61 protein-coding genes and 8 pseudogenes (1 of these 69 only partly in view) are annotated in these 57,215 nt (G+C 41.4%); 15 read left to right on the forward strand and 54 right to left on the reverse strand.

Annotated elements, in window-relative coordinates:
* The 3 genes in view from R7Z78_RS17345 to R7Z78_RS17355 are tightly spaced (at most 22 nt apart) and all read left to right on the forward strand, a layout consistent with a single transcriptional unit that may run on beyond the window.
* Positions 1-881 carry the 3' portion of an HlyD family secretion protein gene (locus R7Z78_RS17345; RefSeq protein ID WP_054575051.1) on the forward strand. 100 nt of this gene lie to the left of the window's left edge, so only the last 881 of its 981 coding nucleotides appear in the window; the start codon falls outside the window, past its left edge; the stop codon is at positions 879-881.
* 22 nt (positions 882-903) lie between these two features.
* Complete coding sequence (locus R7Z78_RS17350) at positions 904-2,070, forward strand: ABC transporter permease (protein ID WP_104975369.1); 1,167 nt, start codon at positions 904-906, stop codon at positions 2,068-2,070.
* Positions 2,067-3,218 carry an ABC transporter permease gene (locus R7Z78_RS17355; RefSeq protein ID WP_104975370.1) on the forward strand — a complete coding sequence of 384 codons (1,152 nt, stop codon included), beginning with the start codon at positions 2,067-2,069 and terminating at the stop codon, positions 3,216-3,218. Before R7Z78_RS17350 ends, R7Z78_RS17355 begins: the two co-directional genes overlap by 4 nt.
* A 288-nt stretch (positions 3,219-3,506) precedes the next feature.
* Here R7Z78_RS17355 and R7Z78_RS17360 read toward each other — a convergent pair whose 3' ends face one another.
* The 6 genes from R7Z78_RS17360 to aspT form a co-directional block, all read right to left on the reverse strand.
* Positions 3,507-4,415 (reverse strand): LysR family transcriptional regulator, encoded by a 909-nt coding sequence (locus tag R7Z78_RS17360; protein WP_005377119.1) that lies wholly within the window; start codon positions 4,413-4,415, stop codon positions 3,507-3,509.
* 142 nt (positions 4,416-4,557) lie between these two features.
* On the reverse strand, positions 4,558-4,986 hold the full coding sequence (locus tag R7Z78_RS17365) for a hypothetical protein (RefSeq protein WP_017634570.1): 429 nt from the start codon (positions 4,984-4,986) through the stop codon (positions 4,558-4,560).
* 17 nt (positions 4,987-5,003) lie between these two features.
* The gene (locus R7Z78_RS17370) at positions 5,004-6,173 is read right to left on the reverse strand and encodes a patatin-like phospholipase family protein (protein WP_104975371.1); all 1,170 of its coding nucleotides are present in this window, start codon (positions 6,171-6,173) and stop codon (positions 5,004-5,006) included.
* A 210-nt stretch (positions 6,174-6,383) separates the two neighbouring features.
* Positions 6,384-7,241, reverse strand: a complete 858-nt coding sequence (gene pdxY / locus R7Z78_RS17375) for a pyridoxal kinase PdxY (RefSeq protein WP_054579568.1) — start codon at positions 7,239-7,241, stop codon at positions 6,384-6,386.
* A 125-nt stretch (positions 7,242-7,366) separates the two neighbouring features.
* Positions 7,367-8,962, reverse strand: a complete 1,596-nt coding sequence (locus R7Z78_RS17380; protein ID WP_104975372.1) for a bifunctional aspartate transaminase/aspartate 4-decarboxylase — start codon at positions 8,960-8,962, stop codon at positions 7,367-7,369.
* A gap of 95 nt (positions 8,963-9,057) precedes the next feature.
* Positions 9,058-10,773: an aspartate-alanine antiporter gene (aspT, locus tag R7Z78_RS17385; RefSeq protein WP_104975373.1), complete on the reverse strand. Its 1,716-nt coding sequence runs from the start codon at positions 10,771-10,773 to the stop codon at positions 9,058-9,060.
* 426 nt (positions 10,774-11,199) lie between these two features.
* Between aspT and R7Z78_RS17390 the strand changes: the two genes are divergently transcribed.
* From R7Z78_RS17390 to R7Z78_RS17415, 6 genes and pseudogenes are all read left to right on the forward strand, one after another.
* Positions 11,200-11,412 carry a DUF1656 domain-containing protein gene (locus R7Z78_RS17390; RefSeq protein ID WP_005377106.1) on the forward strand — a complete coding sequence of 71 codons (213 nt, stop codon included), beginning with the start codon at positions 11,200-11,202 and terminating at the stop codon, positions 11,410-11,412.
* A 10-nt stretch (positions 11,413-11,422) separates the two neighbouring features.
* Positions 11,423-12,286, forward strand: a complete 864-nt coding sequence (locus tag R7Z78_RS17395) for an HlyD family secretion protein (protein WP_047009848.1) — start codon at positions 11,423-11,425, stop codon at positions 12,284-12,286.
* A gap of 13 nt (positions 12,287-12,299) precedes the next feature.
* Positions 12,300-13,655 (forward strand): FUSC family protein, encoded by a 1,356-nt coding sequence (locus R7Z78_RS17400; RefSeq protein WP_104975374.1) that lies wholly within the window; start codon positions 12,300-12,302, stop codon positions 13,653-13,655.
* Between the two features lie 302 nt (positions 13,656-13,957).
* Positions 13,958-15,613 carry a hypothetical protein gene (locus R7Z78_RS17405; protein WP_064368471.1) on the forward strand — a complete coding sequence of 552 codons (1,656 nt, stop codon included), beginning with the start codon at positions 13,958-13,960 and terminating at the stop codon, positions 15,611-15,613.
* A gap of 210 nt (positions 15,614-15,823) precedes the next feature.
* Positions 15,824-17,863 (forward strand): annotated as a pseudogene (locus tag R7Z78_RS17410) (carboxylesterase family protein).
* A gap of 101 nt (positions 17,864-17,964) precedes the next feature.
* The gene (locus R7Z78_RS17415) at positions 17,965-19,416 is read left to right on the forward strand and encodes a phospholipase D family protein (RefSeq protein ID WP_104975375.1); all 1,452 of its coding nucleotides are present in this window, start codon (positions 17,965-17,967) and stop codon (positions 19,414-19,416) included.
* Between the two features lie 58 nt (positions 19,417-19,474).
* On the opposite strand, the pseudogene R7Z78_RS17420 reads toward R7Z78_RS17415, so the two are convergent.
* The 16 genes and pseudogenes from R7Z78_RS17420 to R7Z78_RS17495 all read right to left on the reverse strand — a co-directional run bounded on the left by R7Z78_RS17420 (position 19,475) and on the right by R7Z78_RS17495 (position 31,436).
* A pseudogene (locus tag R7Z78_RS17420) lies at positions 19,475-21,147 on the reverse strand (autotransporter assembly complex protein TamA).
* A gap of 337 nt (positions 21,148-21,484) precedes the next feature.
* Complete coding sequence (locus R7Z78_RS17425; protein ID WP_005377099.1) at positions 21,485-21,949, reverse strand: DUF2846 domain-containing protein; 465 nt, start codon at positions 21,947-21,949, stop codon at positions 21,485-21,487.
* 169 nt (positions 21,950-22,118) lie between these two features.
* Positions 22,119-22,745, reverse strand: coding sequence for a LysE family translocator (locus tag R7Z78_RS17430; RefSeq protein ID WP_017634580.1), 627 nt, complete (start codon positions 22,743-22,745; stop codon positions 22,119-22,121).
* Between the two features lie 326 nt (positions 22,746-23,071).
* Positions 23,072-23,698, reverse strand: a complete 627-nt coding sequence (locus R7Z78_RS17435) for a LysE family translocator (protein WP_042523838.1) — start codon at positions 23,696-23,698, stop codon at positions 23,072-23,074.
* A 129-nt stretch (positions 23,699-23,827) separates the two neighbouring features.
* Complete coding sequence (locus R7Z78_RS17440) at positions 23,828-24,181, reverse strand: DUF1428 domain-containing protein (protein ID WP_005387184.1); 354 nt, start codon at positions 24,179-24,181, stop codon at positions 23,828-23,830.
* Positions 24,182-24,278: 97 nt separating this feature from the next.
* Positions 24,279-24,884 carry a hypothetical protein gene (locus tag R7Z78_RS17445; RefSeq protein WP_053350312.1) on the reverse strand — a complete coding sequence of 202 codons (606 nt, stop codon included), beginning with the start codon at positions 24,882-24,884 and terminating at the stop codon, positions 24,279-24,281.
* Positions 24,885-24,965: 81 nt separating this feature from the next.
* Positions 24,966-25,262: an antibiotic biosynthesis monooxygenase family protein gene (locus tag R7Z78_RS17450; RefSeq protein WP_025768092.1), complete on the reverse strand. Its 297-nt coding sequence runs from the start codon at positions 25,260-25,262 to the stop codon at positions 24,966-24,968.
* Between the two features lie 143 nt (positions 25,263-25,405).
* Positions 25,406-25,693 (reverse strand): putative quinol monooxygenase, encoded by a 288-nt coding sequence (locus tag R7Z78_RS17455; protein WP_104975376.1) that lies wholly within the window; start codon positions 25,691-25,693, stop codon positions 25,406-25,408.
* Between the two features lie 143 nt (positions 25,694-25,836).
* Positions 25,837-26,478 carry an alanine--tRNA ligase-related protein gene (locus tag R7Z78_RS17460; RefSeq protein WP_053350311.1) on the reverse strand — a complete coding sequence of 214 codons (642 nt, stop codon included), beginning with the start codon at positions 26,476-26,478 and terminating at the stop codon, positions 25,837-25,839.
* 142 nt (positions 26,479-26,620) lie between these two features.
* Entirely contained in the window at positions 26,621-27,166 is a 546-nt protein-coding gene (locus tag R7Z78_RS17465; protein ID WP_053350310.1) for a GNAT family N-acetyltransferase, read from the reverse strand.
* 254 nt (positions 27,167-27,420) lie between these two features.
* A complete protein-coding gene (locus R7Z78_RS17470; RefSeq protein ID WP_005389307.1) occupies positions 27,421-27,984 on the reverse strand; it encodes a sugar O-acetyltransferase in 564 nt (187 codons plus the stop codon).
* 143 nt (positions 27,985-28,127) lie between these two features.
* Positions 28,128-28,541: an RDD family protein gene (locus tag R7Z78_RS17475; protein ID WP_053350309.1), complete on the reverse strand. Its 414-nt coding sequence runs from the start codon at positions 28,539-28,541 to the stop codon at positions 28,128-28,130.
* 141 nt (positions 28,542-28,682) lie between these two features.
* Entirely contained in the window at positions 28,683-29,291 is a 609-nt protein-coding gene (locus tag R7Z78_RS17480; protein WP_005389306.1) for a pyridoxamine 5'-phosphate oxidase family protein, read from the reverse strand.
* 143 nt (positions 29,292-29,434) lie between these two features.
* Positions 29,435-29,836 (reverse strand): DUF2007 domain-containing protein, encoded by a 402-nt coding sequence (locus tag R7Z78_RS17485; protein WP_005377076.1) that lies wholly within the window; start codon positions 29,834-29,836, stop codon positions 29,435-29,437.
* 560 nt (positions 29,837-30,396) lie between these two features.
* Positions 30,397-30,762, reverse strand: coding sequence for a T6SS amidase immunity protein Tai4 family protein (locus R7Z78_RS17490; protein ID WP_053306977.1), 366 nt, complete (start codon positions 30,760-30,762; stop codon positions 30,397-30,399).
* Between the two features lie 152 nt (positions 30,763-30,914).
* Complete coding sequence (locus R7Z78_RS17495) at positions 30,915-31,436, reverse strand: GNAT family N-acetyltransferase (RefSeq protein WP_033907474.1); 522 nt, start codon at positions 31,434-31,436, stop codon at positions 30,915-30,917.
* Positions 31,437-31,663: 227 nt separating this feature from the next.
* Between R7Z78_RS17495 and R7Z78_RS17500 the strand changes: the two genes are divergently transcribed.
* A complete protein-coding gene (locus R7Z78_RS17500; protein ID WP_081886442.1) occupies positions 31,664-31,951 on the forward strand; it encodes a type II toxin-antitoxin system RelE/ParE family toxin in 288 nt (95 codons plus the stop codon).
* A gap of 191 nt (positions 31,952-32,142) precedes the next feature.
* On the opposite strand, the gene R7Z78_RS17505 is transcribed toward R7Z78_RS17500, so the two are convergent.
* A complete protein-coding gene (locus tag R7Z78_RS17505) occupies positions 32,143-32,445 on the reverse strand; it encodes a hypothetical protein (RefSeq protein WP_033907473.1) in 303 nt (100 codons plus the stop codon).
* Complete coding sequence (locus R7Z78_RS17510) at positions 32,445-32,756, reverse strand: type II toxin-antitoxin system YafO family toxin (RefSeq protein WP_198039106.1); 312 nt, start codon at positions 32,754-32,756, stop codon at positions 32,445-32,447. Before R7Z78_RS17510 ends, R7Z78_RS17505 begins: the two co-directional genes overlap by 1 nt.
* Before the next feature lie 491 nt (positions 32,757-33,247).
* Here R7Z78_RS17510 and R7Z78_RS17515 point away from each other — a divergent pair, with 491 nt between their 5' ends.
* The 3 genes from R7Z78_RS17515 (at position 33,248) to R7Z78_RS17525 (ending at position 34,558) form a co-directional block, all read left to right on the forward strand.
* The gene (locus R7Z78_RS17515; protein ID WP_311764749.1) at positions 33,248-33,499 is read left to right on the forward strand and encodes a PAAR domain-containing protein; all 252 of its coding nucleotides are present in this window, start codon (positions 33,248-33,250) and stop codon (positions 33,497-33,499) included.
* The gene (locus R7Z78_RS17520; protein ID WP_226977619.1) at positions 33,450-33,971 is read left to right on the forward strand and encodes a hypothetical protein; all 522 of its coding nucleotides are present in this window, start codon (positions 33,450-33,452) and stop codon (positions 33,969-33,971) included. The genes R7Z78_RS17515 and R7Z78_RS17520 overlap by 50 nt, the downstream gene beginning before the upstream one ends.
* 110 nt (positions 33,972-34,081) lie before the next feature.
* On the forward strand, positions 34,082-34,558 hold the full coding sequence (locus R7Z78_RS17525; RefSeq protein WP_064354022.1) for an immunity protein YezG family protein: 477 nt from the start codon (positions 34,082-34,084) through the stop codon (positions 34,556-34,558).
* A 202-nt stretch (positions 34,559-34,760) separates the two neighbouring features.
* Here the strand turns inward: R7Z78_RS17525 and R7Z78_RS17530 are convergent, their stop codons facing one another.
* The 3 genes and pseudogenes from R7Z78_RS17530 to R7Z78_RS17540 all read right to left on the reverse strand — a co-directional run.
* On the reverse strand, positions 34,761-35,126 hold the full coding sequence (locus R7Z78_RS17530) for an OsmC family protein (protein WP_226977620.1): 366 nt from the start codon (positions 35,124-35,126) through the stop codon (positions 34,761-34,763).
* Positions 35,127-35,323: 197 nt separating this feature from the next.
* A complete protein-coding gene (locus R7Z78_RS17535; RefSeq protein WP_104975378.1) occupies positions 35,324-35,857 on the reverse strand; it encodes a DUF6817 domain-containing protein in 534 nt (177 codons plus the stop codon).
* Positions 35,858-36,362: 505 nt separating this feature from the next.
* Positions 36,363-36,701 (reverse strand): annotated as a pseudogene (locus R7Z78_RS17540) (T6SS effector amidase Tae4 family protein); the annotation flags it as partial.
* A gap of 549 nt (positions 36,702-37,250) precedes the next feature.
* Here R7Z78_RS17540 and R7Z78_RS17545 point away from each other — a divergent pair.
* Entirely contained in the window at positions 37,251-37,559 is a 309-nt protein-coding gene (locus R7Z78_RS17545; protein ID WP_064354026.1) for a hypothetical protein, read from the forward strand.
* On the forward strand, positions 37,546-37,932 hold the full coding sequence (locus R7Z78_RS17550; protein ID WP_064354028.1) for a hypothetical protein: 387 nt from the start codon (positions 37,546-37,548) through the stop codon (positions 37,930-37,932). Before R7Z78_RS17545 ends, R7Z78_RS17550 begins: the two co-directional genes overlap by 14 nt.
* 109 nt (positions 37,933-38,041) lie before the next feature.
* Here R7Z78_RS17550 and R7Z78_RS17555 read toward each other — a convergent pair whose 3' ends face one another.
* From R7Z78_RS17555 to R7Z78_RS17695, 27 genes and pseudogenes are all read right to left on the reverse strand, one after another.
* A complete protein-coding gene (locus R7Z78_RS17555; RefSeq protein WP_104975379.1) occupies positions 38,042-38,377 on the reverse strand; it encodes a zinc ribbon domain-containing protein YjdM in 336 nt (111 codons plus the stop codon).
* Positions 38,378-39,876: 1,499 nt separating this feature from the next.
* Positions 39,877-40,284, reverse strand: a complete 408-nt coding sequence (locus R7Z78_RS17565) for a GFA family protein (protein ID WP_104975382.1) — start codon at positions 40,282-40,284, stop codon at positions 39,877-39,879.
* Positions 40,285-40,406: 122 nt separating this feature from the next.
* Entirely contained in the window at positions 40,407-40,637 is a 231-nt protein-coding gene (locus R7Z78_RS17570; protein WP_104975383.1) for a hypothetical protein, read from the reverse strand.
* A 1-nt stretch (position 40,638) separates the two neighbouring features.
* Positions 40,639-41,106 (reverse strand): hypothetical protein, encoded by a 468-nt coding sequence (locus R7Z78_RS17575; protein WP_104975384.1) that lies wholly within the window; start codon positions 41,104-41,106, stop codon positions 40,639-40,641.
* 1,300 nt (positions 41,107-42,406) lie between these two features.
* Positions 42,407-42,915 (reverse strand): annotated as a pseudogene (locus tag R7Z78_RS17580) (ClbS/DfsB family four-helix bundle protein).
* 369 nt (positions 42,916-43,284) lie between these two features.
* Positions 43,285-43,560: a hypothetical protein gene (locus R7Z78_RS17585; protein WP_169644106.1), complete on the reverse strand. Its 276-nt coding sequence runs from the start codon at positions 43,558-43,560 to the stop codon at positions 43,285-43,287.
* A 142-nt stretch (positions 43,561-43,702) separates the two neighbouring features.
* Positions 43,703-43,864 (reverse strand): annotated as a pseudogene (locus R7Z78_RS17590) (transposase); the annotation flags it as partial.
* 302 nt (positions 43,865-44,166) lie between these two features.
* Positions 44,167-44,373 carry an IS3 family transposase gene (locus tag R7Z78_RS17595; RefSeq protein ID WP_169644108.1) on the reverse strand — a complete coding sequence of 69 codons (207 nt, stop codon included), beginning with the start codon at positions 44,371-44,373 and terminating at the stop codon, positions 44,167-44,169.
* Complete coding sequence (locus R7Z78_RS17600; protein ID WP_169644111.1) at positions 44,357-45,016, reverse strand: IS3 family transposase; 660 nt, start codon at positions 45,014-45,016, stop codon at positions 44,357-44,359. The genes R7Z78_RS17595 and R7Z78_RS17600 overlap by 17 nt, the downstream gene beginning before the upstream one ends.
* Positions 45,013-45,273 (reverse strand): annotated as a pseudogene (locus tag R7Z78_RS17605) (transposase); the annotation flags it as partial. The pseudogene R7Z78_RS17605 and the gene R7Z78_RS17600, both read right to left, overlap by 4 nt.
* A gap of 198 nt (positions 45,274-45,471) precedes the next feature.
* Entirely contained in the window at positions 45,472-45,939 is a 468-nt protein-coding gene (locus R7Z78_RS17610; RefSeq protein WP_104975392.1) for an NUDIX domain-containing protein, read from the reverse strand.
* A gap of 1,357 nt (positions 45,940-47,296) precedes the next feature.
* Complete coding sequence (locus R7Z78_RS17615; protein WP_226975282.1) at positions 47,297-47,569, reverse strand: hypothetical protein; 273 nt, start codon at positions 47,567-47,569, stop codon at positions 47,297-47,299.
* 8 nt (positions 47,570-47,577) lie between these two features.
* Positions 47,578-47,904 (reverse strand): type II toxin-antitoxin system YafO family toxin, encoded by a 327-nt coding sequence (locus tag R7Z78_RS17620; RefSeq protein WP_104975396.1) that lies wholly within the window; start codon positions 47,902-47,904, stop codon positions 47,578-47,580.
* A gap of 76 nt (positions 47,905-47,980) precedes the next feature.
* Positions 47,981-48,154 carry a hypothetical protein gene (locus tag R7Z78_RS17625; protein WP_153645908.1) on the reverse strand — a complete coding sequence of 58 codons (174 nt, stop codon included), beginning with the start codon at positions 48,152-48,154 and terminating at the stop codon, positions 47,981-47,983.
* A 776-nt stretch (positions 48,155-48,930) separates the two neighbouring features.
* A complete protein-coding gene (locus R7Z78_RS17635) occupies positions 48,931-49,104 on the reverse strand; it encodes a hypothetical protein (RefSeq protein ID WP_169644113.1) in 174 nt (57 codons plus the stop codon).
* Positions 49,105-49,248 (reverse strand): hypothetical protein, encoded by a 144-nt coding sequence (locus tag R7Z78_RS17640; RefSeq protein ID WP_169644115.1) that lies wholly within the window; start codon positions 49,246-49,248, stop codon positions 49,105-49,107.
* A gap of 38 nt (positions 49,249-49,286) precedes the next feature.
* Positions 49,287-49,781, reverse strand: a complete 495-nt coding sequence (locus tag R7Z78_RS17645) for a hypothetical protein (RefSeq protein ID WP_104975397.1) — start codon at positions 49,779-49,781, stop codon at positions 49,287-49,289.
* A 283-nt stretch (positions 49,782-50,064) separates the two neighbouring features.
* A pseudogene (locus R7Z78_RS17650) lies at positions 50,065-50,466 on the reverse strand (HIT family protein).
* A gap of 187 nt (positions 50,467-50,653) precedes the next feature.
* Positions 50,654-51,148, reverse strand: a complete 495-nt coding sequence (locus R7Z78_RS17655) for a hypothetical protein (RefSeq protein WP_104975398.1) — start codon at positions 51,146-51,148, stop codon at positions 50,654-50,656.
* A gap of 3 nt (positions 51,149-51,151) precedes the next feature.
* Entirely contained in the window at positions 51,152-51,589 is a 438-nt protein-coding gene (locus R7Z78_RS17660; RefSeq protein ID WP_104975399.1) for a DUF5675 family protein, read from the reverse strand.
* Between the two features lie 823 nt (positions 51,590-52,412).
* Positions 52,413-53,009 (reverse strand): DJ-1/PfpI family protein, encoded by a 597-nt coding sequence (locus R7Z78_RS17665; RefSeq protein WP_104975401.1) that lies wholly within the window; start codon positions 53,007-53,009, stop codon positions 52,413-52,415.
* 79 nt (positions 53,010-53,088) lie between these two features.
* Positions 53,089-53,802 (reverse strand): class I SAM-dependent methyltransferase, encoded by a 714-nt coding sequence (locus tag R7Z78_RS17670; protein WP_104975402.1) that lies wholly within the window; start codon positions 53,800-53,802, stop codon positions 53,089-53,091.
* A gap of 613 nt (positions 53,803-54,415) precedes the next feature.
* A pseudogene (locus R7Z78_RS17675) lies at positions 54,416-54,577 on the reverse strand (transposase); the annotation flags it as partial.
* A 697-nt stretch (positions 54,578-55,274) separates the two neighbouring features.
* Positions 55,275-55,616, reverse strand: coding sequence for an SH3 domain-containing protein (locus tag R7Z78_RS17680; RefSeq protein WP_042523465.1), 342 nt, complete (start codon positions 55,614-55,616; stop codon positions 55,275-55,277).
* Positions 55,617-55,750: 134 nt separating this feature from the next.
* Positions 55,751-56,008: a DUF2442 domain-containing protein gene (locus R7Z78_RS17685; RefSeq protein ID WP_104975404.1), complete on the reverse strand. Its 258-nt coding sequence runs from the start codon at positions 56,006-56,008 to the stop codon at positions 55,751-55,753.
* Entirely contained in the window at positions 55,986-56,306 is a 321-nt protein-coding gene (locus tag R7Z78_RS17690) for a DUF4160 domain-containing protein (RefSeq protein ID WP_104975405.1), read from the reverse strand. Before R7Z78_RS17690 ends, R7Z78_RS17685 begins: the two co-directional genes overlap by 23 nt.
* A gap of 225 nt (positions 56,307-56,531) precedes the next feature.
* Positions 56,532-57,194, reverse strand: a complete 663-nt coding sequence (locus R7Z78_RS17695; protein WP_104975407.1) for a DUF3329 domain-containing protein — start codon at positions 57,192-57,194, stop codon at positions 56,532-56,534.
* Positions 57,195-57,215 lie beyond the last annotated feature (21 nt).

The raw sequence follows: 57,215 nt of genomic DNA on the forward strand, positions 1-57,215 counted from the left end.
CGATCCGCTTACAGGGATTAATTGAAGCCCAGCAATACAGCATTTCCTCAAAAGTCCCAGGGCGTATTGATGAGGTCATGGTACGTAAAGGCGACGATGTAGAGAAAGGTCAGCTTATTTTTACCCTTCATAGTCCTGAAATTGAAGCGAAGTTAGAACAAGCAAAAGCAGGTGAAAAAGCGGCGGACGCCTTAGCTCAAGAAGCTGAGAAAGGCGCACGTGAGCAACAAATCCAAGCAGCAAAAGATCAGTGGATGAAAGCCAAAGCCGCTGCGAATTTAATGGAAAAAACCTACAATCGTGTGAATAACCTTTATAACGATGGCGTGGTTGCAGAACAAAAACGCGATGAAGCTTTAACTCAGTGGCAAGCAGCGAAATACACAGAAAGTGCTGCGTTTCAAATGTACGAAATGGCAAAAGAAGGCGCTAGAAGTGAAACCAAAGTGGCTGCGGCGGAAAAAGCGCGCATGGCATCAGGTGCCGTAGCCGAAGTAGAAGCGTACGCGAAAGATACTCAGATCTACAGCTGGTTTGACGGCGAAGTCTCTCAAGTTCTACTTCAAAGTGGTGAATTAGCACCTCAGGGCTTCCCGGTTGTTACTGTGATAGATACAGAAGATGCCTGGGCGACACTTAATGTGCGTGAAGATTACCTTCAACACTTTAAAAAAGGAGCAACCTTTGATGCCTATTTGCCTGCCTTAAATAAAAATGTTGAGTTCAAAGTAACGCATGTTGCCGTTATGGGTAACTTTGCAACGTGGAGAGCAACCGATGCTTCTCAAGGTTTTGATCTTCGTACCTTTGAAGTAGAAGCTCGTCCAGCTCAACCCGAACCTGAACTGCGTATGGGAATGAGTGTTGTCGTTGAACTTTAATCACAACCACTAGGTTAATGCTATGACGATTAAGATTTCACAGCGGCATATCTTACGACGAGACAAGTGGTTGCTTTCGTGCCTTACTTGGATACCGATTTTGCTCGCGATGATGATTTGGGGAGTGTTCTCTGCGGGCATTGCCCGGGATCTGCCAATCGGTGTGGTTGATCTACAACATTCCCAACTTTCTCGAAAGCTCATTCAATCTTTGGATGCGTCGTCGAGTCTGGCTGTTAACTATCACTACACCAGTGCAAGCGAAGCAAAAAATGCGATGATTGAAGGCGATATCTACGCTTACGCGGTCATCCCATCTAAGTTCGACCAAGACATTCTCCAGCACCGCCAACCTCAACTTTCTGTCTTTTACAACAGTCAGTACATTTTGGTAGCGAAACTGATCAACTCTGCTGTTGCGCAAGCACAAGGCTATTTCGACGCTCAGGTTGAAGTAATGGGCAACTTGGCTAAGGGTAACACCACAACGTTAGCAGCGGCTGGACAGGCTGTACCCGTGTCAACACAAATAACCGCATTATTTAACCGTAACAATAACTACGCACAATTTTTGGTAACGGCTATCGTGCCAGCCATTTGGCAAATATGTATTGTAGTAAGCACTATTTTGATTCTTGCCGCGCACTTTCGCATTTATGGTGGAAAGAATGGCTTTGCATTTTTGGGCGAAAAGCCATACGCCAGGCTCACTACCCTATTAAGTCAGTACATTCCGGTCTTTATGGCGCAAGGTGCGTTGTTCTTGTACTGGTTTTATTCCGTGCTTGATTGGCCAATGGAAGGCAGTTTTGTGGTTATGCTATTAGCACAATTGGCGACGGTTATCGCCTGTATCATTATGGGAGCGTTGTTCTTCTTCTTGTCGATGGATCCTGCACGTGCGATGAGTTTTGCTGGCGCATTTACGGCTCCAAGCTTCGCGTTCATGGGAATTACATTCCCAGTTTCTGACATGAACACGCTCGCTTATGCATGGCGTTCATTATTGCCGATTACCCATTACATTGAAGTACAAGTCAGTCAAGCAAGCTATGGAGCATCGGCCGCACAATCTTTAAGCTCGCTATGGCCTATGATTGGTTACGTTGTGCCCCTGCTCATTACCGCAGCCTTGATGGGTAAACATCGAACAGCTTCATCAACACGCCAAGCGAAGGAGGCGGTATGACATTGTGGCAACTGATTAAAGCGGAACTTAAGGCCGTTCTAACCAATCCAGTCGTTACGTTGACCGTGTTTGGTGGTGTCGTATTTTACTCGTTTTTATACCCTTTGCCTTATGCACAACAAACGCCTCGTGAACAACCAATCGCGATTGTTAATCTAGATGGTAGTCAGACGAGTTTAAAGCTAGAACGTATGGTTGATGCCACTCCGCAAGTCAACGTAGTCACTCGACTTCATACGATTGCCGATGCAAAGCAAGCATTTTTACAACGAGAGATCACCGGTTTTTTAGTCATACCAGAACACTTTTACAAAGACCTAATGCTAGGTAAAAGCCCGACTCTAGCCTACGCTGCGGACGCCTCGTATTTTCTCGTGTACGGAACCGTGGTAGAAGGATTGGCCCAAGCTGGAGGCACATTAGGGGCCCAAGTGAAAGTCAGTAAAATGGTGATAGATGGTGTGCCCATGAGTATGGCTAGCCATAATTACTCTGCTATCAAGCTTAATATGAAGCCGACGTTCAACCCAACCATGGGTTACATCGAATACGTAGTGCCGGCAGTATTTGTTCTGATTTTACAACAAACGTTGATCATGGCGGTTGGATTACAAACGGGAACACAGCGTCATGGTCGTGGCTATTGGTCACAAGTATCCACGGGATCGCTGCTGCTTGTGAGAACGTTAGTATTTGTGGCAATTTATTATTTACTCGGCGCCTATTATTTTGGTTTTAGCTTCGAACGCTTAAACGTAAACCATATCGCCAATGCGGGCGAATTGCTGGCTATGTTGTTCCCGTTCCTTTTAGGTTGTTGCGGACTAGGCTTCTGGCTAGGTTACTTATTACCTCGGCGTGAACTTGTCACCTTAGTCGTCCTAGTGAGCTCTATGCCGCTCATTTTCTTGGCTGGTTTTATTTGGCCGATTGAAGCCATACCTACTCCCTTATTATGGATTGCTGATTTAAGCCCAAGCACTTGGGCGATAAAAGCTTTCTTAGCGCTAAACCAAATGGGGGCAACCTGGCAACAAGTCGCTCCACATTGGACGGCGCTTTGGGCACTCACCGTGCTTTGGGGTAGCGTTGCGTACTGGATTGCTAAGCGAAGTAACAAGCCAGTTGTAACAGAGAGCTTGGGGTGACAGCTGACATTTTCTATTACTATAAAAAAAGCCGGGTAACTAAACCCGGCTGAAAATCTGCGTCCTTGCAGCGGACATATGGTAAAAACACTTTTTGCTCTGGGCTTACCCATTGAGCGAGGTTAGATTAAGCCAAAAAGTATGGACTCCATACTCTCATATAGAGGGTTATATCCTTCCAATAGACATTAGCTCTTCGCTAGAACGATAACGTTTTTCAGACACAAAAAAAACAAGACTCACATTGAGTCTTGTTGTTGATAGGGATGAGCAGGATACATGTCGCCGCTAAGTCATATCACGGATTATTTTCTCTCGGTATTCTGTAACGACCTTCATGATTGAATTTTTTACATCACCGACTTGCTTAGAGGGTTGGCACCATAGGCCAAAACCAAACTTAAAACCTTCCAATAATTCAGAAGCTTCCACTGGCTCTATATGATTATTAGAAAACTCCGAATGGGCAAACGTTCTGGGGAGAATCGCCCATCCTAAACCTGCTTCAACCATTTTCACGACTAGGGCCAATTGGTCGACCTCTTCATGGTTCGAACTTACGATGACTTTTTCGCCCATTCCCTCTTCAATAAGAGAACGCAGTACAAATTGTTTACTATTCCTCAAGGCTGTCAATACTCGATCTGGTGCCATAGAAGCGAGTTCACCACCTTTCTGGACGAAAGGAACAAATTCAAAATGACCTAAAAACGTCGCATCCAAACTATGTATTGCTCGACTATCATGTACATTGACAATACCGAATTGATACTCACCATTCTGTAAACCCTCTTTAATTTCGTTGCGATTACGAACAAGAAAGTTAACTCGCATCATCGGAAAATCTGCTGCTAATTGAATACGAAGCAATACAAGAAAACGGTGTGGTATAGCGCTTGAATAGGCGATACTAACATTCTCTAACCCACCGTAAGCCAGACTTAATGCGACTTTATCGAAAGTACGTGCTTGTTCGATGGTTTGCTTAGCATAGTGGTAAAGAAGATGACCATCTTCTGTCGGTTCTACCGAGCGCCCCACTCGCTCAAACAGGTTGACCGCCAGTTGGTCTTCAAGATTGGTAATCACCTGCCCTATTGTGGTTCGGTGCTTATTGAGTTTGACCGCCGCCTTACTAAACGAAAGCTGTTCATAAACGGTTACGAACGCGAGAAGTTGTTCAAAACTAAAATTCATAGGTTGTGCTTACTTTTTAGAGTTATCTAATTAAATTACCACAAGATCGTAGAATTGCTACTTGGTAACGGAAACAATCTGCGTTTGAATTCCTTCTCGACGACACAAAAAAACCTACTAGCTTCAGTAGGTTTTCTCTAACTTAGTTGTACTCAACGACACGAGCTAAATAGTTGAATTCTCCTGAGTCACCATGGTAATCGCGGTAGACATCGACGCTGAAATATTTAGGTTGATCAGCGTAAATGTGGTCAACGACTTTTTGCTCAAGTGACTCCAACGTTTCACCGACCTGAGAGTACACGAACTGCTTGTTCACTTTTTCCAATTTACGTTTTTTCGCTTCTTTGTGTGACACATAGTTGTTGATCTCTTCCCACTTTCCCACGAACTCGACCGCCACGTAACTCGAGTTCTCGTCAATCATGATAAAGGCTGCACCTTCTTCTTTGATTGCAGACAGTTGCTGCATATCACTATCCACTTTTTGCTGGTCAAGATGGGCTCCACTTTGGGCGAATGCAGTCGCGGAAGCGGTAAGCATCATGAGTGTAAGAACGGCTTTTTTCATTGTATCGTTTTCCTGTATTAAGGGAGTTCAGTTACCCAAAGTTGCCCTTGGGTGGCTTTTTTGAATCCATATTCGTAAATCGTCAGCAAGTAGCGGTGATCGAACATATCTTTCGTTACTTTGGCGTATCTGAAATCTTGGTCAATGTAGGTAAACTGCATCTCGATATCGTTGATTTCACTGATGTATTTCATTCGATAGAGATCACCACGAGTTTGCGCTAGCGTAAGGCTTGAGACACTTTTCGATACCAAGTCCAAACCTTTGTCTTTTAGTGGACGATACGGTGCTTTTAACGCACCATTGCGAATCACATCCAGCTGAGGCGCTTTTTCTAACCCCAAAGCATCTGAGATTTGTTGATAGTTGAAGTTAGACGGATTAAAGAACACCTGCGCTGCGAGACCGCCATCTACGTGTAACTCCTCAAGTGTTTCTCTATCATGTTCAACATCGATAAATTGTGGAGGGAAAACACCAGGGATCGATGCGCTCGCAGCAAGCACCTTGTAAATAAGTTCAGATTTGTCCGCTAAATCACTGTTCGCAATCGCACCAATATTCCAAATCACCAGTTCGCCTGAATCAAAATGGGTACTGCCAATAAAGAGGCGTTTACCATTGCGGTGTTGCTGCGCCATCGCCTCGATCATGGGCTCAGGGTAAGCGTCTGCGATGAAATCATAGAGGTTCTCACCATCGGTAAACGCGTCCTTAAACAGGGTATTTAAGAAGTTCTTCTTACCCAAAATATTCTTATCATTGATGTTGAGCATGACTTCTTTCATCTTTGGCATCGCATCACCGCCAATGAAAACAAAAGGAGCGATTAGGGCACCAGCACTGACTCCAGTAATGATGGCATAATCTTTTAGCTCCCCCTTTTCCTGTAGCCCCATCAAAACGCCGGCCCCGTATGCGCCGTTTACGCCACCACCCGATAAGGCCAAAATATTGAGCTGTTCACCCTCTACTTTGATCGGTGTGGTTTGATTGTGCGCTGAGTAGAGAAAATCCGGCGCTTCATTGGCCCACATTCGAAGTGGCTCATTTGGTGTCGAACTCGCGATCTCGACATCTTTATAGTTGCTTTGAGAAACACGAACATCCAGCGTATGGGGTGAACTACAAGCTACTATCAGCAGCGAAAGTGCAACCGTCACACCAGAGGAAATTAAACGATTCATAATCAGTCTCATTTAATGTTCTCTGGCGTATGACCAGAGACTCAGTTTGAAGTTAATTGGGTCAAAATGAAGTCCGTTTCGTTGTGTGGAGTTACTATAGCTAGGCACGGTTAAACCCCATAATCGCGATTGTAGGATGCTATCCATCAAAGCAATTATGCCAAGTTTCTATATGCTAACTTTACGCTTCTCCGTTAATTAGGTACTGCGCTAAGCAATTTTCACGACGTTGAACTCATGCGTCGGTTCGACAAATTCGTATTGGGCATTGATCGTCTGTAGCTCCCATGTGCCATAGCCTTTGGTGATCTCCAATACACCGTAAACGGCGTTATGTGTATGACGAAAGGCTGCGACAGGAGACATCTTCTTCACCAAACAAGAAGTAAAAATCGCAGAAATCAAATCACCGACACCGACGGGTTGCTGGTCAAAATCAATACTTGGACGCTGAGCTAAATAACACGCTTTCGGTGTCGCTAAGATCATACTGAAGGCGTCATCTGTTAGTGCATGCAGGTGTTTCACCAATACCATTTTCGGTCCCAGCTCTAGGGTTTTTTTACATGCAGTGACCGCATCATAAAGAGAGTTAATTTTCACACCTGTTAACTCGCTCAGTTCAAACTGGTTAGGAACAATCACATCAGCGATTGGCAACAAGCTATGGCTTATCGCTTCTTTGACACCGTCTGCCACAATGCAACCTTTGTCTGGATCACCCATAACTGGGTCACACACATAAAGTGCACTATGGTTACGCGATTTGACTAAACTTACCGCTTCGGCCACCGCTCGACATTGCTCTGCGCTTCCTTGATAACCGGACAGTATCGCGCCACATTCGCCTAACTTCTCAATGTTATCTAAGCCTCTCATTAGAGAATGAATTTCATCTGCCCCAAACTTCTGTCCAGTCCAACCTTGCTGGTACTGAGTGTGATTTGAAAACTGAACCGTGTGAATTGGCCAGACTTCGAGGCCCATTCTCTGCATCGGGAAGACGGCAGAACTGTTTCCTGCGTGGCCATAAACCACATGAGATTGAATAGAAATAATGCTTTTCATAAGTCACTCTTAATTGAGAAGTTTGTTAGCTTGGCGACTAAATAAACACAATGCCGCGCACTGTGCTTATTTGGTCGGAATAGCCTCGACAACGCCGAGGCTTATTCTTAATCAGGCTGGATTCATTAGCCTTTGAATTCAGCAAAGTACTCATCCAACACTTTGCGTGTTGCACGACCGATAAGCTCGTATTCGTGGTGAGTAAGGTTTGCTAGCGAAACTCGAACTGATGCATGCACTACATCGAAGCCTTGGCCTGGAAGTAGGATAACAGCGGTTTCATGTGCAAGGCGGAACAGGAAGTCTTTGCCCTTCTCGCTCGCTTTGAACCATTCAACGAATGCTGGTCCGTACAATTTGCCGCCCAGAGTGTCGAGCTCAAGCAGTGTGTAGTAGTCCACACGATCTTTGTTTTCTTCAATTTCTACACCCATGTTTTTGTACAGAGTTTTGTAACGCTCGCGGATGATGCGTTTACATGCTTCTTTGTAGTTTTGTTCCGAGTCCATCAAGCAGTTCAAAGAGAACAGCGCCATTTGAACTTGTTGAGGAAGAGACAAACCTGCTGTGTGGTTAAGCGCTACGCTGCGGCTGTCTGCTACGATACGGTCAATAAACTTAATCTCACGAGGTTCCGGAGTCAGTGTTTTGTAACGATCGTCCAACTCAAGTTGACGCGCTTCAGGAAGGCTGCGCATTGCATCGTCAAACACGTTGTTGTGTTGAATCGCAATCGAGCCTAAACGCCAGCCTGTTGCACCGAAGTACTTCGAGAACGAGTAAACACAAAGCGTGTTGTATGGCAGTTTCGCAAACAGTGAGACAAAGTCATCCGCAAATGTGCCGTATACATCGTCAGTCACAATGAACAGGTCGCTACGTTCGTTGTTCACGAAGTTCGATAGGTTATCCAGAGTTTCATCCGAGAACTTCACAGACGCTGGGTTTGCTGGGTTCACAACACAAAGCAGTTTGATGTCTGTATCTGCAAGCTTTTCGATTTCAGACATCGGCAGCTGCCATGTTGTCTCATCCAAACGTAGTTCAACGATTTCCAGTTCGTATTCACTCAGTTCTGGAATTTCTAGGTACGGCGTAAAGATTGGAGTGATTAGCGCGACCTTGTCACCTTTCTTCAACAGACCGTTGTTGAACATAGTTTGGAACGTGTACGTCATAGACGCTGTGCCGCCTTCCGTTGCAAACAGATCGAAGTCTGTTGTCATTGGCATCGGGCCGTACATCTCTTCTGCAATGTACTGCTTCACAACGGTTTCGATGTTCGTCAACATACGTGGTGGCACTGGGTAGTTACATGCAAGGTATGCGTTAACCAGTTCATTCAAGAAAGCTTGCTTCTCTAGACCCAAACGGTCTTTTGCGTAGCTCAGCGACTTTTCTAAGAACTGCACACCTTGGTCTTTCTTATTGTCGCTTGCAAACGTGTCAAAGCGTTCAACAATGCCCACACCATCTGGAATGCCACCGAAACCACCATCTAGGTATGAATAAGTGCGCTCGGCTTCCAATATTGCGAACTCACCCAAACGAATGAACGCTTTACGCGGTAGTGTCGCAAGAAAATTAGGATTACCACGACCTGCATCTAATAAAGCGCGGTCAGGAACAGTTTGTGCCACTTCAATAAGTTTATCTTTTAATTCAAATGGGCTTAAATCTGCAAATTTTGAAAAATCAATTGTTGTGTTTTGCGTAGTCATAATATTTGCCTGAATTTATTATTTAGTGAAATTTGGATAATACTTTCCCTACCGCCTATTTAATTAGGTGATAAGAATGTTCGAATTTATTTAAATTACATGCCTGCGTTTAAAGTAATTATTCCGACAATAATTGGCCCCCATAGGGTAAGCAGTACATTCGCGACTGCATAAGTCACGGTGAATGAGAATACTGGTGTTGCATTACCTGTTTTTTCCATTAAAGCCGCGAATGCTGGGTTTGCACTTCGTCCACCTGTAACACAGCCAAGTGCTTCAACTGGATTCTTAATCTTCAATACAAAATATGAGAAGAAGAACGAAATAATCTGAGGGATAATCGTTACACCCATGCCAAGGAACAACAGAGACATACCGTGTTCTTTGATGGTGTCGACCGCTTGAGGACCAGCCTCAAGGCCAACAATGCCTACAAATGCTGCCAAACCGAAATCTCGAATAAAGTTCGCGGCACCCACAGGAAACTGAGCAACATGCGGATTGCGGCTACGCAACCAACCGACAATCAAACCTGAGATCAAACAACCTGCACCAGAACCGATAGTGACGGGAATACCAGCAATCTTAAAACTGATTAAACCAATTAATAGGCCAACCACCATGCCCATACCAAGCACGACTAAGTCAGTCACGTTTGCTGAGCCCATTCGCTGACCAATGTTTTTCTCAACGCGATTGATGTCTTTTGCGGTACCAGTAAGCTGGATGACGTCGTTTTTCTTCACCACAAGATCCGGCGTCATTTCAATTGAGTTGCCTTCACGAATATAGTCTGTCACATAAATACCGCGCATAGAGCCTTGGTTCGAAGCCTCTTTAATCTCTTGCAGCGACTTACCAATCAGTTTGCGGTTGTCTGCGATCAGTTGACGGTTTTCTTCAATAACTTCATAGCCTTCTGGAAGTGCAATCTCGTTGTCAGCCAAACCATCTTGCAGCTGATGTACTGCATTACGGCGACCTGTTACAACAATGACATCCCCTTCTTTCAGTGCTGTGAATTTGTCCACGTCTAGCACTTTGCCATCGCGTTGAATCAATTCAATACAAGCAGCCAGAGCGTGTTGGTTTAACTGAGCTAAGGTTTTGCCTGCTAGCCCACCATCTTTGCTCACTTTAAATGCTCGTGTAACCAGCGCTGTGATAGCGTTGAACTCACCCGGCGCTAAATCACGCTTACCATTTGAATTTTTCTCTTCTAGAGCAATCGCTTCTGCTCGGATATCCCACTTCATCAGTGTTGGGAATACCCATGTCACCATCAGAATTGGACCAAGCGAACCAAAGATGTACGTAACTGCGTAGCCTACTGCGACGTTGGTCTGCATTAGGTGCTTAGCTTCTTCTGTCACAACACCAAGACGTGCGATCGCATCACCCGCTGTACCGATGATTGCCGATTGAGTCAAACCACCAGCTGCAAGGCCTGCTGCCGTACCTCTGTCTAGATCAAACATCCAAGCTGCTGCTAGTACACAAAGCAGGCCAGACACCGTCATCACTACAGCGGAAAGTAGAATGTTGATGGTTCTAAAGTTCAGTGCTTTGAAGAACTGCGCACCACCTTGATACCCTACTGCGTAAATAAAGAGCGCAAAGAAAATGCTTTTTACGCCGGGATCAATATGAACACCAAATTGCCCAATAATCACACCCATTAATAATGTTCCGGCAACACCGCCAAGAACAAATCGACCAATGGTAATTTTACCAACCATATAACCGAGCGAGAGCGTAATAAAGAGAGCAACAAATGGTGCCATGTCAAAAAGGTTAGAAATAATTTCCATGACAATTTTACTCTTACTAATAAATATAAAACTCAAATAATCTAACGAATAATCTTTCACTCATATTTGTTGGATTATTTAATTTAAAAAGCATCTCGTTTGCTTCGAAGCGAATATTAGAAACAAAACCTCACAACTCGTAATCCCATTTGAAGGATGAAACCATCACTTCGCATATTCAAACGCAAACATTGAACAATAATTGTCGAAAATTTAATAACTTAGTGGTCTGAAATGAACATCAAATAAATTGGAAAATAAATTTATTTTTATTTTCACTGTCCAAAAAGCTACTTTGTTGCGCTATTCCCTCTATATAGCGCATAACACCTTTCGTTTGATGGATTAGATCCTCCAAAAGCGATTATCACGGATGCCATCATTTGCCTTATCTTTCCATTCATCAAGTTACTAGAGAAAAACACCATGAACTCAATGCCACATGAACTTGTGTGGGGCGAAGTTTACTTCCCTCCCTTGTTGCTGGTTATTGCATTGGCTTACATGCTCACCATTTTGGTCGGAACCGTTGCTACAAAACTGGGACTCCACAAATACGTTGCATTTCCTGCACTCGCAGAGCTAAGCCTAATTGTGATTTTTACTGGCGTTATTGGTCGATTCATTACCATATTTTGAGGCAAATTCCGTGATAAAACGTTATCTCATCACACTGCTACTACTGTGTTCAGCTGGCACCGTGATTTTCAGCTACTACCAATCATACACTGACAACCCATGGACTAGAGATGGCCAAGTTAGCGCGCACATCGTTTCTATAACCCCCCGCGTGACAGGACAAATCATCCAAGTCTACGTTGAAGACAATTCGCAAGTGAAACAAGGCGATTTGCTGTTTGAGATTGACCCAAGCATCTATAAAGCGGCGTACCACAAAGCGCTAGCAGCTCAAAAGCAAGCCATTGCATTACTAGCAAAGGCCAAAAATGAAGAGCAGCGAGCACTTAAGTTAGAAAAGCGCACACCTGGCGCTGTACCTGTACTGACATTGAATAACCTAGACAATGCGGTGGAGACAGCCGTTGCCAACGTAGAGCTCGCGAAAGCCAATGTTGAAGAAGCCAAGCTAAACCTTGATTACACAAAAGTTTATGCGCCAACGAATGGTTATATAACTAATTTGAACTTACGCGTCGGCTCTCAAGTCGTCGCTAACTCCCCAGTCGTGGCTTTGATTGATGAAGACAGCTTTTGGATCGAAGGATATTTCAAAGAAACGGATTTAGTTGGCGTTGATCCACAAGATAAAGCCTACGTGACCTTAATGATGCACAATGAAGCTGTGCTGGAAGGAAAAATCAAAAGCATTGGCTACGGCATTGCGAAGCAAGATGGTAGTACTGGTAACGATCTTTTGCCCAATGTGAACCCTAACTTTCAGTGGATACGCTTAGCTCAACGCATTCCAATTAAAGTTAAATTAGATCACTTACCGAAAGATTTTCAACTACGTGTTGGTATGACGGCCTCTATCAAAATCATCAAACAATAATGCGGTGGAATGTATGTTTAATGCCTCAACCAAAGAAGCAATCAAAGCTGCGCTGTCTATCGTTATCGCGATCTGCCTTGCCTTATGGTTTCAATGGGAGAAACCGTATTGGGCAGCGATCGCAGTCGCGGTAATGGCATTAAATGAAAGCTTCGCTCACTCAATAAACAAAGGTCATAATCGCTTATTAGGAACCCTCCTTGGCATCGGTTATGCCTTTTTCCTCATCACGACGTTTTCTCAAGATCGCTTTTTGTTTCTCACCTTCTTCACCTTGTTTTTAGGTGCGTGCATTTTTATGTCGAGCGACGAAAAGTATGGTTATGTGTTCTCTATCGGTTTTGCTGTGTGCTCCATCATCGCATGTATGGGAGGATTTGATAGTCAAGCAACGTTCCACTTCGCTGTTCTTCGCATGCAAGAGACTATTCTTGGTGTGATCACGTTTTCTGTTGTGTACCGATTAGTCTGGCCAGTCAGTACAGAACAAAACTTCATTCAACGTTTTGAGACCAGCAGAGAGGCGATGCTTAACGCTATGAAATCGCCCAATGATATAGATACTGAAGCTCTTGAGACCAACAGCGCCAACATAGAAAAGTTGTTCCAACTGGTCGGTTTACCACTTACTGGCAGCTACCACTTGAAAGAACATCGTCAGCTATGGCGTGCGCGTTTAAATGAGATGGCACAAATCCAAGACCGATTGCTAGAACAAGCAGATAAATCGCAAAGTCGTGAGATCGATTGGCCAACGCTAACGCAGCAACTTCAAAGCTTTGATATTAAAAATCCAAGTACGTCGCTCATTGGTCACGTTGCTTATGTCATGCAAAGAGAGAAAAACACGGTTTGGCATCACGAGCATCGAACGTTTATCCAGCATTTGAATGAAGACGGCAGAAAGGTATTGCAAGGTGTATCCATGTTCGTCACTTCTTTGTTGATCTGGATTTATCTGCCCGTACCCGGAGGTTTCATTTTTCCGATGCTAGCAGGCGTGTTCTCTTCAATCGTTCCTACTATGCCACCAAGCATTATTAAAGATGCATTTTTTGGTGTGATAGGCACTGGCACGGTGATTCTATTGCAATACATTTTCATAATGCCAATGATGACCGAGCTTTGGCAGCTTGGGCTATTCTACTTCATCAACATCATCGTAATTTGGAAGGTGTTTTCCACACCAAAACTGATGGTACACAGAATTCTAGGTATTAACTTATTGGTTGTCTTGACATCAGGAGCGCTCAATTTAACCCCAGCGTATCGAATTGAAACGCCCTTGCTGATGCTGGTAAACATTATGATCATTTTGATGATTGCCAAGTTGTTTACTGATCTGTTTCGTGTTCGCGTTACGGTCTAAGCGTCACCTCCGTTCTTGAAACTAAAGCCCTGCATTGCTTCTGCTATGCGGGGCTGTTTGTTTGTGAGCTAGCCATTATTCCTCCGTAACCCATAAAGCGAGGATAGTATCCATCAAAAGCGATTAACGGTATTTCTCTTCACCTCATAAAATCCTCTCATTGATTCACGAAATGCAATCGAAAACTCTGCATTCACAACGTCAATCACAGCAAACACATCTATCTAACTGAACAAGAAGTTCAGTGACACATTAACTGTCTGAGTCTCGAAGGTTTGAGACTATTCAGAGTGGAAACTGTCATGAGTTTTTTTGAATTACGCGCCGGCAAGACGTCTTCTCTTACTGTGCTCGCGAGCGCACTAATGCTTACTACCCCCACTTTTGGCTTCGCCGCTGAAGAGACGACGACCTACAACGAAGTAATCGAGCAAGGCCGAGCGCTGTTCGACAAATACGGTATCAGTCATGATTTACCAAAACTGGCCATCAGCTCTCTAGTTCAAGGCGAGCATTTGGTCGAGCATGCCCACCGAAGTGTTAAAATCGGTGATAGCGTTCGCGATTCGTCCGTCTACTTGGTTAAGAACACCGATAACAAAGGCAACATTGATCTGCGTATCAAGTACAACCCTGAACAACTCGATGAAAATGAAAAAGTACTTGATGAGATCGAAGCTTTCACACGAACAGAATACCGCCTTCGAAACTACGCGGAGAGTTTTGATCCGTCATCAGTAAGAGCCAAAGAGGATCAGAATGGTAATGTGATCATCAGTTTTAATTACTCAAAATACGGTCTTCCTCAAGATATCGCCTACTTTCGCTTTTTAAGCGTTGATATTGAGTTGGTTAATGGTGAACCGAAACGTATGGTCATTACCAACGATAAACCGTTCACACATCACAACTACCAAGTGGATTCTTACGATCAAGAGATCCTCTTCCAGAAATTAACATCAGGCAAAATTGCGATTGCCAGTAAAAACACCAAGATAGTTGGTTCAAAGAAAAATAAACCCCTCGAAATGATGAGCAGCGTAAAACCGGTAGCGATTTATGAAGATAAGCTTGGCGTGCAAGTACTAGACGAAAAACGCTTGAATGAGGTCTCTGATCCACGCATGCAAGAAGCCAGTGTTAAGCTAGACCGAGTTTTTCCTTTAATGGGTGATATGGTTCGTCGTCAAGGTATCGATTTGCCTCTGCCGTTTGGTGTGTCGCTAGCGTATCGAAATCAAGATATGAATATTCCATTTAATGATTTCACGATTGAAGGCATCGGCCTTAATGAACTGTTTGATCCAGAAGACAGTGTCGGCATCGTCAGTGCTGAGAGCATGACGCTTCGTGGCGATGTAAACATCCTGCCATTTTGGAATGTATTTGGTTACATCGGGAAAGTTAATGTCGATGCCAATGTTAATGCCGCTTACACGGGTGAAGGTGGTCAGTACATAAAAGATAAGCTGAACGATAAACTGCCAGGATTAGGTGATAAGTTTTGCGATGGTTTATCTGCACTTTGTAGTCGCGGACGCCTAGACGTGCCGCTGCATTTGGAATATGACCTTCGTGGTATAGGTACAACCCTTTCGGTTGGCTATAAAGAATTCTTTGCTTCTGTCACTGGTACCTATTCGCAAACTCGCTTAAAGGGCTTAGATGATTGGGGCGATGGTATTGTTACTGTACAGCCGATGTTGGGTTATCAACTTGTCGATTATCGCACGCAGTTCTTTGTCGGAGCAGAATATCAAGGACTGGACGCTCGAATGGACGGGCATGTAAAAAGCGGTGATATCGAATTCGATTACGACATTGGTGTAGATCTTAATCAATGGGCGTTTTTGACTGGTTTCAATAAGCAAATCGGCAAAAACTACAACCTGACCTTTCTCTATAACAAAGGGGAAACTCGAGAGTCAGTGACCTTAAATCTTGGTTACCGTTTCTAGCTCTCAGGAAGAGCCCGCCCCTATACGATGGTAGGACTGCATCCTACAAAGGCGATTACTGAAACTGTCGCCGATGTCCTACCATTTGAGCCATCAATTCAACAAGCCATCCAACCATTCACGGATTAATGCCAAAGCGTCAGGACGTCGCTTGTTAGATGCCGTTTAACATTTTCGGTGTACGCACCAAATGACTTTTTGGACATAACAATGACTTTACTCAATCGCTCAACTTTAGCCATTACCATCACTCTTGCCTTAGCAGCTTGCAGTGATGACTCTGGTAAACCTAGCGTTCCTAACGGCCCGAAGCCACTACAACCCTTACCACCAGAGCAAATCTCTTTGGAAATTGGTGATGCGACCATTCAAGCCACTAAAGAGTCCCTTGTCATCACACCCCTTGATGCGGATGAAAAACTGGCAGCGGTAGAGGCGTTCAAAGGTATCCAATTTGCGCAAGCAGACCGCTTTCAACACAGCATTGTGGCCCCACTTGAAGGCGATATTGATGCGACTCAGTTCGGTGATGCGTGTCCGCAGTTAAAAACCACCACACAAACGCAGTCAGAAGATTGTTTGAATCTAAACATTTGGCGACCAGCCGGGACAGAAGCGTACGCAGATTTGCCAGTTTATGTCTTTATTCACGGTGGAGACTTTGAATACGGCGCGGGCTCAGAACCGCTGATTCATGGTGATATGGTGGTTGCACAAGGTGCTGACGATGGTAACCCGTTTATTGCTGTTACTTTTAACTATCGTTTGGGCTTGCTGGGCAGTGTTTGGGTCGATGGTTTGGACAACCCTGAGGGCGGTAACTTTGGCCTAGGTGATCAAAAACACGCGCTTGAATGGGTTCAACAAAACATAGAGGCATTCGGCGGCAATCCGTAGAATGTGACACTCATGGGTCAAGGTGCGGGTGCCATGTCGGTAGGAATTTTACAGCAATCAAAAGGCGATGCTGCAATCGCAGGTGAGCACTTTCAACGTGCCATCATGCAAAGCAACGCTTACGGCTTTGAATATAAAAGTTACGATGTTGCCAAGAGCCAAAGACCAGAGCAAAGCGTTGAAGATCTGACGTTACTACCACTTGAAGAGGTTATGAAGGTACAGAGCGAGATGCTTGATCCTATTCAGCGTCTCAAAAACTGGGTACTGACCGCTGCGAATATTCCGGTTATCAGTCCAACACGCGACAACAGCCCATTAGCTACGTTGATGCCATTTGCGCCTTACATCGAGCATCGCCCACCAGCGTTTCTAGTGAAAGAAGTTCCAGGCTATCACTTTACTGAACAAGCGATTGAGAGTGAATGGATCGTACCGACGGTAATTGGCTCAAACAGTGCAGAAAGCAATACTCTAGGCATGCTGCCGAGCCTGACATTTTTGATCCCAACTATTATTGAAATCTTGAGCCAAGAAGCGCCAGAAATCATTGAAAGTGGTGACGAAAACTTAATCGTCGAATACATGGTGGAGTGGCTAGAATCGGAAACGAACTTAAACCGTTTACGCACCGAATATCGTTCATTACTCAACGATTCAGCTTCGATTGAACTCGATCTTTCTGACTTATTGGAACTGCTGCCTAGCACCGCTTATGAGACGATGACTAAGTTGTTCTTCGGTTTGGGGAACTCCGATTCAACAACGGAGTTACTTGCTCTGGCTGACTTCTTCCCCAACGATGAAAGCGAACTAAATGGTGCGACCAAAAACATGCAGCAATTCAAAACCACGTTGCATGATTTGCTCTTCACGGGTCCAAACCGTCATAAAGTTTCAACTGAAGAAGCAACAGGGGCAACGCCAAGCTTCTACTACTTTGACTACAAACCTGGATTCAACGTATGGACTTACAATACCAAAGGTGAAAATGGCGATCTCGACGTTGGCGATTTACTCAAAAGCATCAGTTGTATTGTCGGCGCTTGCAATGCATCGGAATTACCATTTGTGTTTAATAAAGCATTAAAGCTTGATGGTTCAAGTGTTCGTCCAGGTAGCAAAGACAAAGCAATGATGAACGAGCTCTCTCGTATGTGGTTTAGCGAACGTTTATTTGAAGACTTCCAATACAACAGCGCGACTGATCGAGTACTGCTGATCGATAACGATGGCGGTATTCAATCCACGCAAGACTGGGACAATGCTCATCACTCAGGCATCGATCCAAAACTGCGCCAAGGTCGCCTCAATGGTCTCGAGGAACTTGGGCTGATTCTGAGTCACATGTAACGTTATCTTCAGTCACTAAAAACTCGTTACCGAATACCTAAAAGCCAGTTCGCTGGCTTTTTTCATCCTTATTCCTTGAACATAATTAGGAAGGTTTACTCATGTTTCCTAACGCCATTCGTGCTCTGCTACTCTTTATCTTCGGCGCGCTGTTGGTTGGCTGTGCCCAGCCCTACCCTCAAGTTGAACCGGATTTTGAAGCCAATTGGCAAACTACTCAGCATCAAGCCGAAGTTTACTTAATTCCTACCGCTCCAGAAGCCTTTGCTCGTCGTGTTGAACTGGTAAGAAACGCTCAGCAAAGCATCGATATGACTTACTTTTCTTGGGAGAGTGACACGCTTGGTTTGATGCTACTCAATGAACTCAAACAAGCAGCAGATCGAGGCGTGCAAGTTCGACTCACTCTCGATGATTTATTGATTTTTAACGAGAAATGGCTTGCTGATCTCAGCGCTCACGACAACATTCAAATCCGTTTATTCAATCCGTTTGATTCACGTAAGTCAGGTTGGATTGGTCGCGCCGTCAACTTCTCTACTCACCAACAACGTTTGGACAATCGTCTGCACGAGAAGTACTTCAACGTCGACCATCAATGGATGATTCTAGGTGGACGTAATATTGGCGACGACTATTTTGGTTACAGCCGCAAAGCCAACTTCTTTGATATGGATGTCTTGTTCAAAGGCAACATTATTCGAGCGTTCGACCAGAACTACCAACAACTTTGGGACAGCGAGCATGTCACGCCAATAGAAAACATCGTTAACGTTACCCCAAACTATTCCACGTTTACTAAAGCGCTTAATAAAGGTGAGAAAGACAAAAGCATCATTCTGGCTGAAGTTGAAAAACAAGTTAAACACCTGACCAATCCCAACTTCATCACTGCGCAAGTCACCCCCGTTTTCGACTCATTAGACAAGTTAAAAAACAACAAACCCTACTTTAGAAAACGGGCAGAACACCAAGTTTGGCAACAAATAACCTCTGCATCCAAAGCAGTGATATCAACGCCTTATGTGGTACCAAGCGATGGTGAATTTGCCTTTATTGATACCTTGATGGAGCAAAAAGCGGACATCACGTTAATGACGAACTCGTCTGCATCTAATGACTCTGGCTTTATTCCGGCTTATTACGAGGAGCACCGCCAAACCTTGTTGGATAAGGGCGTTCATCTACTTGAGTACAAAAACCAAGCGAAAAATGATGACCATTACTTCCATGCGGATACTTATTATCACAACAAGACGGTGATACTCGATGATCGGCTTACTTATATCGGCTCATCAAACTTCGACCCAAGATCGGATTTCCTCAATGTGGAATTTGGTGTGTTGGTCCAAAGCGAAGCCTTTGCAGAACATGTCATGCACTACTTAACTCGACAACAAGATGAACTTTTTTGGCGAGTGTCTCGAGATGGACAAGGCCAAACTCAGTGGCAATCAATGAATGAGATCCATACTAAGAATCCAAACTATGGTGGATGGCATAAGGCGCCTAACTGGATATTCAAGAAACTGAATGGTGAGTTCGAACTCTAAACAATCAAGACTTAAAAAGGCTCTCTATCTGCAAGGATGAGAGCCTTTTTAATGCCCGCTAAAACTGCGTGCCTAGTGAGAAGTGAACGCGGAATTGGTCTCCTTGCGGAGTATCTAAACCATAAGCAAAGTCCACTTTGACAGGCACGTATTTTGAGTTCCATATCAAACTCAGCCCTGTACCGCTTTTCCAATCCACCCTATCGTTGAAGGCATCACCAATATCATAAAATGCCCCAAGCCACAGTTGGCGGTAGACCTGATATTGATATTCCAGCCCAGCAGTAAACATGTAACGAGCACCCGTTAAATCGCCATTTTCATCTCTCGGAGAGATAGACTCATAACCATAACCACGAAGATTGCCATCACCTCCCGCAAAGAAGCGTAATGATGATGGAATATCGCTCAAAGTGTCAGCGACATTAATGCCAACATTGGAACGAAAGTGAAACTTGTGTTTTTCACTAATATCCCATGACAGAACACTGTTGCCCTCAATACGCAGCAAACGAGAATCGGAGAAAAAATTGGGATCCGAATATTCCAGTGAGTAGACGTGACGGTGCTTTACTTCTAATTGATCGTTCTTGCGATCAAGCAGTGAAAATGTCACCCCCGGTAATAACAACTGTGATTCGTTATTCTCCGACGCTTGTTGATAACTTTCTTGCAAATAACGAACGTGCATGGTGCTTTGCCAATCACCGTCTAACTGCCAGTGCTTTTCAAACGATAAATCATTAGAAAAACTCGATGTGTCCCGATAGTCGACATGCTTAGATTCAAACTGAATCCCGTAGTAATCAGTTAGAACATTTTTGGTGGGTATCTTATAACCTAGTAATAGCGATTGTTCCGGTTTGGAAGCGTACGCTTGTGCCTCAAAACTGTGTCCACGTGCGTTATACCAAGGCTTGGTCCAGTTTAGCGAAGCGCGCAACCCCAAGTCTGTCGAATAACCTCCACCGACTTGCACAATATTGCGTGAATTCGGCTCTGCGAGTACTTCTATCGGCACCTTATGACCATCGGATATCGCCTCGAAATCCGCTTTCACAATCACACTGCGAAACCAATCAGTACTGGAGAGATCGGCCTGATATTGACTCAATTTCAAAGTGTTAAAATCGTCGCCCCACTCAAATGTTCTCATCGCTTCTATTCGAGCCGTTTCGATACCCGACGTAAGGACAGAGAGCTCTCCAAATTGGTAACGAGAACCACTAGAGAAATGCAGATTCACATGAGCTTGATTCAAACTTGGAATGACTTCCAAAGACGATTCGATAAAACGTCCATCTAAGTAACCTTTTTGCTGAGCCAATGAAATCAAGTTTCGTTTTAGCGTGTCGTACTCAGAATGAAGCAACGGCTGCCCTTGTTTAAGTTGAGCTTGATTAATTAGTTCGATGAAATCTTGATCGTTACTGGCCTCTCCCGACACAGCAATATTAGATTTTTTGACCAACATAACCTCCCCCGCGTCAACCTCAAGCGTGATGAGATTATTCTCTGATCTCTGAACTCTGAGCTCTGAGCTCTGAGCTCTGAATGATAGTAGCCATAAGGGTTTAACGCATTATTAACCATCTGCGTTAGTCGATTTGAGGTAATGTTTGAAACAGAGAGTTTCGTTAGTGGTGTAAGGTGACTTTCAAGATTTTTCTCTAATATTGGTGTTAGCCCTTTGATTTTAAATTGCGCTCCGAGTGCATGATGTAAAGGCATAGAAGCTAAAACTGATATACCTATTATTTGTTTAATGAGAGGAGACACACCGCTACCTAGTTTAGCAATACACTCGACAAGGTTAATGATGGAATGGCATATCAGTTAATCGCGTTTGTAGGATTGCTCCCTACGATATCCTCTCGAAAATTCACGTTTCACAAGTAGATACTTTGAACGATAAATTGGCTCAAGCTAGGAGGTGGCAAATCATGCGGTCTAAAATAGGTATACTGTTTGCCAAAAATACAAAACCCAACGCTGAATGGATCTCATCAAGCGTTGGGTTACATTGATAATGTGTTTTTTTAATCTAAAAAGCGGTCTGTTTGTAAAACTAGATCGAAGAACAGTTTCCTTTTTCTGCCATGTCGACTTTTAGTACTTCTGCTTTACCTTTGCTTTCGTCTACGAGTTCTACGCCCGCACCACCAACAAATACACCCATTTTAATGTATTGATTAACGAAATAATTACGGCCCTCTTCCGTTAAGATAGTTAAGTGATTTTCAGAAAACTCAGACTCTGTACTTACTTGATGTTCTTTATTGCCTTCGACCTCATGGTAGAAGAATACACCAGGAGCGGTTTCACCAATACATTCCCCATCGACGTAAACATACTTTTTAAGCGCTGCTCCGACAAAAGCATCTTCTCGGTAAATGTAAATCCCTGCGTTCCCCTTTTGAGGTGCTTCAAATGATTTCATTTGATTTGATACTGTCGAATCAACAGTAGGAACAGAAGCACAACCTGACAAACCCAAAAGGAATGCGGAACACAGAATTACTTTATTTTTCATGTTATTAACCTAGCTACGATAAAATCGCGCCAACCATACTATAAATAAATACGTTCACTTATTGGTATTTTTGAAATTTGTGATTCAACCTATGCAATAGCACTCATTTAACGTATAGATTGAGCAAACATTAGCGATATAATAATCACGAGAATAAAATGCCCTGTATCTAACGATCACTAAATGCCACTTTACTCGCTAGACTGATAAGTAGAATACCTGAAACACCTTCAAGAGTTCTTGAATAACGCTGAGAGTGTGGACGACTAAATACCCAATTACCCACAGATGCGTACAAAACGTTACATGTCGTCGCAAGTACGCTGAACAGCAAGCCAAGTACTAATAATTGCATTGATGTTGAGCTTGCAGACGTATCAATAAATTGAGGCAGAAATGATAGGAAGAATAGCGCTACTTTTGGATTCAAGACGCTGACGATAACTCCCTGAACAAACACATTTTTATTATTATCAACATTTTTGTTTTCAACGATTTTACTTTCTCCACGCCACATGGACAGTAATGACTGAACACCTAAATAAACTAGGTAAGCGGCCCCTAACCATTTAACAACGCTAAAAGCCAAAGATGAACTCAGAATTATTGCTGATAAACCTAAACATGCCGCTAGTGTATGAAAAAAGTAACCAACACCAAGCCCCAGAGCCGCTTTCAGCCCAGCAGATAATTTACCTTTTATTGTATTGGAAACAATATAAATTACATCAGGTCCAGGAATCATGTTGATAGCGAGACAAGCGACAACAAATAATAATAGTGAGTTTGAATCCATTCTTTTCTCCAAATTAACGTCTTGCGGATAACATTTCATCGAACTACAAGTAATGCAACGTCCAGGTTTCAATTGGTTATATTTAGTATTAACAACACGTTACTAATACTACAGCACTGCACGAAGAGCACAATCATGAACAGTGATACGAATTAAATTATGGGCCTTTGTTAGCCCTTTGAATGATAATATCTAGCATCGTTTGGTTATAAGCTTTTTCCAGCCAGAAGCTCTTATGGAAGTTAACATATCGGCTATTTAGTATACTTAATAGACCGTCAAATCAGATAGATTATCTATTCTTATTTCTTCAAGCCTTTTGTGCTTCATTTTCCTGCCTCACTAAGCAGCAACTTAATACTTGCTACACCAAAAAATAACGCGAACACGCCTTCAAAAACTGCTTTGGATCTGAGATAGGTTTGTCTGACCTTTTTATGCGCGAAAAGAAAAGCATAGCCAAAGAAAACCAAAGCACTAACCAGCCCCACAACAAAAATGACCGACAACAATTCCAACGGACTGGCCTTAGGAGGAACCCCTATCGAATAAAGCGCACCGAAAAACAGAATAGCCTTTGGGTTAGTTAAGTGAATTAACACTCCGGTTAAGTAGTTACCCTTCTTTGTCGTTACGTATGTTTTGGGTAACTTTAGCTGCTCGATGTTGCAGGCAGAATGTACGGACTTTAAAGCCAAATATAAAAGATAAAATGCCCCACAATATCTAAGAATTTCAAAAAGCCAAACATTGCTATAGAGTATGGTTGCGAGACCAAAAGCGGCTGAGGTTGACCAAAATAAAGACCCCGTTAAAACACCTGCAGCCAAATACCCACCAAAGCGCCGACCGTGGTTCATTGACGTGCCTGCTATCGCAAGAGTTGCAGGTCCGGGGCTAGCGATGGCAGCGATAGCTGATACGACAATCAGTGAATAATTTATCTCTTCCATTTTTACTCTAAGCCTCCAAATGGAGTTTTATCAACACTTATCGCGGAATACTCTATTGAACGTACATCAGAAGCGTAATACTGATTAAAACACCAAGTGTCACGAATCGAGTTGAGATTCTTTGGTATTTTACTGCTCCAAAATAACATCAAATCCGCCATAAATGAGACGCTTTCCATCAAAGGGCATTGGGTTATTATCTGGACTCATTCGAGGATCACCCATGATCCGCAGCCACCCTGAGTCTCGAACTTCTTTTGAAGGCCAGACTACCCACGAAAACACAACGGTTTCGTTGCTTTCAGCGTTAACTGCCATGGGAAATGATGTGATCTCACCATCTGGTACTTCACTCCCCCACGTCTCAACAACCTTTAAGGCCCCAAACTCCCTGAACATTTCTGCTGCTATTTTTGCGTGTGCGATATACTTTTCTTTATTCGCTGTCGGCACTGCAGCGACAAACCCATCAATGTATGACATAAGTAAACTCCTTTCATTGGAGTTATAACCATAGCTCAATAAAAAGAATGCACATGATGCCAAACCATAGAAGCAGGTACGTAATACAGCTTGAGAGCTACATACCTAGCTTGGACTTTATATGCATATTTGAAAGGTATGTGTTTGGATCAAGCTTGGTTAGCATATTTATAATCTCCAAAACACTCGAATACTCAATACGTTCCTCTTCAGCATGCCCGATCCCACCTATTGTAAAGTGAGTAAAGCGGTAATCACGATAAACGTTTTGCAGCTGGCTAGAAATATCTTTGAGTAATCTTTTACTGAGGGTGAATGCAGGGTATTCACTACTTTCTGAAAGCTCGGCTGTAGATCCAATAGATACAATATTGCATTTATCGTTAAGTGAACCTAAAGCGTTAAGTTCATTGACTAGATTAAGAAACCCAATCGGACCAACATTCATAAACTCAATCAGTTCGTTTGTTGTCAATTCTGAAGACTCTCCCCACATGGACGCCAAATAAACTATGATGTCAAACTCTACACCTTTGAAGCACGTGTAATCTGGTTTTTTATCGGGATCAACGTCAATACAAACAGAAACTACTCCATCCTCAACTAGCTTTGATCTAGAAATCGTATAAATTTCTGTACCCTGTAAGTTCGTAGCCAAGAACCTTCCTAGCCCCTTACTACCTCCAACAATTAAAATCTGCATAACCCCGTTCCTTCGTTAAGGTTGTCTTTCATATTATCCGCCAAACTGTGCATTAGGCATCACTTTAACGTTTCTGTTGCCCTACTTAGTTCTATCTTCAATTTCATCGAATGGTTCAACTGAAATACGCTCTGCAATTTCACTCATCTTCTTCATTTTTTCTGGGTTACTAGTTCCCCAAAACCGCTCCCAGTCTTCACGTGTTCGCCACTTGGCAATAGTTAAAACCTTTTCCGGTACATCGTAAGAACGAAGCATAAAACTACCAAGAGCCCCATCTACTGACTGATGAATTGAATCTGTCGTCGAACGCCATATATTTTGAAACTCATCCATTTTTTCACTTGGCACACGCCATTCATACACAACTCTAAACATAACACTTCCATTAAAATTTCTAGATTTAATACGGCAAAGTATCAAGAACACTAAGCCAGGTTAATAGATGAATAAAGCAACATAGCAGAGCGTAGAGCAACCTAAAAAACAAAGCGTAAACGCTCTAAATCACTCCGATTCGATTAGTCATGCACACATTCAAAGATTTCGTATTGACGTTTAACATTGGCTGTTACTTTTCCCCAATGTGAGGCTTGAACTCTTTCCTGATGTTGCTTAAAAGAGGCTTTGTCGACGAACTCCTCATAGACATCAAAACGAAAAGGATTAGTCGAGCTTTGAGTCACAAGAAAAGTAAGGCAGCCCGGCTCTTCTAACGTGAGCCTTTTGTGAGTTATTAACACATGTTTTACTAATTCTAGATCCTTTTCCGGAACTAAAATAAAGCCTTTCAATGTAACTTTCGACATATCATCCTCCCGCTCCTATCGTGTAGCGTTTCGTTAAGAAGTAGCCAACACGCCCTCAATCTCAACCATCATATCGCAAATGTGAATCTCACCATGAATTAAAATGCCACGTGTTAGGAATCTATTTCTAATGCCCTATCGACCTACGAACATAAGGTTATCTCTACCCTTTCTTTGCCTTTACCGATGTTCTTGCGTTTTAATTGAATTTGGCCGACTTCTGATGTGCGCTTTAAGTGAGTGCCACCGCAAGGCACTTGCGCAAACCCATCCACTCTCCAATACCTTCTTTCACTCTCTTGATCGGAAAAGTCACTAATAATGACTGAATCAGAGTTAATCAAATCTTGCACATCAGTTTCAATTTCTTTCAATAGCGGGCCAATACTTTCAGACCACTCGAAATCTATGCGACTCTTATTTTCAGAAATATGCGCGCCTATCTTAACAATGCCTTCCCGACGCTGATAAAACATCTCGAGCACCACTTCAGCCGCAAAGTGTAGCTTCATTAAGGCGTATCTACGCTTCCAATCAATATTCGTAGTTACAATGTCACCAAGAGTAAAATTTGGAGAGGATTCCAATGTGTAAATAAGTCGAACACCTAACTTTTGAGCAATCAAAACCGGAATACCATTAATCGTTCCTTTATCACTCTCTTGGCCTCCAGACTCTGCAAAGAAGATAGTCTGGTCCAATTCAACCTTATTTCCGTCTACATTGCTCACTCTTGAGTTAAGTTCTGTTTGGTAGGGATTAACCCAAAATAATTTCTCGCTCATGCTGCTATCCTTGCAGTAAGTCCTATCTTTGATAGTACATTCAGTGACCACCAAGTCAATTCAAGAAACCTCACCGTCAAATGTAAGGCTGTGTATAGAGCACGAGCAGGCTAGACCTATTAGATGCGTTTAAGGCCGGATACTAAACGCTGTCTAAGGGTTTAGCTAACAACCCGTAAATTGCGGAATCTGAGACTACTCCATTCACTTCCCAACGCTGCCTTAGGAAACCTTCCTTTATAAAACCTAACCGTTCCAAGACTTTACCTGAAGAAGCATTGTCTGGATCTATCTCAGCCTCGATTCGACGTAGATTCAGTGTTTTGAATGCGTGTTCGATTAATGCAGTTCCCGCCTCTAATACAATGCCTTTACCCCAGAAATGACGACTCACGCCAAAGCCAATTTCTGCGCGCCTAGACTCTTTCACGTGATTAAACAGCATTATCTTACCCAGAAGTTGGCCATTGCTCTTTAGGAAGATGCCTAGTGTCACTTCTGTATTCCTATTCATGGCCTGTGTACTCTTGGCTATAAATGTCCGCGCTTCTTCAATTGAAACCCAAGGGCCAGAGTTCCAATATTTCATGACCTCATGGTCTGAGAAGATGTCAAACAATTCGCTTGCATCATCTTCAACTAGCTCTCTTAAAATTAATCGTTCCGTTTCAATCTTTGTTACTAACATTTTGGGGTCAGCCTTTTGGTTCGTTATTGGTGACGAAAATCCAATAAAAGTGTGAGACACGTAATACAAATGATTTCGTATGAGACTTTTAAACAAGCTCAACGTACGGCAAAAGCGCCACGTGTAACGATTCTATATTGAAGCAAATTTTAGACATTCAAGTGCGTCAACAAGTAACCGCTGAACGCATCAAAGCTTGGGGGTGAGTTGATCATAAGTCCTAAACTCAGGCTCAAAATAGTCCATATACTTTATTATCGCTTAGTGACGATTTCCTTCAGTACTCTGGCTGGGTTGCCACCAACAACGACATTGTCTCCAAAACTCTTTGTAACGACTGCGCCAGAGGCTACCACCACGTTGTTCCCAAGTGTTACGCCAGGGTTGATTACGGCATGGCCACCTATCCAACAATTGTCACCAATGTTTATGGGCTTTGCTAGCTCTAAACCACTGTTCCTCTCGATAGGATCTAAGGGATGAGTCGCAGTATAAATGCCAACTTGAGGCCCAAGTAAACAGTTATCACCAAACTTAACTTCCGCAACATCCAAAATCACACAACCAAAATTAGCGTAAAAATTATCTCCAACGTGAATGTTGGATCCGTAGTCGCAATTGAAAGAAGATTCAACATGAATATCGTCACCTGTTGTGCCGAACAGGCGCTTAGTGATTTGAACTCGCTTTTGTTTATGCTCAACAGAGGTGGCATTCAATTTTTCAGTTAGTAACCTAGCGCTCAACCTTAACTTTAATAACTCTTCATCACTTGGGTCATAAAGCTCACCTGCTAACATTTTCTCTTTTTCTGACATAAAACTTGGACTCCAATACCAATTTTCTTACAACGCTACATTAAGTATGTGAGTAACGCTACCACCTAAGCAAGGCTGTTCCACCACGAAAACAAAGCCCGACTTGAACCCAAGTCCTCAGCGTTAACAATTTTTTCAACAAACTAGTGCACTACCACCACCGTTCTCACTAACTTATCACCGAGCCGTTGCCTCTTTTTACCAAGAATGAAAATTGAGTCAATAAAACCTAAGAATGGAGTAATAACATTTCGAAAGAGCGACTGAAAAATATTGCACTTTTTACCCGTTCTTGCACTTATAACTGCAATGCCCAAAAGTTTTTTACCCACACTTTGACCATTTGGTAAACAATCAGAAAAAAGGTAATACGATACAGTCGCAGTTACTGCTGTAGCGCGCACAAGCTCTTTTTCAATACCGATTTTTAAGCCGCCCCATAAAACGAGCGTAAAAATGCTAAAACTGACAAAAAGATCAATCATTTGTCCAACACACCTAACTCCCGGACTAGCCAAAACGTAATTTTCTAGAGTAAATTTTCCTGCATTTTTCATTTTAAAATTTGGACTAACAATTGTTTATTTATGAACTAACGCTATTGAGACAGTAACATCCCCACTAAACCTAATCCATACTTCCGTAAAGCACGGTCGAACCTGATTTTGCTATCTTTTCAATATATTACCACGCTCGTTCTAAAGGCTAGATTGGTAATATTTCAACATCTCTTCTTGATTAAGCGCTTTACTTTCTAACTTTTGTTGATCTTTAAAGATTTGAGCTAATGAAGGGAGAATTGAGCGATTTACTTTATAGTCATCAGACCAAAGTTTCCCTCTCATCACCGCTTTTGCACAATGAAAGTACATACTCTCTATGACTATTTTGATAACAACCTTAGGATCTTTACTTCCATCGGGGCAAGCAGATATCAAGTTGGCGTCGGTGTGAATACTTGCGATTCCTTTAATACGGAGCACTTCATCAATACCATTTACCATCAATAACAACCCTACCTTGGGGTTACTAATGATATTTTTTAGACTATCGATACGATTGTTCCCCGAGCTATCAGGGAGCAACAATGTTGATTCATCTAAAACTTTTACGAAGCCAGGCTCCCCTCCTTTAGGAGAAAGATCGATATACCCTTGTGAATCAGCGGTACTTAGAACTGCAAAATGGCAATTATTAATTAATGTAATCGCATGAACATCCAGCACAGGCAGAGCTTTATTTTTAGCTCTCGCACTTGGCTCTGCGTAAATTTCTTTTAACTGCTCTATTGTTTTAATTTCACTCATTCAATGTTATTCCTTCACTATCGTATAATGCTTTGCTTGTAAGCAAGCAGTAACTCTGACTTCTTGTATAAGCACTCGACATAACTCATCGTAAAAATACTACGAGTACAAATTATCTCTTTAATACCTTGTTATCTAAAGATTTAAAGTTTTTCACTAAACTCCCCACACTGCTTACACTTATAACCATGCTTGTAAAAAAACAGTGGAAAACCCAGTAAAATAAAAACTAAGAAAGCTGGGCGTTTACCTTTTGTAAATGCAAATAGATCTTTACTACCACATTTAGGGCAAACGTCTTTTTCTTCATCAACGTCAACTTCATTTCCCAATGATTCTGAGAAATCGCTACTAAGTATTTGTTTCGCATCTTCTGCATCACTTTCGGCCACCATCAGACGGACGCCGCCAATTGCATTTGAATAAAGCCACTGAGTATTTACCGTGTGCTCGTCAGCGATGTAACTTTCTATTCCGACACTATCTAGGCTTGCTCTCGCAATATGAGCTTCATGAGGAAAAGAAAACCTTGCTACTACAATCACATATTACTCCTTGTGGGAAAGCGCTCCCGTAAGGTATAAGAAACGCTAATTGGAAATGCCATGTATGGTACGCTAGCCTGAACCGTTTGTTGTACCTAATCACCCAACCACAACTATTGAAACTACATCGACATCAAAACCATATGAAAAAATAACGGCAAACAAACAGCCACATGAGCCATGTCGGTGCTTGATACATTTTTCAACTTTATCACGAGCACGACCATAACCCACACTGTAGCGGACGCTAAGCCTAGATAATTATCTAAGTCATTGTAATAATCATACTTATCAAGGAAAGATAGAAAATTACTCTCTTTAGTTTCCACCGCCTTTCTAAGCACCTCATTTGCAATTGAGCAATAGTATTTCGAGAAACTCAGGAGAGTAAACTGAACGAGTGTTGCTACTATTAAAAATATCTTCATATTTACATCACCGCATAATGCCCCGCTAAGAGATGAGTAATTCAATACAGAAGCCACTAAAAATCATCTTAATCACTCAACGTATTGCGCCGTAAAAATACCACACGTTGCGAATCAACTTTGAGCAGTTTGTTATAACTCTGATTTCGCATTAATGTATAGCTTATGAACATCGTCTGAATTAGAAAAGTCTATACAGTAGGCCAATTTGATCACGTTACCATTTTTTGATTTGTAAATAGCCATATCATATTTTTCCAATAGCTCGCTAACCCCAAAGAATGACTCCAAAGGAAGCTCGGAAAACTCTCTGTAGCCTTGCATCGCCGTTATCGCATCTTTCGCAACAGCTGATCCTTTGTAATTAGTCGCAATGCAAGATGAGAGAGCGAAGTTTTTAAACAGTTGCTCATCGCTTTGAATACTTAGTGGATTCGCGGCCTCTCCTACACTACAAAGAGCAATACTTATGCTGGTTACTAGTACTCTACATTTCATAAATTAAACCTTTTGCTTCCTAAGAGTTACAGCACATTATTAAGGAGAGAGTATCACAATACAAAACTGCCCCACATCACTTAAATCAACTCATAGTGAAAATGCCATGTGTAACCACTCTTGTTGTGAACCAATTATTAGCCCACTACAGACTAATACATATACCCTAACCAATCTATATGACCAAAAGCCCAAGTTTTGCCGCTGATAGGTTTAACATATAAATCATCTAGTTGCTCTACAGCAACACCGTAATTTTTATGTTCGTGAACTCGCAACCAAGAACTTAGAGAGTTAAGGCGCTGATAACCATTAGCCAGATAAAAACGCTCCAAATCGGAGACTAAAATGATGAAGTCGACATCTTTAGTGGACGCATACTCGCTGAGTTGAGACAACATTGTTGTGCCAATACCTTGTCTTTGAACTGTGCTCTCGACACAAAAGTCACTCACACCTAATACTTTATAAATTTCATCACCAACGCGAACAGCTCTGTAGTCTAATCCCATGTAACCAACTAACTGATCACCTTCGTAATTCAGAACTCTCATATGCGGGAGTTGCTTATAGTAAGAGCGAGTAACTTGGTGTTCAGGAAACGACTTGTTTCTAAGAGCTTCAATTGCATTATGCTGCGCTTTAGATAACTCGATTTCTGGGTAAATATCCATATTTGACCTTTGAGTATTAATGACCTTTTGGAGTTGAGCAACGCAATACAAAAGCCGCCGCATACCGATTTAATCACTGAGCTCAACGCCCAGTTAATGCCACGAGTTGAGAATCAATATTAGACAGTTTGTTAGTTTACATTTCGCACGAATCACGCGATTTAATTAAATTGAACATTTCATGCGATACATTATGATCTAACTGTACACTCAATTGGGAACTGGCCATGCATACATTAACAGCCAATGATGCCAAACAAAATTTCGACGAACTACTTCTAAGCGCACAACGCGAGCCAGTAAAAATCAGCAAAAACAGTAAAGATACTCTGCTATCAGGGTTTCAGATGCTAGCTGATAATCCAGATTTAGGAAGAAGTTGTGACGAGATGTACCCAAATGGCTTTTATTTCCCGATAGGAAAACACACAGCTTATTTCACCAAAGAAGATAACTTTATCTTAGTTGTTGCTGTATTAGGTCAATCACAGCTACCCCAGAATCATCTGAAATAACACGATTTTCACCTTAGAAGCATAATTAGGGTGAGAGTTTATCCATGTAAACTAACGCCGCATTAAGGTGTGAGCAACGCTACCACGAAACTTAACCAGACCACCATAAAGACAAAACCCAACGATGGAGTGAAAAATGCCATGCGTTGGGAATCACTCTTAAATGCTTTGTTATTTGAATTTATTATGGGCTACTCTACTTCGATGAAATCATCATCACACTTACCACCATGTTGTTTCTTGTATTTTTCAAACTCTATATCTGTTTCTAAGTCACCAGTAGGCCAACCAGCATCTAGTTGTGTCAGCATGTCAGATATTGGCGACCAGCCGACAATATCAGAAGTCGTTTTATTCAACCAACATTTACCATCCCAGTATAAGTAGTCATACGAGCCAAAACCACTAAGATGTCTTATTGCAACTAAGTAGACACCAATTTCGCTAGGCTCTGTACCCTCAAACCATGTAGCTTTGATCTTAACTTTACTCATTATTTCTGATTCCTAAATGCTTCCACCTTATCAATTAACCAACTCATAGACTCGGGTCTTCTCGCCGGCGCATGAGCACCATCCACCAAGAAATCGATTATAAAGTAAGTATTGATGCATGTAGCATCCTCAGTATAAATTAAGACACTATCACTTGTATTAATATAGCCAAGTTTTAGCGTTTTAACTTTATCTAGTATATGAATATGCATTAACCCAACATCTTCTGCTGCAGGAGCTGGTCTATGATATGGGACTTCTTTACCAAAATATGATATCTGATGACCTTGCTTGTGACGGCTTAAAGTCATGAATTAATAAATCTAGGTCTTTGTTAAGTTTTCTTTCCTCACTGAGAACCCTAGTTACGTATACTTTGACCTCCATGTTTAAACCGTTTCTCTTTTATTTGACTTCTACAAATTCAGTGAAACTTTCACTTTGCCTATCTTTAGCACGCTCAAAGCTCCTTTTTGCTCTATTTATAGCAACATAATGAGAGGGGAAAGTTTCCTGTTTTTTCGCCTTAGATCTTGATTTTTATTTCATTTTTACTCCTTTAACGTTAAATATCTAAATCTAAATTCCAATAACGCTCTGTTAAGGTGTGAGCAACGCAATACAAAAGCCGCCGCATACCACCTTAAAAACTAAAACCAACGCATAGTGAAAATACCACGCGTTGCGAATCACTCTGAAACAGTTTGTTAGTTGATGTGACTTCAAATATTACACTAGCCACAGAATATAGATGCCTTATCAGGAACAATATATGCAACTCAATCTACAGTAAGGGGTGGCCATGGGAAAACCCACAGCAACAATAACATCAATGCACATCTGCCCCAAAGTCACCGCTAAAATTCCGCATGTGGGCGGCCCTGTTGTCGTTGGTTCACCCAATGTTAAAATTGGTGGGTTACCTGCGGCTCGAAAAGGGGACCGTCTTGTTTGTGTTGGTCCACCAGATTCCATAAGCCAAGATTCTAGTTTGGTGTTTATCAATGGAAAGCTCGCAGTTCTTATGGGGGCACGGAACGGCTCACGGCAGTAAAATAGTAATTGGAAACCCAACAGTGCTCGTAGGAGACAGTGGCAGTCAAGCTTCTACGCCAAAACCTAAAAGTGCTACAGGCTCTGCGACACAGACAAACTCACTAACTAATGATTCAGTTGGGAATATTCCCCGTGAGCAGAAACCAATTGTTAAGGTTAGTGCAGGACAAGCTTCAGGCATAAAAGGGAAACAGAGATCGTGGGCGTTCGAACTAGAACCTCCTGAACCGAATACTCTATATGAGGTAACCTCAACTCATGAAGGAAGCCCAGTAACGTACACCTACGAAACCGACGCACAAGGTAGAACAATACGAATAACGGGGAAACTGCAAAAGTCTCCCATTAAAAATCAAGCTATGCGTGATAAACTGCACCGTAATTCATCTACTCAATCAAAGTATGGAGGGGATGACCCAAACTATGATGGTGGTCACTGGCACTTGATGAAGGAAAATACGTGGAAGTAGATATCCGAATTAAGTATGGTAAAGGAGAGACACAGTCCAAACTTATTTCAAAGTGGACTGTAAATGGTGGCTCCACCAATCGTTTGGTATTTAAGAATTAAGGTAAATTTATGTTTTCATCAGCGGAAGAAATTTATAACCATATTGGAGGAGCTATCTCGGAGGTGGTTCCCGAACAGTGGTGTGTAGCTTGGGTTGACATTGCTATGAACCTTTCTACTAGAGCGGTATATTTTCAAGACCGGTACTTAGTAGATGCTAACTCAGATGATGTGAAGGATCTCGACATCTATAGTTCTGATAACATTGAACTTGATGATGCCTTTAGTGACTTATTTGATTTAATGTCTAGTAAAGAACAGAGCAAGCCTTGGAATAAAGCTCGTTTTGTTGTTCATCCTGACGGTGATTTTAAAATTGAATTTAAATGGGATGAGGATTGGGCATGGTTAAGTTCATTAGCTCCAGATAAAGATATATATCCTGATAGCGAAACTATGCAATTAATTGAAACATGGGATGGCCTTGGTGAAAATGCTTACCGCCCTTGGTTTGATCCGGATTCAGCCATGTTTAAAAAAGACTAACACAAACTTTTAATAAAACTCCACAACCACTTACGAAATGAAGTAAGTGGTTGTGGCTTCAATCTAAAAGACCTAGCTTATCACCTAACGCCCAATTAAGGGGTGAGTAACGCAACATCTATGTCACAGCAGACCACCTTAATCACTGAACTCAACGCATAGTAAAAATGCCACGCGTTACGAATCCCTCTTGAACAGTTTGTTAGTTGCAATTTTTACCCACTTCAGCTGAACAAGTGATATCGAACGTAGGGCTCAACAGACAAACATGACAATGCTTTTCCACCGCTTCTCCTTGAGCTGATCGCAAAATGTCAGACTCCTTAAAACCACTGCCATTTACTGTAAAGTGTAAGTTTGCCGATTTATATAAACGAGGCTCTGATTCTGTTAGGGCGAAAGTAACCGTATTTTCTAGGCCTTTAACTTCAACACCTTGATCTTGCAGTAACAAGACGACATCCGTAGCACTGCATGAACCTAAAGCCGACAATAGAATTTCCGTTGGGCAAGAGGCTTTCTCAGTTGTAGCGTCAACATTAAACGTAAAGCCGTCTTCAGCTGACACTTTAAAACGACAATCACCATCCACTTTATATTAATACTCATACTTCCCTACTTTTTGATGTCACTATTGTTGATTGCACTTAACGCCTTATTAAGGCGTGAGCAACGCAATACCGAGTCCACCGCATAAAACCTTAATCACTAAATTCAACGCATAGTAAAAATGCCACGCGTTGCGAATCCCTCTTAAACAGTTTGTTATGCGAAATTCGACAATGCTGATTTGTACGCCTTTCTAGCCTCGGTACTTAAGTAGCTATCCATACCTTGGAACAGTTCAAATAGCTCAGCACCATATTTGAGTTTGAACTCTGCACTGCTATAAACAAGCTCTAACTCATTAGCGACCTTTAACTCGCAAAACAATTTCACCATTGCACTGTCGAGTTTGAATGTTGAACCAGTAAATCTGTCTTTAAATTGGATTTCTAGCACTTTGCCAAATTGAGGGAATACATACTTTCGGTCGCATGAGCAATACAAATAAACCAATGCTTCTTCATCATTACCAATAATTCGCGCTATTTCTTGGCGCTGGCTTAGCGACACCATATTTTCATCGAAATCCGCTGTTCCATACGCGGCATGAAAGAGACCTGCGATTTGAAGTAACTCGCTACTACCCCAGTTAATTAGAACTTGTTCAGTGCCTTTCAGGTGTACTTCCAATGAACCGTTAAGGTGCTTAAAGTCACCCGCTCCAAGTTCTTGAAGCATTCCAAATTTATCCATAAATCTCAATTCCCTTTAGGTCGCATAACGCCCTGTTAAGGTGTGAGCAACGCAATACCGACGCTTCCGCACAACACCTTAACCACTAAACGCAACGCATAGCAAAAATGCCATACGTTGCGAATCACTCTTAAATAGTTTGTTATGTAACTTTACTCAACCTGAGTTAACAAGCTCAGATTTTCTAGAAAAAAAGGATCGTATTCCAAAGTAAAACACTTCGCGAGTAAAGGAGACGTCTCATTCTTATAATTAATTGCGGGCTCATATTTTTTTACTAGCCTAGATACTTCAACGAAAGTGTCTGGTGATATAGAATTCATTTGCACTATACCTGCAGAGATATTTCTAATATCACCTAAGTCATAGTTTTTATGTTGAAAGTACTGATATAAACAATTCGCTCTCGCGAATTGTATTAGTCGTTCATCGATATTAGATTGGGGACCAGTATTAGCTTTTAAAGATAATGACATCAGTAAAAGTATGAAAGTCATAACCTTGATCATGTGCACTCCCAGAACAGAACTTTGTGAGTGACTGATGCATACCCTTGGTATACGCATTTATTCCCACCCCATAGGTCAGCATGCCCTGTCGCATCACTCCATCCGTCAACTTGATAGATAATTATGCCCTTACGCTCTTTAATTTTCTCTAGGTGCTCTTCGGGAGTCAGCTCTTCAGGGCTAAAGTATTTTTCTGATAGGTATTTGATAAGAATTTTGACTCGAAAAATATACCAAAATTTATCTTGTCCCGAAGAGACTTGAAGACTCATTTTTCCTTCCGGACTAATCGCGTTGTAACGAGGAATTTTGTGTTCTACGCCGCTACCATTAAGAGCTTTGGAAACTCAAATAGCACAAGCGTTTGAAAATATACCTAGTTCGTACTTCGAACCTACTTTACCACCAATTTTTTTAAAAACCACATTAGCTGGTAAAGCAGGGTAATTGGCACGAAGATTTTCCCATGTTGGCAATTTCATTTTCACCTCAATCCTTAGTAAGTATCTTAAGATATATAATGTGCCGCTGATTCGACCTCATGTAAAAAAGAGAAGAAAATTTTATAATTGAAATCATATTGTTTTGAAACTGACTAATCATGAAGTTACATAACGCCGCATTAAGGTGTGAGCAACGCTACTACGAACCGTAACCTTACCGCCGTAAACACAAAACCCAAAGATGGAACTAAAAATGCCAAGCGTTATGAATCACTCTTAAATGCTTTGTTATGTTTGTTCTAATCTTAGGAAAGAATGAAAAAACCTTTTATTGAGCTATACGTCACATTTTAAACTCACAAAACGTACCCACTAAACAGAAGCAAATATTATGCATCAAAACACCCATTTAAGGCAGAGGACATAGCAGTAAAAAAATTCATGATTCAAGGACTTGTAGTATCTGAAAGTTCTCATAACAGCATCCGTGAAATCAACAAACGAGTTACAAACATGAAGCTACTTTCTGTGCTTGGTGGATCAACCGCGACTTACCAAATTTTCTTCAAAAACACATTTGCTACAGCCACATACAATATATCAACAGCAGATTGGGAAACCTTCGCTCGTGGTGCAACATCAATACCTGTAATTACTCGAAAAATCATAAAGAATGAAGCTTTGATGCACTTTACGAGTAAAACAGGGAAAGAACTTAAATTTTGTCAGTGTACATATGAAAGCTTATAAATCAACGTTACTCTTTGTATTTACCCTCATTACATTTTCAAATTCATTTGCTTTTGATTGTGTAAATGAGCGGGACTTTGTTATTTCTGAAGATCATTGGATACATAGTTTATCACCGGAAATTCAATACTATACTGTCATGTACTTGTCTGAAAAGACGGTTGAGCAATGCTTAAAAGAGAAGCCTTCCGAAAAAACCAAAAAACTAAGGTTAAAACTCGAAAAGGCAATTGGCACTGAAAAGCTGTCTGAAATAGAGAGAGAGTTTATTTTTTTATTTGATACACGGAGTGCGTTTGATGCTTTAGGGCTAGATATAATGAGTGACGACTTTCTGCAAAAACTTAGGGACCACGAGTTCTCTAAAAACTGAGCGTCCCAAAAGCTGGTGTACCCCACAAAACCCAACCTTGAACTGAAAATGCCAAGCGTTTGGAATCACTCTTAAATGCTTTGTTATGGCGATACTTAACTTCGCGAGCCTAAGCTTTTTTCACGAACGCCGCTGTTACCATCATTTCTCCAGCACCATCGACCTTGCAGTCGAGTTGGTGCTCTTTACTATCAACAATACGTCTAACAACTGCTTTTGTACCGATTTTCAACATCAGGGAGCTACCTTTAACTTTAAGATCTTTTGCCAAAGTAACTCTGTCACCCTCGGCTAACAAAGTACCATTTGCATCCTTAACATTAATAAGTTCATCTTGGGCAAATTCACCAGGGTTCCACTCAAACGCACACTCCGGACAAACCAAGTTAGCTTGATCTTGATACACATATTCAGAATGACAATTTGGACAAGGAGAGAATGACATAAACTTTCAACTTTTCGATTAACATTTGATATATGATAAGTTGATAACGCTCGATTAGCGAGAGTTAGGGCACTATATTTAGTAATACCAACTGTGCTACCTAACTCGAATTATTCCGAAAGCCATAACGCGCATTAAGGTGTGAGCAACGCAACCACGAAACCTAACCATACCACCGTAAACACGAAACCCAACGATGGATGAAAAATGCCAAGCGTTGGGAATCACTCTTAAACGCTTTGTTATGTTTGCCTATTGGCTAAGCTTGGCGATCAAAGAGTCTAGTACCATAAGATCATTTGCTTTTTCCATATACTCATCACTGTCTTCGCCCAATTGGGATAACAGAACATGCTCTCTTTCTAGTTTTTCTTTTAAGCACAGCCTAATATAACGGAGCTCTTTTTCATTGAACATTTCAACCTACCTGTGAGTTTGGAGAATTAATAAAACATGGTCTGGCACTAGATTCTAACTGCTGCAATTTTGTCAAATATAAACTAAGAGGCATATCTTGAAGCGGACGAATTGTGAAATGATGCTTCCCTTTACCTCCATCTTCGCCCAGCGAAACATGCAAACCATTTGGTATTTTAGTATGTTGTGGAATCTTCCACCACAACGTACCAAAATGAGGGTTTCGATAATTGAAGGAGACAGCCTTCCGGATTTACAATCAACGCACTCAATTCCGTTTTTATTGTATATTTTAAAATCCCATACAGCCTCCATATCTCGTGGAGGAGTCGTTCGAATGTAATCAAACTTTGCCTTAGTTTTGCGTCCGAGCCAGAACAAGTCAAAAGGTAAAGAAATATAGAATTTGATGGGCGTATACATCTATGTGTCACTAGTTCGCGAATATGCAACAAGGGTAATTTCAGTATGATATTCATCATAACGCCAGTTGTAGGCTTCTGGAGCTCAGTCGAAAGCTCTAATTATCATATAACATTGAATTACATTAGCTTTTCGATGCCGTTGGCAAACATAACGCTCTGTTAATGGGTGAGCAACGCATTACCGAAGCGACCGCATACCACCTTAAACACTAAAATCAACGCATAGCAAAAATGCCAGGCGTACTGAATCCCTCTTGAACTGTTTGTTATGAGCGTACTTATGTTGCCCACTTACCAGACAAAAAGTTTGAAACAAACGAGGATAAGCGCAACTGTGATAAGGCCACCCCAACCGATTGTTCGTGTTATTGTTTCCGGTGATTGTGTATTTAAATGAGGAAATAAAATGGCCCCAAAAGATAACAGTGGCACAAAACCGTATAATTGCCCCATTTGTGATGACGTACCCAAAGGGAAAGGCGGAACAAACAAATACAAAATCGTATACGCAATATAGACAAGCATTGCAATACCGGCTTCCTTTACCGACGTATCACTTTCTCCATACCAAAAGTAGAACCCCACACTGACACAAAAAACAGCCACACTGATCAACAGAACTATTCTCCTAATTATTCTTTAGCTCATAACGCCACGTTAAGTAGTGAGCAACGCCACCACAAGACCTAAACCTTTGTGCAATTCACACCATTTAGCCTTATAGCCCGTGTAAATTTGAGCATCGACTTTTACAGGTATATCAACATCAAATACCGAAATAGCCAGTTCGATCTTTTCCAGAGACTCACCTTTCACCCTGAACCCGAGGCTAGAACCACAGTTAGAACAGAACATTCTAGTCGTTCCGTTTGATGCAACAAACTCTTTGAGTAAATGCTTACCTGTAAGCCAACTTAAACCTTTGACCCCAACCAGTTTCCCAAACGCTGCACCGTGAAATTTTCGACACATAGAACAATGACAATTAGCTACTTTTTCACTAAACCCACTAACAGAAAATCGGACGCCTCCGCATAAACATGAACCTTCAAATCCTGCACACATCCTGAGTTTTCCTCCCTATTGCATAACGCCGCATTAAGGTGTGAGCAACGCTACCACGAAACCTAACCAAACCTTCGTAAATACAAAATGCCAAGCGTTGGGAATCACTCTTAAATGCTTTGTTAGCTCTCTGCTTGTTCAGGTAGCAACTGCTCTAGCTTCAAACCATATTCTGCTTCATTGCTTTTATATTCATCTTTCAAATATTCAAAAAACTGAGTCAAATGAACTAAGTATTCCTCATAATCTTCACGTTCTCGCAAAGTTTCACTATGTAACAAGTTTTGATTATATAGAACAGCATCTCTAACTGCCGATAATAGCATCGGTACATATGGCTTAGGTATATTCATCTTACGCAGCCTCTCTTACTGCTAACTTCGCTAATTTACTCAATAGTAACTTAAACTTTGACAAGGGCATATCATAAGCAGGAGCGATAGTGTAATGATACGCACCAAAACGAGGGTTATACTGATCTTTAACTATCGCCAACCCAGAAGGTAAAGGTGTGCCCTCTGGTATCCGATAGTGCTGCCAATTTGGTCCCTGTGGTATCCCTGGTCGATCAAACGTACTGATGCCTCTTGGCAGGTCTTTCACTAACACTCTCGCATCAACTCCCATTCCTTTAATAGTAATGTCAGCAGGTCTAGGTCTACCATTTAAAAGAAGTAGAGTATCTTCAATTAGTTCAAAAAGCTCCATACCTTTTTTAACATTTAATCCTCTCCACAAATTAAGAGGTACTTTACCCTCATAATAGTTATGAATTTGCCCCTTATCTAACAACACATCTTTTAGCAATGTAACAGTTTCCATGTTTCCTCCTTTTGCTTAAATTCTCGAGAGAGCTAACGCCTTGCTAAGGTGTGAGTAACGCAATACAAAAGATACCGCACAGCGCCTTAATCACCATAAGCCACCGCAAAGTAAAAATGCCACGCGTTACGAATCACTCTTAAGCAATTTGTTAGTACATGCGCTACTTCTATTTATGCGCTCCAAGATATTGAAAACTTAAATGATATGAAAGACTTTGAACACTGAGGTGAGACGGGCAGCTACAAAACTTAAAACCGATAGAGAGACGAAAGTTGGCTAGAAGAAAAACGTACTGAACTACCCTACATTCATTAGCTTCAAATTAGAAAAGGATTCTTTCCTCGTACTTCAACAGCCACACCAAAAGTAATCAAGGTTCTCTCAAAAACCACTACGAAAATGAAGAAGAGCCAAAGAAATAGGCTAAGAGTTAGAAGCCGTAAACGGTGAAATCAAAGCGAACACTCCGCATATAGTGCCACCGGAAAGAACGTGAAAGGCACTAACTTAAAGGTGTAAATATGAGCGCCAAAACAGATAAACACCAAAACTGATGACCTTTGATGTCAAACCCGTACTAACGCCCTGCTAAGGGGTGAACAACGCAATACAAAAGCCTACGCATACTACTTTAATCACTAACCCCAACGCATAGTAAAAATGCCACGCGTGCCGAATCACTCTTGAAGAACTTGTTATGTTGAGATGTTAAGTAACGCGTTCATGACTATCTAGCATCTTCACAGGCAACTGGTTTTCAACTAGAAAATGGTAAAATCTTAGCTCTTCAATTAAGTCAGGAAAAGCTAGTTCAAAGTCTTGATAGGTCTGATTTTTGAAACGAAACCTTACCGTATGTTCAAACCTTTTGGTTTGCGCATACAAAATTTCATTAATATCAGCAGTATTTATACTTGTACCTAAAAGAGATAAACTATTACCATCAAGCACAACTTCTAGCGACTGTTTCGGTTTGGATGTTAAATACTCAGCAGCTAAAGATACAGCACAAAAAATGCGATGTATCCTAATTGTGTTAAAAATGGAGCCTTAGATATCTCGACTAAGTAGTAAGCAAACATGCCACAAATTAATACTCTAGTGATAAAGCTATACATTAATTTAAAACTGACCAATTTACTTTGTCTCAATAAAGTTTTCATAACTCCCTTCTCAACATAACGCCGCGTTAAGGGGCGCAGGCACGCAATACAAAAGTGACCGCATACCACCTTAAACACTAAAACCAACGCATAGTAAAAATGCCTCGCGTTGCGAATTACTCTTAAACAGTTTGTTATGTGAATTCTCGATTGAAACGCCGAACTTTTGTACGCATATTTTTCATAGGTGATGATGTATTAAACTGAATCATGCGCCCCAAAGTCTATTGTTCATACCACGCAACACCATAGGAATCATGGTCACTTAAGCTTGAAATGAGTAAAAGTATCTCGTTAACTGTAGACTCAAGCTCAATGAGTAAATCATCATATTTCCACTCACAGTACTCTTCGTGGAAGCTTTCAGCGAGTGAGCCTAATTGGTTCCATTTATAACCAGTTTCCGGGAAATCAACATGTTGGTTTTGATATCTTAAGTGATGCCATTTAAGAATGAGTTTCCCCAACCAATCAAGTAAGCCACTGTATCACTAACGCTAATGGCTTTACCTTTGACGTTTCCCTCTACTCCAGGTTTGCGAGCTTTGCCTTCCGGAATTGAACGATAGTCAGCCATGAGTTTCGGAAATATTGAGTTTATAGCCAACTCCAATTCATCCTTATTTCTTGGCACAGAAGACATTTTGACCTCCATTCACATAACGCTCTGTTAAGGTGTGAGCAACGCAATACCAATGCTTCCGCATATCACCTTAACCACTAAACGCAACGCATAGCAAAAATGCCACGCGTTGCGAATCACTCTAAAACAGTTTGTTAGCTTTATTTTAGAGAAGGTCTCTTGAAAAATTAACCACATTATCTCCAAATACACTTATAGCATCGTTTCGTAGTGATTTAATGAGCAACCTCAATTCAATCAGATCGTTACCGTAGTCTGATATTTCATCGTCAGAGTTCTCACAAACATGTGCCCATTGCTTTTCCAATGACTCCAAACCTTCTAGGACTAATTTCATATCCGAAGATGCTAAATCTAAAGTTATCCGTCTCAAACTACTTTACCCTCGTTTTTAAACACCATTGTTGCTTTCAAAGCCATCTCTTCCAGTAACCCCTTATACTTATCTAAAGGCATATTTGTGACAGGTGCGATACCGTAATGATGTGGCTTATCATTTACAAGCTTTAGCCCCTGAGGAGGGCGCGTGTTGGGTGGAAACCTCCAAACCCAACCCGTCATGTTAGATTGGTTAATACCAGTCTTGTCAAATACACTGATCCCCTTTCCATTAGCAATTATTACCGTTATACCATTTAACTGCATCGTGTCCACATCCTTAGATCCCACATGCGATAGCTTGGGAGTTTCCTTATTACCAATCCTAAATAGTTCTTCGGGTAAGATGTAAATTACCACCTTCTAAAGAAGGTGGCTTTGTGTGAGCCCCCTAAAAGAGGGCCTTTGTTTAGTCCAGCGCCAATTGCTGCTGCTCTACTCGCTCTTGCTTCTCTTGATGTCTTACATATCGGCGTATTATTTCTTCATTGATTCCAACACTATCGACAAAATAGCCTCTTTGCCAAAAGTGATTACCCCAAAGCCTGTTCTTCCTAAGGTGAAGAAACTTGATTGTATCTACTCATGTTATTTGTCCTCTTTGACTTCTGGAAAAATCAAAGATGCATTTAGCATGAGTAGATTTACAGGCAAAGCCAAAGCGGATGATAACCACCTACTGAAGTAGGTGGTTTAGGGCTGAAAATAAAAATCTTTCGGAAACATAATTAACTCCAGATGAAATAAAACCTGAACATTAATTACGAACTAACAAGTGACCTAATTGTCGATATTAAATATACGATGGAGTTAAAACTCGTGTGTAATAGCCATGAAAAGTGGTGTACCCCACAAAAAGTAGACAGTACATAACTACATACTTTCGTACTCGACCGGACTGACATGCCCTAACGCTGAGTGCCTTCTTCTGAGATTGTAAAATACCTCGATGTATTCGAAGGTGCCCATTCGGGCTTCTTCGAGAGTTTGGTAGTCTTCTGCGTATATCAGTTCGACTTTCAGTCGGCTGTAGAACGACTCCATCACCATATTATCCCAACAGTTACCCTGTCGGCTCATGCTCGGTACACCTCCATGCTTGCGCATGAAGTCTTGATATATATGCTCTGTATTGTACACCACGGTCTGAGTGGATAATGACGCCCTTAGACGGCTTACGTGACTCAAACGCCATTTTTAACGCATTAGTGATGAGCTCGACGGTCATCGTTGTCCCTAGCGACCAACCCACGATACGCCTTGAATACAGGCCCATCACTGTCGCCAAGAAGAGCCAACGGCTCTTCACCCAGATATACGTGATGTCCGTGACCCACTTCTGATTTGGCATCTCAGACTCAAAGTCTCTTCGCAGTAAATTGTCAGCAACATTCCTCATCGCAGCCACATCCTTGCTGTATTTAAACCCTTTACCATTACGTGCCCTGATACCTTTTTCCTTCATGATATCAGCCACATAATTCACGCAGCAGGCATAGCCTGCTTCGTTGAGCTCTTCGGCTATTCGCACTGAGCCGTAACGTGCCCGATATTGGGCAAAGGTACACATGACAAGCTGTTCAAAGCGCTTTCGCCTCTTTGAACGCTCATTTGGCGTATGATGACACCACTTGTAATAACCACCTCGACTCACCTCTAACGCACGGCACATTAAGCTAATGGAATACTCACCGACATAGCTTTCGATGAATTCGTACTTCACTCTTGTTGCTTCGCGAAGTACGCCGAGACCTTTTTTAGGAATTCCATTTCATCTTTGAGTCGCTTGTTCTCGCGCCTTAACGCTCGAAGCTCTTCGGACTCTTTCTTCGAATAATCGACACTATCTAAGGTGTTAAACTGTTTATCAGATAGGCGTGTGAACTGGCGCTTCCAGTTCCGGTTCTGCTGGGCACTGATGCCCAGCTCCTTGGCAACGGAGACGGCTGTTCGGCCAGGAAGACTGGCCAAGCGGACTGCTTCTTTGCGGAACTATTCGGTGTACGCTGGATTACGATGTTTAGCCATAAATCACCTCTCAATTAGACCCTAGATCTAACTTAGTAAAGTGTCTACTAAACGTGGGGTACTCGGCCGCATAACGCCTTAACCACTAAAACCAACGCATAGTAAAAATGCCATGCGTGCCGAATCACTCTTGAACAATTTGTTAGCTTTCTAGCCAACGAAGTACGCTGAATCATTTTCTGCAAACAAACAGTCTAACGGGTAAGGAAGCTCAAACCTTGGCATATTCCCCTTTGAAAACCATTTAAGGCTTACCGCTTCATCATCGATTACGGATTGAGAAGAACTTTCTACTACACATTTGAACATGATGACTGTGTATTCAACTTGAACACCATTTGGGTATGTAAAACCAAAACCCTCACCACCAAATACACCAAGTAGGCGATCTACTTTTACATCTAAACCTGTTTCCTCGCGCACTTCCCTGGTCAATGCTTCCACTGACGACTCTTGAGGTTCAATCATTCCGGCAGGAAGACTCCATGTACCATCTGATTTTTGCTGAAGTAGTAGCTCTTTGTTTTCATTTAAAATGATACCCGCAACGCCGGGGATAAGAAGTGGCATCGTTCCAATCTTAGAACGAACCTCTTTGATATAGTCACTTGCGCTCAATTTTCCTCCTTGAAAGCTAACGCCCAATTAAGGTGTTAAGCACGCATTGACCAAGTCGCTGCATAGCACTTCAACACCGAAAGCCAACGCATGGCAAGAATGCCACGCGTGCTGAATCACTCTTAAATTGTTTGTTAGCTCACTTGGATTCAAGATTCCTCTGTACCAACCTTCATCTTTGCTCGAAATGCTGAATTTAGACCTATAAAGAACAAAGCATTTGTTATCACAAAAACAAAAATGATCATAATGGACAAACTATTACCTGAAATCGCTACTGTTAGGGAATGCTGACAGAATGCTCCCATTAGACACAGCGCCAGAGGCCTCAAAAAGGTTACGGAGAAAGGCAACTTTTCCTGTGTCAACATGTGTAACATTATTAACACATGAGACGAGTGAACTATTGCTAGTGCAAAAATAATAACTAACACGGAAATCAACATTATAAATCACCTGCTTTTAGTAGCCCTCTTCTCAACAACTCGTCTTGTGCACTTTTACTGTTTGAGTGCGTTTGACAAGCAATTATGCTGACCATTATTACCAAAATGGCGGAAGCCCTTTTAGCATTGATTTCGTTTAACCCAACCTTTGAGCCTACCTGAGCTACGACAGTAGATGTAATAGTCGTTTTAAATTGTTTTGATATGTGCCGAGGGGCTTCTTTTACCCCTTTTTCAGATACTTTGTATAAAACGCCTGCAACGCTAGCAACCGTTATTGGAACTGTAATATCGATACCAATTAGCTTAATTGCGTCTGTAACATCATTGTTCGTATCGAAAAATTTTCTAAGTTTCTTTATCCGATAGTGACCAAGAAAACCAATATGGATTTGCCAACTACTTGTGATATTAACCCATACAAGGCTGATTTCAGCTGATTGTCAGGCAAGTCTAGTATTTTGCGAAGAACCTCTGACTGCTTGTTTCTTAGTAGCTCTCTATACAGGACTATTCCTGTCATTATAACTACAGAGTTAGCCTGTTGCCTTAAACGTGATAAGTACTTCTCCATGCCAATTAGTTGTGCATAATATTTTATAGGGTCGGCACCAATTACCGCTCGATTAACTCTCATAAAACCTCCTCTCTAGACCATTTGAAGTGTCACTTTCTTTGAGAAAAGGTACAAATACTTTTGTAATTTATTAGTTAAACTTCACACGCAATTTGCAATTTACACAATTGATAATTACGTAGTTCGACTGTCGACGGTTGCTTTGCGAGCTAACGCCGCATTAAGGTGTGAGCAACGCTACCACGAAACCAAACCATATCACCGTAAACACGAAACCCAACCTTGAACTGAAAATGCCAAGCGTTGGGAGTCACTCTTAAATGCTTTGTTAGCCCTAGGATTCTGACCAAAGTTCAGAGTCATCTTCTGATAGCTGTTGAAGCTCTCTTTCTATAACTACATCTTCAGGCCATTTGATATCCAAGGAGTTCTTGAATTCTTGAATACCTACATAAGCAATTATGTCACCCTCTATTTGTAACTCCCACACCGAGCCATTCCACTGAGCAAAATCATAAACACCTGCAGCTGGCCCTAGTTTTACCGCAACAAAATACATACCAACAAATGATGGCAGTCCTTTTTCCCAATTCAACTCAATACTCATACTACCTCCTAAAACTTTTCACGAAAGCGTTCAGCTACGTCGGCCAATTCCATTAAGTAAAGTGGTTTTAATTTACATAATTGATGAGCATTTTCAATAAAACCTAAGAGTAAAAAGTAATTTTTAATCAAAAAGCCCTCGCAGTAGATCAACGCGGTGTTACTGGTCTTATGATATGAAAGCTTCTTCAAATGCCAAAGTTTGGATGAAGAATCTCTAATATGGATGTGGGACATCCCAGCCTGCTTGACCTGACTTGGAAAATCATAAGTAGTGTCTCGACCAAATGATTTGTGGGGAACACCCGTTTTCTTGTAATCTTTGAACTGACCAATAAATCTAGTTTACTTTTATCAAGATTATCTCTAAATCCTGAGCTTACAAAAACCTTTACATCCTTGTTCATTTTTATTACTCCATTTCAATAAAAGTTACTTTGTTCCTTATTTTTGAATCATTCATCGTTGCTCGTTCAGTTAACGCTGCTGAACGCCTGATTTCATCTCTTTTGAGTGCTTCTGTCTTATTGTCACCATCTAAGACTTTTTCTTTTTTGAGAACTATCGCTTTTTTCCTTTGTTGCATATTACACTTTCCTCTCTATTTAATTTAGGGCTAACGCCGCGTTAAGGGGTGAACAACGCAAGCCACCAAACCTAAATTATTGTGCCATAAACACAAAAGCTAAACTTAGAACCAAAATTGCCAAGCGTTGAGAATCCCTCTTGAGCAGTTTGTTAGTCGCGAGGCACCGAGCGACAATTTTAAGCCGAACTAAACTTTGCAAACAACAAACTTTATGTGTTTTGATGCACTTAAGTCAGGCGTAGTCTCAAAGCGACTACTCAATGAAACCACTTAGAAAAAACAGCGCCGCAGAAAACGGACTGACAACACCAAAAAGCGCTTTTGGAGAACCAATCTCACAGTGCGGACTTTCAACAAAGTCACTGAAACCACGTGGAACTTACAACACCAGAGAAAACGTCCTTTCAGCAAGTAAATAAGCTTTTAAACCAACAAACTCACCGAGCAGAGTTGCAACCAAAAACAGATTCTCGATTGCCCCGCTCTATCACCACCAAAAAACGAAAAACCGCTCGTAAAATAGCAATGCATTGATTTAGAACCGATGAAACTGAACTTTGACCGACGAAGATGGAACTATGAATCAAACAACCAACAGCCAAGTTTTGAGCTTACAAACATGGTTTTGACTGCTAGCTTTTTCTGGTGACTAACGCCCTGTTAAGGTGTGAAGCACGCAATGACCAAGCCCAAGCATGGCACTTCAACACCAAAACCAAAGCATAGTAAAATGCCACACGTGCTGAATCACTCTTAAACAGTTTGTTATACCGTCACTTCTTATTCCTCTCTGACTTTTCTTGTTCCGAGTCCAAGTCTAAGTGCTCTGGACCTCCTGATAATAACCCTTCGGGCTCATTGTCTACCTTTGGAGGTACTGCATTTCGTTTTTGAAGTTCTTTGACCTTTTTAGCTAAACGATCTAATTCTTTGTTGTTCTTGCTCATTTACAGACCTCTATTTGATTTGTTCATCATACCTTGTGGTTCTTTGGTTATAGGAGGTTTTTCTTTGGAAGCAAGGAGATTAGCAAACCGTTGTAGCTCTTTAATACTTCGATTTTCTTTTTTTGGATTGTTTTGTGCATTCATTTCTTATATCCCTATTTTTTTACTTAGAAACCGAGGGTTCACTTTGCTTGCAGGCTGTAAGCTATAGCCCAGTGCCTTATAAGTACTAATTGCTCCGTCAACTGGGTCAGCAACTCTAACTTCTTCAGCAAACCAAACAACTCAAATCCAGTTAAAGCAACATAGGCTACACGACCTTTCAAAGGATGAGCTCTTTCAGTTGAGCCTTCCAAGATTTCCAACCTTACGTGAACATTTTTCTCTGAGAGCTTTCCTAAACATAAACCGCATAATGTTGAACCATACCAAATTGCAGCCTCGAACCTTTTATGATGACGCTCGCGGTAATGTGCGAACCAACTAGACCAATCCCAGCCACCATTCGGCGGTGTCCTCATATTCCCCCACCTTTTATATGCTGCCATAGCCTGGGTGTTGATTGGAGTGAGCTTCACTTGAGGTAAGTTAGTAGCTATCGGCACAGAAGCATATACTTCATTTCTTAAGTTTTGGTATTTAGCAATAAATTCACTATAGTTTGAGGGTTTATTCATGCTTAACTTCTCTTTATTTATATCAAGAAGTTACCTTACTTTTCTCTACAGAAATCCATTAGATGAAAAACAGCTTAGATGCAAATATTATCGAGAGACTCAGCAGTCTCATTGTAATCCCCACAATTGTCATTTACATTCAAGGATAACGCCTTGTTAAGGAGTGAGGCACGCAATAACGAAGCTTCCGCATAACACCTTAACCACTAAAATCAACGCATTGTAAAAATGCCACGCGTGCCGAATCACTCTTGAACAATTTGTTAGCATACTTTTTCAACGCTCATAGATCTTTAAGTGATTCTCTAAGTTTATCCATAGTTTGAATCCCAAGTTCACTACTAATCCAACCATACTGGTCGCCATGGAACCGAGGGAAAATATGCAAATGGTAATGGTCGAGCTCGTTGAAATGAGGTGCCTCTCCGTTGTTTTGCATAAAGCCGATACCTTCGGGATTGAACTTAGCTTCTATACGCTTATATTAATCTCTTGCGACGTCGGTGATCTCTAAAAACACAGACTCGGGCAAGTCGATGAAAGTGCGGTATTGAGTCTTGGGACAAATTAAAATATGTCCAAAGTTGATTGGGTCATGGTCTGCAAAAGCTATAACTTGGTCAGATTCGTACACGATGACCGAGTCAATTTCACGATTAACAATTTGTTCGACTATCGTAGTCATCTAAACTCCTATCAAAGTATGCTAACGCCGCATTAAGGTGTGAGCAACGCTATCACTAAACTAAAACATACCACCGTAAACACAAAAACCAACGATATAATGAAAAATGCCAAGCGTTGGGAATCACTCTTAAATGCTTTGTTAGCTTCCTGTTCGAAACACTACAGCTCAATTTTTAGCAGACATATTAATCTACGCTTCGGATTGAAATTCCCTCAAGTCGTTTAAGTAAGCTCTCGCCATATGGAGCTAGCGCTACTTGTGGATTTGAGTTCATATATAAACTCAAAGCACGAACAAGATCTTCTTTAGCATGAGATAATCGTTCAACTTCTCCTCCATTGAAATCCGTAAAAACTATTCCTTGTAATTCATTTAACCATTTTGAAAACGAATCGGGCTCTGATGAAAGCACTGCTAGCGTAATATAGGTATGATGAGTCAAGGCAACTAACAACAAAAGGGACACCTCTCCAGAAACAGCACCATCCCTGTGAACCCATATTTCACCCAGAGTATTTATTGTAGGGACAACTATTTTCGATTCATCACTTTCCAAGTGTTCTTGAATTAAAAAATAATTATTTTTCATCCAGAGAAGGTTGAGCTCTGTACGTGGGGTGGATGCGAACACAGAACTTGAAAACATTAGAAAAATTAAAATCAAAATATTTTTTAACATGAATCATTTCTCCAGTTGATTTGTTACTCTAATCTCAATTTCTTTATACTTACCAATCTCTAAAAAAATTTCTTTTAACGCCACTTTGCTATTGCTTACATAATAATGAGAATCTTTTAACACTCCCCAACTTTTACCCGGCATTAGGCAGCCTTCCGTATTTTTGTGATAATTGCCTGCGTGAATCAAAACATAAGTCCGTCCTGGAACATTTTTTAATTCGTACACATTTTTATACTTGGTACCACTAAATGGTTCCACTTTGTATGTACCAGCCGAAATTCTTTTGTCTGAACCCTCAACTATCGAGTCAGGACCTCCTGGTTCGAGAACAAACCAACTCTTGTCGACACCTTCAATAGTTAGTTTTCCTAACGTTGTCTCTCCATACTGTTTTATGCGTCTGAGATTTAATATTTCTTTGATTTTTTTGCCAGTCATTTATTTGATCCTCACATTAAATTGAGGAAATACTAGCTGAAATAACTTAATTACATGCCTCCAAGAGTCCCTTTTTCGGCAAGTATCAAAGCAACATTGTACTTGACAATTCTAACTCTTACATTTAACGATTGGATTGATAAAGCTAACGCCTTGCTTAGGTGTGAGTAACGCAATACAAAAGCTACCGCACAGCGCCTTAATCATCATAAGCCACCGCATAGTAAAAATGCCACGCGTTACGAATCACTCTTAAGCAATTTGTTAGTACATGCGCTACTTCTATTTGTGCGCGCCAAGATATTGAAAAGTGGCATAATATGAAAGGCTTTGAACACTGAAGTGAGACGGGCAGCTACAAAACCTTATCGGCATTGAGAGACGAAAGTTGGCTAGAAGAAAAACGCGCTGAACTCCCCTATTTTTACGGACTTCAAATTAGAAAAGGATTCGATCCTCGAACTCCGGACGGCAACACCAAAAGTAATCGAGATTCTCTCAAAAGCCACCACGAAAATGAAGAAGCGCAAAAGAAATAGGCTAAGAGTTAGAAACCGTAAACGGTGAAATCAAAGCGAACACTCCGCATATAGTGCCACCGGAAAGAACGTGAAAGGCATTAACTGAAAGGTGTAAATTCGAGCACCAAAACAGATAAACACCAAAACTTGTGACCTTTGATGTCAAACCCGTACTAACGCGCAGTTAAGGTGTAAGGCACGCAATACTGAAGCCTCTGCATACCACCTTAATCACTAACCCTACCGCATAGTATAAATGACACGCGTACCGAATCGCTCTTGAACAATTTGTTAGGCAAATTTTACAGATATGCACCGACTACTGACATGCAATGCTGAACCGTGCTTTCTTTTTCACCGACTGGCGCGACATAGTGAATTGCAGATTCAGCATCCGCCCTACTCGACAACTTACTAATAACCCACGCTGCTAAGTACTTTGATGACAAACAACCACCTGCTGTTGCAAGATTGCCATCAGCATAAAATGGCTGCTCTAAAACAGTCACTCCCGATTCGACAACCCAAGGTCTCGTTGTTAAATCGGTACAAGCTGGTATTTGATGCAGTAAGCCAAGCACAGACACGAGCAAAGTACCTGAACATTGCCCACCAATTAACTGAGTTTCAGGGTTTAGATTTAACCTTGAAAGTATATCTCTGTCTTGAGCAATATCGCGTGTTAGTACACCGCTACCAAACAATACAACGTTGGCTTGATTCGCAAACTCCAGAGGCTGTTGAGATTGAATTGTAACTCCGTTCATTGAAGTGACGTACTGAGATGGACTCGTTATTTGCACGTTCCAACCAGCGTCTTTCATTCGGTTCAAAATTCCCGCTGCTATAAATGAATCAAGTTCATTAAATCCGTCAAATGTTAGTACCGCAATTTCCATATCTGCTCCTATTTGCCTAACGCCGCGTGAAGTAGTGAGCAACGCTACCACTGAACCTAAACTATTGTGCCTTAAACACTTAAGCTGAATAAAACCCAAAATGCCACGCGTTGCGAATCTGCCTTAAACGCTTTGTTAGCAGTCTTTTCCACACCAAATTATGCTTTATTGCATATACCGTTATGTGGTTTGAAGTTAAACGTTCATAGACACTAACATGAAGCACTTGAAACCCAGCTTGCTTTAATTCAACAACAAGGCCACTTTGAGAGGTAACATGACGATATGGGCTGTTATCCCTATAAGTTTCATAGCTATTTTCATCTTTAGAACACAAGCTACTGACGAAAAACACCCCATTTTCAGATAGTGAACGATAAACATTACCCAAGAATATGGCTCGATCTGCGCCAATAATGCAATGTAAGCAATTACCGTCAATCACAGCATCATAACGTTCTGGAAGTTCAAGAGACTCTACTGTTAGGTCAGATGTATAATAATCACCCTCAGTTCCTGTTGCTCTAGCTTTTTCCTTTGCCCATGCAATTGCGGTTGGTGAGACATCTATACCTGTTACCGCAAAACCCAACTTCTGAAAAAAAGCTCGGCAATGATGCCCTTCACCGCACCCTAATTCGAGCAGTTTACCTTGCTTCGGTCGTTTACATAGCTCTAGAAAACGATCCACTAAAACTGCTTTAGACATTCGCTCATTGCCACCCCAACCTTCCCAGCCAGCTTGGCGAGCTTCAACATACATGTCTTCATGAACTTGATAATTTGGTTTCATACCTGCTAACGCCCAATTAAGGTGTGAAGCACGCATCCACCAGACTCAATTTGACCACCGAAAACACTTAACTAACCCAAGCCAAAAATGCCAAGCGCGCTGAATCACTCTTTAATTGTTTGTTAGCTCTTCAAAGCTATAAGTTGTAGAAAAAAGCTCAAAAACAATATTAAAAGTCCCAAAAACCGGGGTGACTGCTCTTGACCAATAACCGAATTCTCAAGGCTAACTATTGGTAATAGAATGAGCCTTAATGCAACGCCTAAGAGACCAAATACAATAAAAAACACATAAAAGAATGGCAACATCAACAACGTTGAACTGGTAATTAGAATTCTGGCAAACATTTCGCTAAAACTCAGGGATCCATAACCAGCTAAAGCCAATATGAAAGGAATACTGATAACCCAAACGTAACTATTTAAAATAGATTCTAATTCTGGGAATGCGTCCCACATAACCCCGAAGGCGACGAGTAGACTAAAAAACCGATAATTCTAATACGGTTAAGGTTTTCTCTATCCTCATCTGTTGGTTCATAATTGCGCCGAAGTAAATTACCACCTTCTAAAGAAGGTGGTTTTGTGTGAGCCCCCTAAAAGGGGGCCTTTGTTTAGTCCAGCGCCAATTGCTGCTGCTCTACTCGCTCTTGCTTCTCTTGATGTCTTACATATCGGCGTATTATTTCTTCATTGATTCCAACACTATCGACAAAATAGCCTCTTTGCCAAAAGTGATTACCCCAAAGCCTGTTCTTCCTAAGGTGAGGAAACTTGATTGTATCTACTCATGTTATTTGTCCTCTTTGACTTCTGGAAAAATCAAAGAGGCATTTAGCATGAGTAGTTTTACAGGCAAAGCCGAAGCGGATGATAACCACCTACTGAAGTAGGTGGTTTAGGGCTGAAAACAAAAGCCGCCGCATACCACCTTAAACACTAAAACCAACGCATAGCGAAAATGCTACGCGTTGCGAATCCCTCTTGAACAGTTTGTTAGGCGACATTTCTACGTTTAACTTCTTTCTCATACGAAGATTCGTTGTATAACCAGATAGCCCAAAATGTGAAAAACATCCCGAACGTGTAAATTGAGTAATTAAGAGCATTATCCGATAAGAAAATCGTAATGCTTGCCGCATTACAAGATGGGTAAAGGAAAGTAACATTAAAAATCATGTACAAAATGGCTGTGACGAAAGTGGTTCTAAAAAGCCAATTTAAACATCCTTTCTTTCGCGATTTTTGCCAATTATCAAATGCTTTACCATTCATTAATCCACTCCTTTTCTGTTAACTGAAGCTAGATTCACGCCAAGATACTACCCACTAGTCTATCGTTTGTCTCATGTCACCTAACGCCAAATTAAGGTGTGAACAACGCTAACACCTTACCTAAAGCATTGTGCCATAAACACTAAACTGGCTTGAAGCGAAAGCGCCGAGCGTTGTGAATCACTCTTAAATTTATTGTTATGTACGTTGTACCGAACGCACTGGTACCCAACCGACTTCACCCGTTGACCTCGAAACTCGATACCACTCATTGAGTTCGAATAGCACTGACAGTTTTTCGCCAATGACAGTATTAAGCTCAACATTGTCATAGTCTTCAAGCAAGATACCTTCAGAGCTTCCTTCAATCTTTTCGATATATTGAACTGGAGCCCAACCCCGCTCTCCTTCGACACTGGTTATAAAGACCCAGTTGGGAAACTCATCGTCAATTGTACCTAGAGCTACTTTGTCGCCTCGCTTCAAATAAAACGGATTGGGATATTCTGAGTCGTGTTTTTCAGTAGTAACAACTTCCATATTTTCTCCAAAGTACATAACGCCCTGTTAAGGTGTGAGCAACGCAATACCTAAGCCACCGCATAACACCTTAAACACTAAACGCAACGCATAGCCAAAATGCTATGCGTTGCGAATCACTCTTAAACCGTTTGTTATAAACTCGATTTACAGCTTATTTTGTATAGATGTTCAACAGGAAAGATCATTGTGTAGTCGTCCCAGTTTAAGTTTCCATCAAGCAAATCAAACTGCAAAAAGCGAGAGATGTCTTTATATACATCGTAATCAGGATGGCCAACACTAAAGATGAATGGAGCAAAATCAACGATTGAAACGTGATTATCACTAAACTCTATTTCTAAAATATGACCCGTAACATGTGTAACTTTAACCACTGATAGTTCTGACATTTTTTACCTTCTTCGTAATTGTAGTTGGACTTACATGCTTTTTCTTAACAAAATAGTCAATCCACTTTTCTACAGTATCATCGGCATAACAGTTTACAAACTCTTCAAACTCACGCTTCTTTTTGCTCTCTAATCCTGCACCTTTATCCTTAACGACAATTTTTGTAATGCGGCCATTTTTCAAGTGAATTTCCGCTTTAGACTCTTTACCTTGAAACTTACCATGAATATGAATTGGCTCATGTTCGTTACTATAAAAGAACAATATAATCCCTAAGTACTCATAAATTTTCGGCATGCACACCTCCTTGAAATGAAAGTGCATTTTCATGCATGCTGTTGATTATTGAGTGTGATTTAAGTGTGAACGTATCTAAACTTCGAGCCGTGCCAGTGTTTATAACGCCTTGTTAAGGTGTGAGGCACGTAATACCAAAGCCTCCGCAAACCACCTTAAACACAAAACGCAACGCATAGCAAAAATGCCACGCGTTACGAATCACTCTTAAACAGTTTGTTATACCTAAATTCTACGAATTTCCGTACGCACCTGAGTCATTAGCAACTTAGACTGCACCTGAATATCTGATGATATATCATTCAGTTTCGCCAAATATTCTTCTTGGATTGAAGTTTGCTGATGTAGGACTATTTCCGTCAATTTACCCATGAATTCATGTGCTGTATTCATTGATAATTCAGTCAAATCTTCCAACTGTTGAAAAGTACCAAGCATCTCGTCGGTTGCAATCAGCTTTAACCTATTAGACTCTGACTTTAATTTGAAAAAGTCTTCTCCTCCTTCGTGCATGATAAGTGAAATTTGTTGGCTAAACCACACTAACACTTCACGAGTTTTCTCTTGGTTGTTTTCAGCCGAAGCTGCCATAAAATCATTAAGGTATTGATCGAAAATAGGTTGCATGCGCCCCATTATTTCACTTTGATTTTTCTTTCCAAACTGATCCAAACTAGCAACATAGTTGGCATACTCAGTGGCTTTCAAGTCAAAGACTTTTAAGCGCCTTTCAGCATCAAACCTTAAGTCTTGTTCTAGCCTTTTGAGTTGCCTTTCATGCCATAATTTAAATAGAAATGCGAATACGATCCAACCCGCATTGATCAACCCAAAAAGCCAAACATAGTATTGTGGGTCTTTTTGAATAATTTCGTAAATACTGCTCATTTGCTTCCTTAGGTATAACGC

Source organism: Vibrio sp. 1167 (assembly GCF_033340375.1).
GTDB classification, from domain to species: Bacteria; Pseudomonadota; Gammaproteobacteria; order Enterobacterales; family Vibrionaceae; genus Vibrio; species Vibrio alginolyticus.

Bases quoted from the DNA above. Each gene is read 5' to 3' on its own strand.
- R7Z78_RS17390 (WP_005377106.1), top strand. From the start codon at position 11,200: ATGAACTCAATGCCACATGAACTTGTGTGGGGCGAAGTTTACTTCCCT.
- R7Z78_RS17360 (WP_005377119.1), bottom strand. From the start codon at position 4,415: ATGAATTTTAGTTTTGAACAACTTCTCGCGTTCGTAACCGTTTATGAA.
- R7Z78_RS17515 (WP_311764749.1), top strand. From the start codon at position 33,248: ATGGGAAAACCCACAGCAACAATAACATCAATGCACATCTGCCCCAAA.
- R7Z78_RS17585 (WP_169644106.1), bottom strand. From the start codon at position 43,560: ATGCAGTTAAATGGTATAACGGTAATAATTGCTAATGGAAAGGGGATC.
- R7Z78_RS17355 (WP_104975370.1), top strand. From the start codon at position 2,067: ATGACATTGTGGCAACTGATTAAAGCGGAACTTAAGGCCGTTCTAACC.
- R7Z78_RS17380 (WP_104975372.1), bottom strand. From the start codon at position 8,962: ATGACTACGCAAAACACAACAATTGATTTTTCAAAATTTGCAGATTTA.
- R7Z78_RS17495 (WP_033907474.1), bottom strand. From the start codon at position 31,436: ATGGATATTTACCCAGAAATCGAGTTATCTAAAGCGCAGCATAATGCA.
- R7Z78_RS17685 (WP_104975404.1), bottom strand. From the start codon at position 56,008: ATGTCAGAACTATCAGTGGTTAAAGTTACACATGTTACGGGTCATATT.
- R7Z78_RS17575 (WP_104975384.1), bottom strand. From the start codon at position 41,106: ATGGAAACTGTTACATTGCTAAAAGATGTGTTGTTAGATAAGGGGCAA.
- aspT (WP_104975373.1), bottom strand. From the start codon at position 10,773: ATGGAAATTATTTCTAACCTTTTTGACATGGCACCATTTGTTGCTCTC.
- R7Z78_RS17490 (WP_053306977.1), bottom strand. From the start codon at position 30,762: ATGAAATGTAGAGTACTAGTAACCAGCATAAGTATTGCTCTTTGTAGT.
- R7Z78_RS17455 (WP_104975376.1), bottom strand. From the start codon at position 25,693: ATGTCGAAAGTTACATTGAAAGGCTTTATTTTAGTTCCGGAAAAGGAT.
- R7Z78_RS17595 (WP_169644108.1), bottom strand. From the start codon at position 44,373: ATGAGCCGACAGGGTAACTGTTGGGATAATATGGTGATGGAGTCGTTC.
- R7Z78_RS17645 (WP_104975397.1), bottom strand. From the start codon at position 49,781: ATGAATAAACCCTCAAACTATAGTGAATTTATTGCTAAATACCAAAAC.
- R7Z78_RS17400 (WP_104975374.1), top strand. From the start codon at position 12,300: ATGTTTAATGCCTCAACCAAAGAAGCAATCAAAGCTGCGCTGTCTATC.
- R7Z78_RS17465 (WP_053350310.1), bottom strand. From the start codon at position 27,166: ATGTTAGTAACAAAGATTGAAACGGAACGATTAATTTTAAGAGAGCTA.
- R7Z78_RS17550 (WP_064354028.1), top strand. From the start codon at position 37,546: ATGAAAGCTTATAAATCAACGTTACTCTTTGTATTTACCCTCATTACA.
- R7Z78_RS17450 (WP_025768092.1), bottom strand. From the start codon at position 25,262: ATGTTTAGAGTTGTGTATGAATGGCGTGTGCCAAGTGAAAAAATGGAT.
- R7Z78_RS17370 (WP_104975371.1), bottom strand. From the start codon at position 6,173: ATGAATCGTTTAATTTCCTCTGGTGTGACGGTTGCACTTTCGCTGCTG.
- R7Z78_RS17535 (WP_104975378.1), bottom strand. From the start codon at position 35,857: ATGGATAAATTTGGAATGCTTCAAGAACTTGGAGCGGGTGACTTTAAG.
- R7Z78_RS17415 (WP_104975375.1), top strand. From the start codon at position 17,965: ATGTTTCCTAACGCCATTCGTGCTCTGCTACTCTTTATCTTCGGCGCG.
- R7Z78_RS17445 (WP_053350312.1), bottom strand. From the start codon at position 24,884: ATGCAGATTTTAATTGTTGGAGGTAGTAAGGGGCTAGGAAGGTTCTTG.
- R7Z78_RS17625 (WP_153645908.1), bottom strand. From the start codon at position 48,154: ATGCAACAAAGGAAAAAAGCGATAGTTCTCAAAAAAGAAAAAGTCTTA.
- R7Z78_RS17680 (WP_042523465.1), bottom strand. From the start codon at position 55,616: ATGGAAGTTGTTACTACTGAAAAACACGACTCAGAATATCCCAATCCG.
- pdxY (WP_054579568.1), bottom strand. From the start codon at position 7,241: ATGAAAAGCATTATTTCTATTCAATCTCATGTGGTTTATGGCCACGCA.
- R7Z78_RS17565 (WP_104975382.1), bottom strand. From the start codon at position 40,284: ATGTGTGCAGGATTTGAAGGTTCATGTTTATGCGGAGGCGTCCGATTT.
- R7Z78_RS17405 (WP_064368471.1), top strand. From the start codon at position 13,958: ATGAGTTTTTTTGAATTACGCGCCGGCAAGACGTCTTCTCTTACTGTG.
- R7Z78_RS17635 (WP_169644113.1), bottom strand. From the start codon at position 49,104: ATGAGCAAGAACAACAAAGAATTAGATCGTTTAGCTAAAAAGGTCAAA.
- R7Z78_RS17525 (WP_064354022.1), top strand. From the start codon at position 34,082: ATGTTTTCATCAGCGGAAGAAATTTATAACCATATTGGAGGAGCTATC.
- R7Z78_RS17615 (WP_226975282.1), bottom strand. From the start codon at position 47,569: ATGAGTATTGAGTTGAATTGGGAAAAAGGACTGCCATCATTTGTTGGT.
- R7Z78_RS17510 (WP_198039106.1), bottom strand. From the start codon at position 32,756: ATGACTTTAAGCCGTCACAAGCAAGGTCATCAGATATCATATTTTGGT.
- R7Z78_RS17440 (WP_005387184.1), bottom strand. From the start codon at position 24,181: ATGTCATACATTGATGGGTTTGTCGCTGCAGTGCCGACAGCGAATAAA.
- R7Z78_RS17500 (WP_081886442.1), top strand. From the start codon at position 31,664: ATGCATACATTAACAGCCAATGATGCCAAACAAAATTTCGACGAACTA.
- R7Z78_RS17690 (WP_104975405.1), bottom strand. From the start codon at position 56,306: ATGCCGAAAATTTATGAGTACTTAGGGATTATATTGTTCTTTTATAGT.
- R7Z78_RS17350 (WP_104975369.1), top strand. From the start codon at position 904: ATGACGATTAAGATTTCACAGCGGCATATCTTACGACGAGACAAGTGG.
- R7Z78_RS17365 (WP_017634570.1), bottom strand. From the start codon at position 4,986: ATGAAAAAAGCCGTTCTTACACTCATGATGCTTACCGCTTCCGCGACT.
- R7Z78_RS17520 (WP_226977619.1), top strand. From the start codon at position 33,450: ATGGAAAGCTCGCAGTTCTTATGGGGGCACGGAACGGCTCACGGCAGT.
- R7Z78_RS17480 (WP_005389306.1), bottom strand. From the start codon at position 29,291: ATGAGTGAAATTAAAACAATAGAGCAGTTAAAAGAAATTTACGCAGAG.
- R7Z78_RS17470 (WP_005389307.1), bottom strand. From the start codon at position 27,984: ATGTCAGAAAAAGAGAAAATGTTAGCAGGTGAGCTTTATGACCCAAGT.
- R7Z78_RS17655 (WP_104975398.1), bottom strand. From the start codon at position 51,148: ATGTTAAAAAATATTTTGATTTTAATTTTTCTAATGTTTTCAAGTTCT.
- R7Z78_RS17695 (WP_104975407.1), bottom strand. From the start codon at position 57,194: ATGAGCAGTATTTACGAAATTATTCAAAAAGACCCACAATACTATGTT.
- R7Z78_RS17555 (WP_104975379.1), bottom strand. From the start codon at position 38,377: ATGTCATTCTCTCCTTGTCCAAATTGTCATTCTGAATATGTGTATCAA.
- R7Z78_RS17475 (WP_053350309.1), bottom strand. From the start codon at position 28,541: ATGAAAAATGCAGGAAAATTTACTCTAGAAAATTACGTTTTGGCTAGT.
- R7Z78_RS17665 (WP_104975401.1), bottom strand. From the start codon at position 53,009: ATGGAAATTGCGGTACTAACATTTGACGGATTTAATGAACTTGATTCA.
- R7Z78_RS17505 (WP_033907473.1), bottom strand. From the start codon at position 32,445: ATGAGTAAAGTTAAGATCAAAGCTACATGGTTTGAGGGTACAGAGCCT.
- R7Z78_RS17570 (WP_104975383.1), bottom strand. From the start codon at position 40,637: ATGAATATACCTAAGCCATATGTACCGATGCTATTATCGGCAGTTAGA.
- R7Z78_RS17670 (WP_104975402.1), bottom strand. From the start codon at position 53,802: ATGAAACCAAATTATCAAGTTCATGAAGACATGTATGTTGAAGCTCGC.
- R7Z78_RS17660 (WP_104975399.1), bottom strand. From the start codon at position 51,589: ATGACTGGCAAAAAAATCAAAGAAATATTAAATCTCAGACGCATAAAA.
- R7Z78_RS17545 (WP_064354026.1), top strand. From the start codon at position 37,251: ATGATTCAAGGACTTGTAGTATCTGAAAGTTCTCATAACAGCATCCGT.
- R7Z78_RS17430 (WP_017634580.1), bottom strand. From the start codon at position 22,745: ATGGATTCAAACTCACTATTATTATTTGTTGTCGCTTGTCTCGCTATC.
- R7Z78_RS17460 (WP_053350311.1), bottom strand. From the start codon at position 26,478: ATGAGCGAGAAATTATTTTGGGTTAATCCCTACCAAACAGAACTTAAC.
- R7Z78_RS17640 (WP_169644115.1), bottom strand. From the start codon at position 49,248: ATGAATGCACAAAACAATCCAAAAAAAGAAAATCGAAGTATTAAAGAG.
- R7Z78_RS17435 (WP_042523838.1), bottom strand. From the start codon at position 23,698: ATGGAAGAGATAAATTATTCACTGATTGTCGTATCAGCTATCGCTGCC.
- R7Z78_RS17425 (WP_005377099.1), bottom strand. From the start codon at position 21,949: ATGAAAAATAAAGTAATTCTGTGTTCCGCATTCCTTTTGGGTTTGTCA.